Origin of the sequence: Brevundimonas vesicularis NBRC 12165 (assembly GCF_001592205.1) — a bacterium.
In the GTDB taxonomy this organism is placed as follows: Bacteria; Pseudomonadota; Alphaproteobacteria; order Caulobacterales; family Caulobacteraceae; genus Brevundimonas; species Brevundimonas vesicularis.
The window spans coordinates 56,143-112,352 of sequence record NZ_BCWM01000002.1 but is presented as its reverse complement, the minus strand read 5'-3'; the positions used below and the strand labels follow the sequence as shown (position 1 = coordinate 112,352).

The window sequence follows — 56,210 nt, the reverse complement described above, 5'->3', positions numbered from 1 at the left end:
TGACATCTCGCGATGTGGAAAATCAAATCTCTAGCCTCGATAATCGGTCTTCTTCCGGCCTGGGGTAGAGACCGCCCCATAATGCCCGCATGGAAAAACGCCGCTACAAGATCAAACCGCCCGAGGTCTGGACCCAGGTCCGAAAGGACTATCTGTCCGGCCTCGACGCCAAGACCGTCGCCGCCCGCCACGACGTGACCGAGGCCGCCATTCGCGCCCGCGCGACGAAGGAGGGCTGGTCCCGCCATCCGCGCAGCGAGGCCGCGACGCCCGCGCCCCAGCCCCTGTCGCCAGACGACGCGGCCGACCTGTCGCCGGACGACCCCAACGATCCCGTCGCCCTGGCCCGCGCCGCCGCCCAGGCCTCGGGCCGCGCCCTGCACGCCCAGGACTTCGCCCAGGCCCGCGCCCTGGCGGCCCTGGCCGAGACCTATCGCAAACTGGCCGACCGCGACGGCCCCGGCCGCGCCGCCCGGCTGACGGTGAAAAACGCGCCCCTGCAACTGGTCTTCGACATCCTGACCAATGAGGCCGAGGCCGAGCGCCGCTTCGCCATGAACACCAGCGACAAGAGCGACTGGGAACTACGCGGCCAATACTGGCAGGCGAAGCAGAAGCTGACCCGCGCCAACGATGAATGGAGCGAGGCCCAACTGGCCCGCCGCGTCCAGCTGGACCGCCGCATCGCCGCGCTCGAGGACCAGCTCCGCGCCGCCGGCCTCGACCCCGTCATCGAACGTGAACAGGACCGCCGCATCTCCCAGGGCATAGACCTCTACCTCGGCACCTGGCGCGGGATCGTGACGATGGAGGAATGGGACAAGACGCTGGATGAGTTGTGAGGGCCGACGCTCTGCCTAAGCTTCAGCCCAAAGGACGAAGAGAAAAGCAGATCAGTTAGCGCGTGTCGGCTCAATGTCGCAGCCCAACTCGGTTAGCAGCGGATTGATTTGGGTCCGTCCTGTCGAGCGGCTGCGCATCAATGGCCTGCCTCCAGCCTCTAGCAGCATCCTGTTTCCGCCCCTATCCCCCGACATGTCCGCAAATGTGGCAACAAAAAGAGGTTTGTTGGCTTTAAGCGCAACTCTACCAGCATTTAGTGTCCCGCCAGTTTCGCCAGCCTCAATCACCACTATCGCGTCGCTAATTGAAACAATCGCCCTGTTGCGATCCATCGCTCTGTCAGCGCGCCAAACGTGGTGTGGCTGAAAATAACTCAGCACCAAAACGCGTGACCAGTCCCAAAAGTCCCGTATCTCTCGCTTTATACGAAAGCCGTTGGCTCCCTCAGGAAGAACAATAATAGTCGATCCGCCCGACTTCAGAGCTTCTTTGTGGGCTGTGATGTCTACTCCAGAAGCATACCCCGAAGTAACGGTAACATTGCGTTCAGACAAAAATATTGCGCAATCCTTAGTTACATCAAGGCCTGACTCGGTTGCCTTCCGAGACCCGCAAAATCCCACCGACTTTTGGGCAAGTAATTCTAAATTGCCTTGGTACCATAGATCAGGCGGAACGAGATCGTCGAACAAGTTCCTCATGAAAGCAGGGTACGCCCTGTCTTGAGGGGTTAATGCGTCGAATTCGTTTGTCACGTGTTGTCCGTGTCTCGCCATGTCTTGACTGCGCAAAGTCCGTATACGTCGGTGGCGCCTGCCTCCAAGAGTTTAGAGGCCACAAACTGTAGGGTCATGCCCGATTGATATTTGTCATCAAAGAGGATCACCCGCTTACCTATAACGCTGGGTCCTGCGGTCAACCCGGCAGCCTCTAATGCGTCCCATTTGTCCGCCACGCTCAATGACTTAACGCTCTGCTTTTTATTGGCGAAAGCTAGATCGTTTACCGCTGGTTTCCCTGTCTGCGCGGCAACTTGGGCAATCACAGCGGAAGGCAAATCCCAGCTTTTCGAGGGGCATGGCGGCACTGCGCACAAGAGCGTGGCTGCGGAGTACGGCTTCAAAAGGCCAACCGTGTGAGTGACGGCATCCGCGATTATGCCGACTGATTTGGCGTCATGATTAGTTTTTGCCTCATGTTCAGCTCGTCCTAGCGCTGTATAAACTCCGGCACTTTCTAGGTTGAAATCTATAGCGATCGAGAATGTAAGCGTGTCTCTTAAAAAAATGAGATGCTTTCTATCATCCTGCCATCTAGTTGCCTTTGAAATATCATGCGGTGTTTTCAAAAATGCGTACGGTCCGTACTTTCCTTCTCTCGTGTATATATGATTTTCCTCTTCAAACATGCGGTCAATGCATGGGAAAAGGGTGCCGATAGTATATTGGCCGGTGTCATTTTTCTTCACGACAGGTGTATCAGCGAAGCGGCGCCTTTTAGGTGTGTTTAGGCGGGAAGTTTCCACTCGCATTTTCGTAATTTGCTGCGCCATTTAGCAATCTCCATGAAGGCATACCACGCCAACATGCGTGACAACGGCAAAACGGATCCCGTTAAGCCTGTGCCGATTGCTATCTCAGGGTGGTGTCGTTTACAACCTTGACTTCCTGAACCGCTCCTGCGCTTCCGCCGCCGCCTCGGCGCGCCAACGTTTGGGCGCGGACTTGTCGACGGCTTCGCCGGCGCCGGTCAGGGCTTCGTTGGCGAACTCCAGGTCCATCAGCTTCATGCGCTTGATCTCGTCGCGCAGGCGGCCGGCTTCCTCGAACTCCAGGTTGGAGGCGGCCTCGCGCATGCGGCCTTCCAGGTCGCGCAGGGCGGCCTGAAAGTTGGAGCCGACGAAGGGTTTGGAGGCTTCGGCCACGCCCGGTTTGGTCAAGCGATCCATCTCGCGCGACTCATAGGGGCTGTCCATGATCTCCTTGATGTCGCGCTTGACCGTTTCGGGCGTGATGCCGTGTTCGGCGTTGTAGGCCATCTGCCGTTCGCGGCGGCGGTCCGTCTCGGCGATGGCGCGCTCCATGCTGCCGGTCATGCGGTCGGCGTACAGGATGACGCGGCCGTCCACATTGCGTGCGGCGCGGCCGATGGTCTGGATCAATGAGGTTTCCGAGCGCAGGAAGCCTTCCTTGTCCGCATCCAAGATGGCGACCAGGCCGCACTCGGGGATGTCCAGACCCTCGCGCAGCAGGTTGATGCCGATCAAACAGTCGAACGTGCCCAGCCGTAGGTCGCGCAGGATCTCGATCCGCTCCAGCGTGTCGACGTCGGAGTGCATGTAGCGGACGCGGATGCCCTGCTCATGCATATATTCGGTCAGGTCCTCGGCCATCTTCTTGGTCAGGGTGGTGACCAGGCTGCGGTAGCCCTTGGCGGTCGTGGCCTTGACCTCGTCGATGACGTCGTCGACCTGGTTGCGGGTCTTGCCCGAGACGGGGCGGATCTCGACCGGCGGGTCGATCAGGCCGGTGGGGCGGATCACCTGCTCGACGAAGACGCCGCCCGCCTGTTCCATCTCCCACGGGCCGGGGGTGGCCGAAACGTGCACCGTCTGGGGGCGCATGGCCTCCCATTCCTCGAACTTCAGCGGGCGGTTGTCGATGCAGGAGGGCAGGCGGAAGCCGTATTCCGCCAGCGTCGACTTGCGGCGGTAGTCGCCCCGGAACATGCCGTTGATCTGGCCGATGGTGACGTGGCTCTCGTCCACGAACAGCAGGGCGTTGTCGGGGATGTATTCGAAGAAGGTCGGCGGCGGCTCGCCCGGCGCGCGGCCGGTCAGCCAGCGGCTGTAGTTCTCGATGCCGGCGCAGCTGCCGGTGGCCTCCATCATCTCCAGGTCGAACCGGGTGCGCTGTTCGAGGCGTTGCGCCTCCAGCAGCTTGCCGTTCTCGACCATCCAGTCCAGCGTCTCCTTCAGCTCCGCCTTGATGCCGGCGGCGGCCTGGTTCAGCGTCGGGCGCGGGGTCACATAGTGGCTGGCGGCATAGACGGTGATCTCGTTCAGATCGGCCGTCTTCTTGCCCGTCAGCGGATCGAACTCCTGGATCGCCTCCAGCTCGTCCCCGAACAGGCTGATGCGCCAGGCCCGGTCCTCAAGGTGGACCGGGAAGATTTCGATCACATCGCCCCGCTTCCTGAACATCCCCCGGTCGAAGTTCAGGTCGTTGCGCTTGTACTGCAGCGCGATCAAATCCGCCCGCAGCTTCGCCTCGTCGATCTGGTCCCCCACCTTCAGCGTGAACGTCATCGCCGTATAGGTCTCAACCGACCCGATACCGTAGATGCAGGACACCGACGCCACAACAATGACGTCTTCGCGTTCCAGTATCGCCCGCGTGGCAGAGTGCCGCATACGGTCAATCTGCTCATTGATGCTTGAGTCCTTCTCAATGTACGTATCCGTACGCGGGACATAAGCTTCCGGCTGATAGTAGTCGTAGTAGCTGACAAAGTATTCGACCGCGTTATCGGGGAAGAACGACTTGAACTCGGAATAGAGTTGGGCCGCCAGCGTCTTGTTCGGCGCCAAAATCAGGGCGGGGCGCTGGGTTTCCTCGATCACCTTGGCCATGGTGAAGGTCTTGCCCGAGCCGGTGACGCCCAGCAGCACCTGGTCGCGGTCCCCGGCCTGGGCCTGCGCCACCAGTTCGGCGATGGCGGCGGGCTGGTCGCCGGCGGGCGTGTATTTGGTCTCCAGCCGGAAGCGGCCGCCCTTCTTCTTGCCCTCGTGCGAGGGGCGGTGCGGCACCCAGTCGGCGGGCGCGGCGACCGGCTCCTCCGGCGTCAGGCGCGGCCCGGCGACGGGGGCGAACATTGGCATCTTGCCCGTGCCGCGGATGAAGGCGGCCGAGGCCTCCTGTACCCCCGGATTTGGGACGTGAACGGGCTTGGCCGGCTTGGCGGCGGCGGGCTTCGGCGTCGAAGAACGGTTCATGAACAGAACTTAGTGCGTGAGGAGGTCTCTCGCCATAGCGCGCCGGTGAGCGGACGGTTGCCGTCAGGCGGCGCGTCGCGCGGCGAAGCGCCCATCCGACAGCGGCGTGATCCATCCATAACGCACCAGGGTGTAGAGCGCCTGGATGACGCGCGGCTCGATCCGTTTGCCGCCAGCCTTGAAGGCGCGAGCGATCTCGATCGCGTCCATGGCGCGCCCCGACCGTTCCAGCACCGCACGAATGGCCAATGGCTGTTCCGACTTGTCCTTGGGGAAGACCGGCAGGCTGCGGTCGAAAGCGACGACATTGTCGCCGAGGTCCAGCGCGCCAGACGTCTTGGAGGCGGTCTTGGCGAACCGTGGGATCTGATAGTTCGGCCTCAGCCAGCGTACATGACCGGCGGCTTCCTCCGCAGCGCGTTCGGCGTTGAGGGCGACGAGACGTTCCAGAATCTGTTCGTCCGAAAGATCGTGGGGCCAGCCATAGGCGTCTGCGGTCGCCCGATCGATCTGGTCGTGCAGGTCCTTGAGGATCAGCACCCGGCCGCGTTCCTTGACGTTCTGATCCTTGGCGTCCAATGGCGTCCCGGCGCGAATTTTCTCCAGCACGTTATAGAGGCTGGTCAGGGTTAGGTCGGGATGCTCGGCCTGCACCGTCTTGCGCGTGGCGTCGAGTTCTTCGCCGAGGTCGCGCAATGCGCTGCGGGCGAGGTCGCATGGGTCGGGGAAAGGGAACTTTCCGAAGCACTCTGAATGATTGTAGTTGGGCCGGTCCTCAAGCATCGCTCCAGTCCGCATCGCCCACAAAGCATGGATCGAGGAGCTGACAATGGCCAACGAAGAGGCGTCCTCCAAAGCGATCGCAATGATCTTCGCGTCAGCGAGTATGTCACCGTCCAAGAATGAGAAAATCCGGTGCTTGGATGTGCGGCAAGTTGCAACGAATCGCGACAAGCCTTCGAGGGCTGAGCGCATTCGAGAGCGTGGCTCGGCGTAAATCCAGAAGTTGTCGCGAGTCTTCTCGCGATTGACCAAATCGCGTTGCGGCTTAACGCGGTCCAGAACGATCTGGAACAAGCTTGGATATTGGGTTCGAGCTGCTCTTTCTTCTAAGCCGTAGAAGTCGATAATGAACCGTTCTTCAGCCCTGCCTACAAGGTCGCGGCCGATGGCGTAGCGCTTAACGACCGAAGGAAGATTGGCAATCTCGTAGCCGAGATGTTCTAGCTCGCTCCTTGTAACTCGGAAACCTTCACCAACCGGAATGACCCCTTGGTGAGCGAGATCAATGTTGCCAAGCATTTGGGCTGCGGATGCTGCGTCGGGTCCAACCTGCAAATCCGGCGCAATTGACCCAATCTCAAGAGAAAACTCAATAAAGGGTTCATCTGATGTCAGGCCTGTTTCTCGGATAACACTGGCAAGGATGCCGTCCAGCTTTCCGGCCTCGCAGACCGTCATAGCTATCCGCACGGACGCAGAACTACGCTCAACTTTAGTCCAAGGATGGTCCGCGATGGCGAAGATTAGCGAGATGTTCCCCGATCCGCGAAGATGATTCTCCAACACTCGTCGATTGAATGTTTGGGTAATTGAGTTGGTCGTGACGAACCCGAAGCGACGAAGGGGAAGCGCTTTTCCTTCGAGTATTTCGGCGGCGCGATCCCACCAGTACATGACTAAGTCAATGCCTTCGTTGAGCTTGGGGTACGCACGACGAAGCGCGTCGGCATACGCGCCTCCGAGACGATCTCTCATCCGCTTGTTGCCGATAAACGGCGGGTTCCCAACGATGAACTCCGCCTCCGGCCAGTCCGGCCGCCGCGCGTTCGGATAGACCTCAACCGCGACCCCGTCCCTCATCTCGAACTGAAGCTCGGGATAGCCGTCCCAAGTCAGGACGGCGTCTTTTTGCTGAATGTTGCCGAAGGCCTTCAGGATCGGTTCGGCGGGATGTTCGGCTCGGTTGCGGTAGTGCTGCTGCAGATAGCCGATCCACAATACGAGCTCGGCGATGGCGGCGGCGCGGACGTTCAGCTCGATGCCCAGGAACTGGTGCGGATCGACGGTTTCGAAGCCGATTGTTTCGGACTGGCCCAGCTCTGCGAGCGCCTCCAGCACGTCGCCTTCCAGCTTCTTCATAAGCTCCAGCGAGACATAGAGGAAGTTGCCCGTTCCGCAGGCCGGGTCCAACACACGTGTGTTGCAAAGCTGATGGTGGAAGGCGCGGATGATGGCGACCGCTTCTTTCAGGTCGCCGCGCTCGCGGGCGTCGCCGGCCTTCAGCTGGGCGTCGGCCCAATCGCCGCGAAGCGGCTCCATCACCGTGACCTCGACCAGGCGTTCGACATAGGCGCGCGGGGTGTAGTGGGCTCCAAGCTTGCGACGCTCGGTGGTGTCCAGCGCCTGTTCGACCAGGGTGCCGAAGATGGCGGGCTCGACATAGCGCCAGTCATGGCGCGACGCCGCCAGCAGTTCGCCGATCTCCTCACGGCCCATCGAGAACGCGCGGGCGTCATGAAACAGACCGCCGTTGAAGTAGCGCAGATGGGTCTTGAAGCCGGAGAAGAAGCGGTCGGCGTAATCGGGCGCATCCATCTTGCGCCACAGGTCCTGAAGTAGCGGTGCGAAGCTGGCGGGGCCGTCGAGGCATTCTTCCAGCAGGGCCGTGAACTGGCCTCGCGGCAGGAGGTCCGCGTCCTCGGCGAACATCGTGAAGATGCAGCGCATCAGAAACTGCGCCACCTCCTCGGCGGGGTGCTTCCTTTCAAGCGCCTTGGAGACTTGGGCCAGGCGCTCCGCGATCTGGCGCGTGACTCGCGCGGCGTGGCGACCCGGGTCCAGGCTGTAGGGATCAGACCAGATGCTCCTGAGGCGCGCGACGACCTCCGGATCGCGCAAATCCTCCAGCCGGATGCGGAAGCGCTTGCGATCGGGAAAGTGGGAGTAGGCCCGACCGCTGCCCGAAAAGTCCGCATAGACCTCGAAGACATAGCCGACGTCGCAGACGATGATGAAGGGCGGCGCTGCATGGTCGGCGGGCAGGCGAAAGACATAGTCCTCGGCCTGGCGGCGGGCGTTACGCATCAGAATGTCCCAGCGCCCTTGAGACGCGGCGGTCGAGACGGTTTCATCGGCGTTGAAGAGCATCGCCTGACCGTCTGGCCTGTGGGCGGCGCGCGACTGTTTAGCCTCCAGAATGAAGCTGCCGCGCTTGTAGAGGTCGATGCGCAGGGTGGAGGCCAGGCCTTCGGACTCGCGTCGCTTCACGCCGCGTTCGAAGACGTAGTCGTTGGCGCGGGTGTCGTCGCTGGCGGGGTCTGGCCGGGGCAAATCCAGCGCTTCGCACAGCTCGGCGAGGAACATCTGGTAGTTGGCGCGCTCGGCGCCGCCGCGAGCGGATTGCCAGCGCTGTATGAAGTTCTCGGTATCCACGTAATGCCCCCGGCAACCTGACCGCGCGAAAGGCCAGACCTCCAGTTGCAATCTGTAGTTATTAAGAAATCGCGCACCACGGGTGTTTTCACTTGGTGCTCAAGCCATTGGGTTCTTGTGCGACCAACATTGACTCTCTCGCACAGTATGTCTCATACACTGTGTATCACACACTATGTGACGCACGGAGGTGGCGAGTGAGCGAGAACGACGAGGCGTTGCTGTTCGAGAGTCTGCGGATGGAGCTGCGGCGGGGGTCGTTGATCCTGGCTGTGCTGGCGAGCTTGCGGCGCGAGCAATACGGCTATTCGCTGCGGGTCGCCTTGGGCGAGGTCGGGGTCGAGATGGAGGAGAGCACCCTCTATCCGCTGCTGCGGCGGCTGGAGAGCCAGGGGCTGCTGGACAGCGAATGGCGCGAGGAGGAGCGGCGCAAGAAGCGGTTTTACCGCCTGTCGCCGCGCGGGGAGGCGATGCTGGAGCGGCTCGCTGTGGAATGGCGCGGCCTGTCGGCCTCGCTGGAGAAGATGCTGTGAACATCGGGAAAGAGGGAGAGACCGGCATGGACCTGGTCGAACGTTATCTGAAGGCTGTGGGGGCCCAGCTGCCGAAGGACAACCGCGAGGACATCGTCGCCGAGCTGCGCGACGAGATCATGGGGCGTCTGGAGGCCCTGGAGGCTCGCCTAGGACGGGCGCCGATCGACGACGAGGTCGAGGGCCTGCTGCGCGAAGTCGGTCATCCGCTGACCGTGGCGGCGCGCTATCGCCCAGGACCGCAGGCGCTGATCGGGCCTGAGCTCTATCCGTGGTGGATGTTCGGGCTGAAAGTCGGGCTGACGGTGATGGCGGCTGTCACCCTGATCGGCCTGGCGGTGCGGGTCCTGGTCGGCGACGTCTATGTGGGCCAGGCGATCGGGCAGGGGATCTCCAGCCTGATCAGCGGCGCGATCACGGTCGTCGGTTTGCTCACCGCCGTCGGCTTCGTGCTGGAGCGTCAGTCTAAGAAGCCGGACTTCATCGCCAAATGGCGCGTCAAGGATCTGGGCCTGTTCGAGCTGGGCGGCGATTTCGACGCCGAACAGTGGGGACAGAAGCTGGCGAACGGCGACTGGTCGGGACGGAACATGGGTCAGGCCAAGTCAGGCCGCGCCGTGCGCAAGAGCGCCGAGATGTCGCCCGTGGCGCGTGCGGTGGCCAGCGCCATCGGCTGGACCGTGGTGCTGTTGTGGTGGACGGGCCTGTTACAGGTGGCGCCGATCCGGCCGGAGGAACTGGCCGGTGTCGTCGACGGCGTCGATTACGGGCGCATTCTGGCCGACATGGTGCGGGTCGCCTATTGGCCGGTCGCCCTGTTCGCCGCCTGCCGCATCGGCTTCGATCTGATCCGGGCGGCGTCGGGCGGAAATGTGCGGGTGACGGCGCTCGGCGACTTGGCGTTCGGTGTCGCCGCCGCCTGGGGCCTGCTGTGGGTCTGGTTCTGGTCGGCGCTGTCGCCGCTGATCTGGGTTGGCAGCATCACCGATGTTGTGGATCGGGTTCGGGTTCTGATCGGCCGCTCTGGCGACGATGCAGGCGGGGTGGCGACGATTCTGATGGTCGTGGTGGTCTGGGCCTTCGCCGCAGAGGTGGTGCGGGTCATCCGCGCGGCGGCGCGACTGGTCGTCGGTCGATAAGGCGATATCCCCTCTTGACGGCGTGTAACCTATAGGTGATATGTCACCTCAAGGTTACTTCAGGAGGAAGTCGTGAACAAGGACGAAAACGCCGCTGTTATGCGGGTGCAGTCGAGCCGGCGTCGATACTGGTGGGGCGGCGTCGCCATGCTCGTCATCGGCGCCGCCGCCCTGGCCGGCGGAGCGGGTTTCGCCCTCATGCATGGAACAGAGGGCGACCAGGCGACGACGGCGGGCGTGGCGGCCGGCTTTGGTTTGGGGCTGATGCTCATCGGCGCCATGATGGCCTGGTGCGGCCGCCCCGGACAGCCGATCGATGTGGCGGAGAGCCGGGACGGCGCACGCCGCGAAAAGCTGCAGCGGGGGCGTACGCAACAGCTGGTCCTCTATCCGTTGGTGCTGCTGCTCTTCATGGCTCAGGCGCATCTGGCCATGCAGAGGGTCCTGGGCGGCGACCACAACCTGGGCGCCTATGTGCAGATCTTGCTGCCGGTTCTGTACGGCTGGCTGATCCCTGTGCTCGTCATGGGCTGGGATTGGAACGCGCAGAAGAACCGCCGCTTGATGGAAGACGAGCTGACGCAGGTTCTGCGGGCGCGATCAATGATCCTGGCCTTTGTCGTGCTGATGGGCGGGGTGACCGTGGCGCTGGGTCTGGGTCTATGGCGCGCAGACTATGGCGTGCTGGCTCTGCCGTATGTCCTGGCGCTGGGCGGGGCGTCGGCGGGCCTGCGGTTCGCCTGGCTGGATCGCGAGGCCGGTCGCGATGGGTGATCCCAGGCTCGGCTCGCGGCTGAAAGAGGCGCGCACCGCCGCAGGCCTGACGCAGCAGGGGTTGGCCGACAAGGCCAGCGTCTCGCGCAAGACCATCAATACGGTCGAGAACGGCGTCTTCGTGCCCTCGACCGTTCTGGCCCTTGAACTCGCCCGGGCCTTGGACACGACGGTCGAGGCCTTGTTCTTCCTGAGAGAATGATCCGATCCATGTCCGAAAACCGCGAGACATCGTCGGGCGGGCGGCGCATCCTGCGGGCATGGATCAGGTTTTGGATCAGGAGGCTTGCTGGCGCGCCGTCGTGGCGCGGGACGCCCGTTTCGACGGGCGTTTCTTCACCGGCGTGACCTCGACGGGGATCTACTGCCGGCCGGTCTGCCCGGCGCGAACGCCGAAGCGCGAGAATGTGGTCTTTCACCCCAGCGCAGCAGCGGCCGAGGCGGCTGGCTTGCGGGCCTGTCTGCGGTGCAGGCCCGAGACGGCGCCGGAAATGGGCGCCTGGCGCGGCACGTCCAACACTGTCAGCCGGGCCCTGGCCCTGATCGAGGCGGGGGCGTTGGATGTCGGCGACACGGACGCACTGGCGACACGGCTGGGCATGGGCGAGCGGCAGCTGCGCCGCCTGTTCCGCCAGCATCTGGGCGCGGCCCCGGTCAGCGTGGCCCAGACGCGGCGCGTGCTGTTGGCCAAACAGTTGATCCACGAGAGCACCCTGTCGATGGCTGAGGTGGCGATGGCGTCGGGTTTCGGCAGCGTACGACGATTCAATGAGACGTTTCAGGCCCTGTATGGGCGCGCACCGTCCGACCTGCGGCGTCGCAAGGTCGAGGCCGAAGCGGGCGGGGTGATAAAGATCGGCCTGTCCTACCGCCCGCCCTATGACTGGGATGCCATGATGACGACCTTGGCGACGCGCGGCGTCGCGGGCGAGGCGGTTGTCGATGGCGTCTGGACTCGGCCGCTGCGCCCCGACGTGGATGGCACGGAGGGTGCGGTGACGGTGCGCCCCGCTCAATCGGGCAAGGCGGCGGTCGAGGCGCGGATCGACAATCTGAAAGCCTTGCCGGGCGTGCTGGCGCGGGTGCGGCGCGTGTTCGACCTCGCCGCCGACCCCGAGGCGATCACGCGCGACCTGTCGGCCGATCCGGTTCTGCACGCCGCAATCAGGGGCAGGCCGGGGTTGAGGCTTGCGGGCGACTGGATCGACGCCGGCGAGGATGCGCTCAGCGACGGGCTGGCGACGACGGACGCCGCGCTGCTGGCGCGCGCCGAGCGGTGGCGGCCGTGGCGGGCCTATGGCGCACTCTACTGGGCCCTGAGCGAGGAGCGGCGAGATGACCAAGCAGCCTGACATGCATCTGACCCTGGATCGCATTCCCTCTCCCGTCGGCGAGGTGCTGGTCGTCACCGACGCCGACGGCGCGGTGCGGGCATTGGACTTCCACGACTACGAAGCCCGTCTGCGCCTGCTGCTGCGCCGCCACTACGGTGAGGTCGTACTGACCGAAGGCCGCGCGCCGGAGCCGGCCCGTGGGGCGGTCGAGGCCTGGTTCGGCGGCGACCTGACCGCCTTTGATTTCATCACGGTCCGAACCGGCGGCACGGATTTCCAACGCGCAGTGTGGAAGGCCTTGCGCGACATTCCGACCGGCGAGACCCGCACCTATGGTCAGCTCGCTGCGGCCATCGGCGCGCCAAAGGCCGTCCGCGCCGTGGGCCTGGCCAACGGCGCCAATCCGGTCGGCGTCATCGTGCCCTGCCACCGCGTGATCGGAGCGAATGGAACGTTGACCGGCTATGCTGGCGGGCTGGAGCGCAAACGCTGGCTGCTGGCGCATGAAGCGGGCGGCCGGCTGCTCTAGCCTTGGGTGGATGGAGCGGGCTTCGGTTTCGTCGCGCGACACTATGGGATCGGCGGCGCGAGGCAACGGCCTGCGTCCCGGTTCGTTGTCTCGATCCCTACAGACTGGAGTATCGACGATGAAACTTTCCAATGGCGCGCTGGTGGCGGTGGTCGATGGCGAGAAGCTGGCCCTGTTCAAGAATACGAACGCTTCGGACATCAAGCTGACGCCGCTGGAAAGCCCGGCCATCGCGGATCGGGTTTCGGGTTCGGCCGGCCGCCGATCCAATGAGGCGAACCCCGACAATGACACCCAGGCCGAGGACGGTTTCGCCATGGGCGTCGCCGAGGTGCTAAACAAATGGTCGGTCACCAACAAGATTGACGAACTGCTGGTGATCGCGGCGCCCAAGACGCTGGGCGAACTGCGCAAGCATTGGCATAAGGACCTTCAAGGCAAGCTGGTCGGCGAGATCGCCAAGGACCTGACCGGCCATTCCAGCGATCAGATCGCCGCCGCCATCGACAAGGCATAACGTCAGTCAGACGGGCGCTGCGCGGCGCCCGTCCCTTGATCAGGCGGCGCGTCTCGACTGCGCCGTCTGACCCAGATCAAAGCGACTGATCAGACCCTCCAGTTCGCCGGCCTCGTTCGTCAGGGCGTGGCTGGCGGCTGTGGATTCCTCGACCATGGCGGCGTTCTGCTGCGTGAACTGATCCATCTGATTGATCGCCACATTGATCTCGCCGATGCCGACGGACTGTTCGCGCGTCGCGGCGGCGATGGTGCGAACCAGGGCGTTGGCCTCCGCCACCTGGACAGCGATGGCGCTGAGGCTATCGCGCGTCAGCGACACCTGATCGGATCCGCGCTGCACATTGCTTTGCGACAGGGCGATCAGCGCCTTGATCTCCTTGGCGGCGCTGGCTGACCGTTCGGCTAGGCCCCGCACCTCGGATGCGACGACGGCGAAACCGCGTCCGGCTTCCCCGGCCCGGGCGGCCTCGACGCCGGCGTTCAGGGCCAGCAGGCTGGTCTGGAAGGCGATCTCGTCGATGACGCCGACGATCTGGTTGATTTGGGTCGAGGACTGCTCGATCTCCGACATGGCGCCGATCGCGTCGTGGACGACGGCTTCGCCCTTGTCGGCCGCCGCCTTCGCCGCCTCTGTGATGCCGCGGGCGCGCTCGGCGTTTTCGGCGCTGCTACGCACCGTCTGCGTCAGCTCGTCCAGCGCGGCGGCGGTCTGCTCCAGACCGGCGGCCTGCTGTTCGGTCCGGCGCGACAGGCTGTCGGCGGCGGCGGCGATGTCCTGGCATCCGCCGCGCATCGACTGAGCCGTGGTCCAGATGCCGGTCATCGTTGTGTGCAACTGATGCAGGGCGGCGTTGTAATCTTCCGGGATGCGACGCGTGTCGGCGGTGAAGCCCGCCTCCGGCATTATCCAGGCCAGCTCGCCGGCGGCGAGACGCGACAGACCTTCGCCCAAAGTCTCGACAGCGCGCGTTTGCGAGGCGGCGAAAAGCTCGGTCTCCTCGGCGTGCCGGCGACGGTCGGTCTCGGCGGCGGCACGTTCGCGCTGTTGCTGGTCGCGCCGCGCCAGTCCGTCCGCAAGCTCGAGCCTGAACCCTTCAAGCGCCCGCGCAATCCGGCCCAGTTCGTCGGCCTTGTCCGCACCGGCCACGGGGATGTCATAGCGTCCGTCGCTCATGGTCCGCACATCGGCGGTCAGACGCGCCAGTGGGCGTCGGATCAGACGGTCGCTGGTGATCAAAAGGGCGACGATGATGGCGGCGATGATCAGAACGCCGCCGACCAGAAGCATCAAAGCCAACTGCCGCGCCGGGCCCTCGATCGTCTTGACGGGGATGTCCAGCACGACGGCCCAGGTCGCCTTTTGGCCGGGCAGGATCACGGGCTGAACCAGACGTCGAACCGGCTCGCCGTTCACGCTGACGCCCTCGACCGCCTGTGCTTGTCGTTTGGCGATGACGTTGCGCACGATGTCCGCGCCGGCGTCGGCATAGGCCTGGCCTCGCACGGCGGCGTCGGGATGCGCGACCCAGACGCCCTTGTTCGACACCAGAGCGACGCGGCCGGTGCCCAGCGGCTTCATCGCCGCCAAGCGCTGCGACAGGTTGGCCAGGGTGATGTCCAGTCCCGCGACGCCGATGATGCGGCCGTTGGCGCGCACCGGGTAGGCGACAGAGGTCATCGCGACCTTGCCGCCGGCGATGCTTTCTTCATAAGGCTCGACCACGACCGGCGCGCCGCTGGCCATCGGCTCGGTGTAATAGGCTTGTTCGAAGTCCGATCCGTCAGCTTCGGGCTCCATCGCAATCTGACCGTCACGGCGTACCCAATAGATTGAGAGACGACCGTTGACGTTGGAGCTGGTCGCCGCATCGCCGCGGTGGGCTGCGTCGGCCCCCACGGCGTCGGGGGCGGCCATGAACCAGGCGCCCATGACCTGATCGGTGGCCTCGGCGTTTGGCTTGACCAGGGCCAGATAGGCGGCGCGGTCGGTCAGGCCCGTCTGTCGTGCGGCGCCCAGGGTTGCGGCCAGGGTCTTGGCGCCCGTGCCGGCCGAGACGATCTCGTTGCGGATCTCTTGCGAGGCCTCTTGCGCAGCGCTTTCGGCATATCGGCCGGCCATGTCGCGGACGATCGCGCCGGAATAGGCCGTCACGCCGACGGCGGCGACAATCATCAAGGCGCCGATGGCGAGTCCCGCCACAACGGCGAGCTTCAGGGCGATGGACAGGCGATTGAACGAGAACATGACGGGCTCCGTAGGCCTGTATCCATGCGCCGCCGCCCGCAAACGCCCGGTTAAGGTCACACTACGTAGCTACGCGCCATCCAGAAACAGGCGGCACGCCGGGTTGGCGGTCTCGTCGACGTAGGGGTAGCCCAGATCGGCCAGGGCGGCGGTCAGTTGGTCCTGTTCCTGGGGCGGCACGCTGATGCCCGCGAGGACCCGGCCGACGTCGTCGCCGTGGTTGCGATAGTGGAATAGCGTCAGGGCCCAGGCTGGCTGGAGGCTATTGAGGAAGCGCAGGAAGGCGCCGGGGCGTTCGGGGAACTGGAAGCGCAGGATGCGTTCGTGGGGCAGGCCGACGGTGCGGCCGCCAACCATGTAGCGGACGTGCAGCTTGGCGGTCTCGTTGTCGCTCATGTCCTCGACGGCGTAACCGCCCGAACGCAGGGCCGCGATCAGGTCGTCGCGTTCATGCGGACCGTTTCGCAGGGCGACGCCGACGAAGATTTGCGCCTGCCCGTCGCCAGACCAGCGATAGTTGAACTCGGTGACCGAACGACCGTCCAGACTGTCCAGGAATCGACGGTAGTCGTCGCGGTCGTCCTTCATCGCCACGGCCAGCAGGGCCTCGGCGCCCTCGCCGATCTCGGCCCGTTCGGCGACATGACGCAGCCGGTCGAAATTCAGATTGGCGCCCGAGTTGACGGCGATCAGACTGCCGCTTCCGGGGTGGGCGGCGGCCCAGGCCTTCAGCCCGGCCAGCGCGACGGCTCCGGAGGGTTCGGCGATGGCGCGGCTGTCGTCGAAGATGTCCTTGATCGCGGCGCAGATGGCGTCGGTGTCCACCAGCACGATTTCGTCCAGCAGATCCTTGCACAGGCGGAAGGTCTCGGTCCCGGCTCGACGCACGGCGACGCCGTCGGCGAACAGACCGACCTCGTTCAGGGTCACGACCTGGCCCGCATCGATGGCGGACTTCATGGTCGGGGCATCCACTGGCTCGACGCCGATGATCCGGGTCTCGGGCCGCAGGAATTTGACGATGGACGCCACCCCAGCGGCCAAGCCCCCGCCGCCGATGGGCACGAAGATGGCTTCGATCGGGTCGGCATGCTGGCGCGCGATCTCGAGGCCAACCGTGCCTTGGCCCGCGATGACGTCGGGGTCGTCGAAGGGATGGATGAACGCCGCGCCGGTCCGGCCCTCCAGCTCACGGGCGTGGGCGTAGGCCTCGTCGAAGCTGTCGCCGTGCAGGACGACCTCGCCGCCCAGGGCGCGGACGGCCGCGACCTTGATGCCGGGTGTGGTGGTCGGCATGACGATGGTGGCGGGAATGTTGCGGCGTGCGGCCGCCAGGGCCACCCCTTGCGCGTGATTGCCGGCCGAGGCGCAGATGACGCCCCTGGACAGTTCGTCCTCCGACAGGCCGGCGATCTTGTTGTAGGCGCCGCGGATCTTGAACGAAAAGACCGGCTGCAAGTCCTCGCGCTTCAGCAGGACGGGCCGGTCGAGCCGGGCCGACAGGCGGCGCAGCGGGTCGAGGGGCGTTTCCTCCGCCACGTCATAGACTCGGGCGGTAAGGATGCGGCGGATGGTGTCCTGCATGGAAATGTTGCGGATAGGCGCTTGGAAGCAAAGAAGTGGGCTGCCGTCTAGGCGATATTCGCCGAAATGGGAACGGTTTTTGCAAATCTTTGTCTTCGGTGGCGGATAGGAGGCGGCATGCATTTCCTCTTGCACAGCGCCCGCATAGGCCTACATTGCGCCTGCTTATGCTAAATGTGAGCATAAGGGTATGGAGATGATCATGGCTGACGGCGCCTTTGGTCTGACGAAAGAGATGGAGCGGGAAACCGCGGGGGTGTGGGCCAAGGTCAAGGACCACGTCACGCCGCTGGAATGGCCCGCGCAGGCGCGCCTGATCAGCGAGATCAACCGGCTGAAGCGTGAACGCGACGCCGTGATCCTGGCCCATAACTATATGACGCCCGAGATCTTCCACGGGGTCGGCGACTATGTCGGCGATAGCCTGGGCCTGGCCAAGGAGGCCGCGCGGTCGGACGCGAAGGTGATCGTGCAGGCGGGCGTTCACTTCATGGCCGAGACATCGAAGATCCTGAGCCCGGAAAAGACCGTCCTGATCCCCGACCTGCGCGCCGGATGCTCGCTGGCCTCGTCGATCACCGGCGCGGATGTGCGGCTGATCAAGCAGCGCTATCCGGGGCTGCCGGTCGTGACCTATGTGAACACCACCGCCGATGTGAAGGCCGAGACCGACATCTGCTGCACCAGCGCCAACGCCGTTCAGGTGGTGGAATGGGCAGCCAGGGAATGGGGCGTGGACCGCGTCATCCTGATCCCGGACGAGTTCCTGGCGCGCAATGTCGCGGCCCAGACGACGGTCGGGATCATCGCCTGGAAGGGCCGCTGCGAGGTGCACGAGCGGTTCACGGTCGGCGATATCGCCGAGATGCGCGCCGCCTATCCGGGCGCGGAAATCCTGGCCCACCCCGAATGCCCTGAGGACGTGCTGGCGGCGGCGGACTTCGCCGGCTCGACGGCGGCGATGACCGACTATGTCGAGGCGCGCCGGCCCAAACAGGTGGTGATGATCACCGAATGTTCGATGGCCTCGAACGTGGCCGGCGACGTGCCGGGCGTGCAGTTTATCGGCCCGTGCAACCTGTGCCCGCACATGAAGCGGATCACGCTTCAGAACATCCGCGACTGCCTGTTGCACATGCAGTTCGAGGTCACGGTGCCGACGGACATGATCGAGCGTGGACGCCTGGCGGTGCAGCGAATGATCGACCTGCCGCCGCCCGCCATTCCCGCGCGCTACGACCTGGTCAAGGCGCGCCACCACGTCGATGTCGAGCTGATCTGAGCGTGACGCGGCGATCGGTCCCGGCGACGGGACGGTCGTCCGCGCCCATCTGGACGCCATGAGCAACACAGACACCACAGATCAGACGCCCCACCGCACGCCGGGACCTTGGGACGCCAAGCCCGAAGCGACATCGGCGCGTGAAACCGCGCCGGCGCCCACAGCCGAAGCGCCGGTCGAGAAGGACCAAGGCCTGGTGTGGGCGATGCTGTCCACGGCGTTGATGGGCGGCTTCCTGTGGTGGATCACGGGCAGCGCCATCGTGGCGGGCGCGGTGCTGATCGGGCTGTTCGTCCATGAGGCGGGTCACGCTCTGGCGATGAACAAGCTCGGCATGGGGCCGGCCCGCATCTATATCATCCCCTTCCTTGGCGGCTTGGCCAAGGCGCGGCGTGAGCCGAAAAGCGAGTGGGACGGGGTTCTGGTGTCGTTGGCCGGACCGGCCTTCGGCCTGCTGGCGATGATCCCGTTCGTCGGGGTCTGGATGGTTCTGGGGCAGGGAGAGTGGCTGATGGGCGCCTTCTTCATCGCCATGCTCAATCTGGTGAACCTGGTGCCTGCGCCGCCTCTGGATGGATCCAAGGCTCTTGGCCCGGTGCTGACGCGTGTGCATCCGCGTCTGGAGCAGATCGTGCTGCTGGTCATCGGCGTGGCGGTGGTCTGGTGGGGGCTGACGACCGGGCGGTTCATTCTGGCCGCCTTTCTGGCTCTATCGGTGTTCAGCCATTTGAAGCGCGGCGTCTGGCGTGCGGCCTGGGGAACGCTGAGCTGGCCCGAGGCGGCCAAGAGCTTGGCCCTCTATCTGCTGACCCTCGCGGTGTGCGCGGCGGCGGCCGTCGGCGCCCTTATGCCGATGACCGGGGGCGATCCGGCCGGCGCGGTGCAGTTGGGCCTCAACTATTTGGGCTTTGGACGATGAACCGAATGCGGCATGACGGACCTCTGATCGTAGGGGCCGGGCTGGCGGGGCTGTCGGCCGCGCTGGAGGGGGCCAAGACCGGCGCGAAGGTTCTCGTCGTGACGCCCGAGCCCTTGCTGAACGCCTGTTCGTCCGCCTGGGCGCAGGGCGGGATGGCGGCGGCGCTGACGGCGCAGGATTCGGCCGCATTGCACGCCAAGGATACCGAGGCGGCAGGCGCGGGGCTGGTCGAGCCGGTCGCGGCGCGCGCCCTGACCGACGCCGGGCGCGAGACGGTCGAGTGGCTGGCGGCCCTGGGCGCGCCGTTTGACCGGGATGCGGACGGCGGCTTCGTCGTCAGCCTGGAGGCGGCCCATTCCGTTCCCCGCGTGGCCCGGGTCGGCGGCGACGGGGCGGGCCGGGCCATCCTGTCTGCCGTCGTTGCCGCGGTGCGGGCTGAAAAGCTGATCGAGGTCTGGGACGACGCGCGGCTGAAGGCCCTGTCGCAGGATGCCGACGGCCGAGTGGTCGGGGCGATGGTCGTGCGCGGCGACCGTCTGGTCGAGATCACGGCGACGGCGGTGGTGCTGGCCACAGGCGGGGCGGGCGGTCTGTTCGCGGCGACCACGACCCCGGCCGCGTTGAAGGGCGAGGGATTGGCTCTGGCCGCGCGCGCCGGCGCGGAAATCCTCGATCCCGAGTTCGTCCAATTCCACCCCACCGCCATCGACGTGGGACTGGACCCCGCGCCGCTGGCGACCGAGGCTTTGCGGGGTGAGGGCGCGCGACTGATCGATGGTCAGGGACGCTGTCTATTGGGCGAGGCGGACGACGCCGATCTGAAGCCGCGAGACGTGGTGGCGCGAGCGGTCCATGCGGCGCGCGCCGACGGGCGAGGGGCCTTTCTGGATGCACGCACGGCGATCGGGGACGAGTTTCCTCACGCGTTCCCCGCCGTCTTCGCCGCCTGCATGCGCGCCGGGCTGGACCCACGCATCAGTCCGATCCCGGTGATGGCGGCGTGCCACTATCATATGGGCGGGATCGCCGCCGACGCGGACGGCCGTACGACGGTTGCGGGCCTTTATGCGGTCGGGGAGTGCGCGGCGACCGGCGTTCACGGCGCCAACCGGCTGGCGTCCAACTCCCTGCTGGAAGCGGCGGCCTTCGGTCGGCGCGCGGGCCGGTCGGCGGCACAGGAAGTCGGCGGCGGCCGCCCCTTGGCGGCTGATATTTCGCCTGACCTGCCGGATGCAGCGATGGCCGAACTGCGGACCGCCATGACGGCGCATGCCGGCGTGGTGCGCGATGCGGCGGGGCTGTCGGGCCTGATCGCCCTGATCGGCCGGCTAGAGAGCCAGCACGGGCCGGCGGCCGTTCTGTTGGCGGCGCGGCTCATCGCCCAGGCGGCGCTGGACCGGCATGAGAGCCGGGGCGGGCACTACCGGTCGGACTATCCGCAGACGGATAGGGCGGCGGTGCATACGCGTGTGCGGATCCCATACCCGGCGGCGTTGGAGGCGGCGGAATGAGACGACTTCCAGAAGTCCTGATCGAGCCTGTCGTGCGGCTGGCGCTTGCCGAGGATCTGGGTCGGGCGGGCGATGTGACCGCCATGGCCTGCATCCCTGAGGATGCGCGGATGAGGGCGGCCTTTGCGGCCAGGAAGCCTGGCGTGCTGGCGGGCATCGACTGCGTGCGCCTGGCCGTGCTGGCCATGGACCCCAAGGCCTCGGTCGATTTGAGTTTGAGAGACGGCGACGCCTTTGACGCGGGCGCCGTGCTGGCGGTGGTCGAGGCTGACGCGCGCGCCTTCCTCTCGGCCGAGCGGACAGCGCTCAATCTGGTCGGACGGCTCAGCGGCGTGGCGACTCTAACGCGCACCTATGTCGAGGCCGTCGCCGGGACGAAGGCGCGGATCGCGGATACGCGCAAGACCACGCCGGGGATGCGCGCGCTGGAGAAGCACGCCGTGGCCTGCGGCGGCGGGACGAACCACCGCTTCGGTCTGGATGACGCCATCCTGATCAAGGACAACCACGTCGCCGTCTGCGGCGGGGTCGCCGAGGCGGTTCGGCGGGCCAAAGCCTTCGCCCCACATCTGATGAAGGTCGAGGTCGAGGTTGATGGGTTGGATCAGTTGGACGCCGTATTGGCCCTGATCGACGAGGGTGCGGCGCCCGATGTCATCATGCTGGACAACTTCAGCCTGGACGACCTGTGCGCCGCCGTGGCGCGCGTCGCGGGACGGATCGTGCTTGAGGCCTCGGGCGGGGTCGATCTGACAACGGTGCGCGGTATCGCCGAGACGGGGGTGGACGTCATCTCGGTCGGCGCCCTGACCCATTCGGCGCCGGTTCTGGATATCGGCCTGGACGCGCTCTGACGGCCTCCAGGCGTCCGCCGATCAGGCGGGGCTGGAGGCCGTTTCGGCGACTTCGGTCTTGGCCGAAGTCTCGTTAGCCCGCGCAGGGCGCGAAGCCGGTTGGGCCGCGGCGGCGCGCGTGGCGGCAGGCGAAGACGTCGTCGACTGGGCCGCCGGCGCGGGCAGGGCGCGACCTTCCTGCGCCAGCACCATCGAATAGGCGACCGCCTGTCCGGCCTGGCGCGCGGTTTCGATCGGGTTGAGGCCGGCCTGGATCAGGCGCGGCTGGTCCGCCGGCGCCGCGCGACGGGCGGCGTAGGTGAAGGTCCCGCCGGTGGTCGAACGGCCGCCGAAGCGATAGAACAGATGGCTGCCGACCTGGCTGACCTGCACCAGCGAAGAACGCCAGCCCGGCGTCACGGCGGTGGTGTGGAAGTGGGTCGCATTGCCGACGCGCGAGAAGACCGACCCCGACATGGCGTTCGAGGCCACGGTCCTGGCGCGGTTCCAGGCGGCCTGGTTGACGCGGCCGCGCATCGCGCCCGAGCAGGTGAAGGAGAACTGGCAACCGGTGCTGCGCGCCGCCCCTTGGAAGACGACGCCGCAGACCGTCTTGGGGAAGGCGGGGTGGCGCACGCGGTTCAGGACAACCTGAGCCACGGCCTTCATGCCGTCGGCGCCCTCGCCACGGGCTTCATAATAGACGGCCTGAGTCAGGCAATCGAGATCGCGGCTGGCGTCCAGCGCGTTGGCCACCCGGAAGGCGGGCGCGGCGGTCGGTGCTATCAGGCTGGCGCGGCGAAGGTTGGGATCGCCGGGCGCGCGGAGTTGTTCGAGACGGGCGGCCAGCAGTTCAGCCTGGCGATCGCGCTGGGCCGAGCCCGCGCTGGTGTAGGGATCGTGTCGACGCGCAATGGTCAGGGCGCTGGCGTCGAGGCCGCCGGCGGCGGCGGCGAGGGCTTCTTCCGTGAAACCGGCGGCGGTGGCGCCTTGAATCCGTTCGGCCTGGGCGCGCAGCGTCGTCGCGCGCGCCGTCGTGCCGCCCAGATAGGCGCATCCGATCGCCAGTCCCAACAGACCGCCAAAGGCTGCAGCAGCCGTCATGGGCTTGATCTTGGCCACACGATCGGCGCGCAAAATGGCGCGCGTCTGCGAGGAATGCGACAACGAGGTAGTCCTGTTCAGCAGGGCGAGAAACGCAGCCCCCGGGGTAGTCTTGCCGGCGAGGCGACCCATTGCGGTCGCGGTCCAGCCTGCAAATTCCGGCGCTCGGCTCAGTGGCCCGGGCGTCGAGGACGGGCCTTTAGCCAGCCTTTTATGGCCTCAATGTGTTCGATTTGCAATCCGATGGTTAACGCCTCGGATTCGGTAGGTATTTTTCAGTCTCGGCGACCCGTGTGGCTGCAAAACGGCAAGACTGGATAAATCTATAGGCCGAATACTGTATCTATCAACAGTTAAACTTGCTATGTCTAGATATGCTGCATCGCAGCAAACTAAATGGAGCGAACAAATCTGTTTAGAATTGTGGCGGTGGTCGTCGGCGCAACTAGAGCTCAAGCCAGGAACCGCTATGCCGCGTTCGCGTTCAAGCGTGGCCTTTGGAGAGAAATCCATGACAAAAATTATCACCGTGACCGCAGCCGCTGCGGCGGCGCTCGCCCTGTCCGCCTGCGGCGCGACCATCGAACAGAAGGCCGCCAGCGGCGCTATCGCCGGCGCGGTCGTCGGCGGCCCGGTCGGCGCCGCCGTGGGCGGTGCGGCCGGGACAGCTGTCGGCCAAGCGCAAAAGCCGAACTAAGACCGCCTCGGTCGACGCACGCTCTTATCGCCGCGCTTGCGATCAGGGCTGCGGCGCCTATCTGATCGAAGTGTTGCGGCCACGCCGCCGCGACGCTCCAAATGACGCATCAGGCCGATTTGCGGGCTGCGAACCTTGATTTTCGCGCGCTTATCGGCTTTGTGCGCCCCGCTTCGGGCCGTGCGTGACGCAGCCTGACCCCCGACGACCGCCCTGGTCGCTCACAAGGAACCCTGACGCTTTCGCATGAAAGATCTGAAGACCGGATTCTCCGACCGCATTACCGCCCAGCAAGAGGCCAAGAAGGCCCTGCTCGCCAAATTCAAGCCCAAGGCCGCCGCGCCCGATCCCGAGTTCGACCGCCTGGCCGAAAAGCGCGCCGCCGAAAAGGAAGCCCTGCGTCAGCAGCATGAACTGGCCAAGGCCGAGTTGCGTCGCGAGAAGGCTGAAAAGGAAGCCGCGCGTCTGGCCGCCGAACTCGCCGCTCAGGAAGAGATCGACGCCGAGAAGCGCGCCGACCGCAAGGCGCGCAAGCAACTGACCAAGGAAGAGCAAAAGGCCAAGCGCGACGCCCGTTACGCCGCCCGCAAGGCCCGCCGCTAAATCCAGCTGCAGCTCCAAACAGATCGACGCGTCGCATCGCTGCGGCGCGTTTTTCTTTGGCCGTCGGGTCCTGCTTCGTTAGTTCGTCGTCGCGGCGCTGAGGCGTTCCAGCAGGGCGCGCAACTGGTCCGACGAATAGGGTTTGCGCAGCAGCGGCCAGACCGTGTCGGCCAGCACCGCATCCACGTCCTCGCCGACGTAGCCCGAGGTCAGGGCGATCCGCAGATCCGGCCAGCGCGCCGCCGCCTCGCGCGCCAAATCGATGCCGCTCATGCCGCCGGGCATCACCACGTCGGTCAGCATCAGATCGAAGTCGTCGGCTTGAAGGAACTTCAGCGCATCGTCGCCCGTCTCGGCCCAGTCGACCTCCAGCCCGAAACCTTCCAAGATTTCGAGCGCGATGGCGGCGACGCCGGCGTCGTCCTCCACCAGCAACATCCGCCCGCCCTCGACCAAGGGGGCGCCATCGGCGGCGACCAGGTTCGACGTCATCGCGGCGTCCTCTGCCGACAGGGGCGGCAGGAAGATGCATATCTCGGCCCCAAGTCCCGGCTCGGAGATGATCTGGACGCCGCCGCCTGACTGGCGTGCGAACCCATAGACCTGGCTCAGCCCCAGGCCCGTCCCTTTGCCGACGCCCTTGGTGGTGAAGAACGGTTCGAACACTTGGTCGCGGATGTCCGGCGACATGCCTTCGCCGTTGTCGGCGACGCTGACGCAGACATAGTCGCCGGCCGCCAGTTCGGCGATCTGTCCGGCCTCGACCGTGCAGGCCCGCGTCTGCACGGTGATGCGGGCCTGGCGGCCCTTGGCCCCGGTCACATCGCCCAGGGCGTCGCGCGCATTGACGATCAGGTTCAGCAGCGCGGCTTCGAACTGGGCCGGATCGACATTGGCGGGCGCGCCGCCACGCTTCAGCTTGACCTTGAAGTCCACGGCCTCGCCGACGGCTCGACGCAGCAGCGGTTCGCTCTCGCGGATCAGGGCGTTCAGATCGATCGGCTCGGGCCGCAGAGCCTGACGACGCGAGAAGGCCAGCAACTGATGCGTCAGGCTCTCACCCCGACGCGCCGCCGCCAACGCCGCCTCGCCCAGCTTCTTACGCTTGGCCGCGTCCTCGCTGCGCAGGATGATGTCCAACGCCCCGATCACGACGGTCAGCAGATTGTTGAAGTCATGCGCGACCCCGCCGGTCAGCCGCCCGACGGCCTCCATCCGCTGGGCATGGACCAGTTGCGCCTCGGCCTGGGCCTTTTCAATCAGGGCCTCGTCGACCCTTTCTTCCAGCAGTTCATTGATGCGTTTCAGGTCGTCTTCGGCCCGCTTGGCGTCGGTCACATCAAGGCAGGCCCCGACGTAGCCCTGGAATAGGCCTGAGGCGTCGAAGCGCGGCACGCCTTCAGTCCGCAGCCAGCGCGGGCCGAGCGTTGGATGACTGATCCGCGTCAGCGCCTCGAACCGATCCCGGGCCTCGAAGGCGCGCATGAAGGCGGCGGCGAACACGCCTTCGTCGTCCGGGTGGATCAGGCGTCGCCAGCTATCGGGCAGATGCGCGTCCGCCTCGACGCCGAAGAAGGTGCGGTAGCGCCTGTTGGCGAACACCATCTGGGCGGCGTCGTCGCTCATCCAGATCAGGGCGGGCGCGCTGTCGGCGACGGTGCGGAAGCGGTTCTCGGATTCCTCTAGTCGCGCCTGGGCCGTGCGCATGTCCGTCACGTCGAACGCCACGCCCACGAAGCCGACGACCTCCTGGCCCGCCAGACGGGGACGGGAGAAGGACTTCAGCCAGCGCCATTCGCCGTCGTAGCGGCGATAGCGCGCCTCCATCGAAAAGGGCTCGCGCGTCGCTTCCCCGTTAATCGATTCCGCCAGGATGCGCGCCTGATCCTCGGGATGCAGCGCGCTTCGCCAATCCAGGTTGAGGACTGTCTGATAGTCCGATCCGTGGAAATCGACATAGGCGCGGTTCACGAAGGCGCGCGTGCGATCCTGTTTCGTGACCCAGATCAGCACCGGCGCGGTGTCGGCGATGGCGCGGAACCGCTGTTCGCTCTCACGGGTCTCGTTTTCCGCGCGGGCGCGCTCGACCTCGGCCCAGGTGCGCGCCGCGACTTCTTCGACAAGGCTGACCTCGGCCTCGGTCCAGTCGCGCGGCGTCGCCGAATGGACATAGAGAAACGCGCGCAAACGTCCGGTCCGGATCAGCGGCGCGCGCACCAGGGCGCGGGTCTGGATGGCGTCGAAGGCGTCGGCGACCGCCGCCGTGCGAGGGTCCTCGCGCACATCTGAAATCTGGATGGTGCGGCCTTCGTTCAAATCCGAGATCAGACCTTCGCCAAAGGCGTTCAGGCTGAACTGACCCTGAGCGCTTTCGACGCCGGCGGTCCAATCGCGGCTCATGGAGACGACGCCCGCCGACTGATCGACCTCGCCATAGCCCACCCGCTCGACATCCAGCAGGGCGCCAAGCGTGCTCTCCACATCGGCCATGATGTCTTCGGGATCGGTCAGGTCGCGGAGCCGGTCGCTGAGGTCCAGCAGGAACGCCTGACGTCGCGCGGCGCGCGCCGCCGCATCCAGAGCTTCACGGGTTTCGGTCACGTCGAACGAGATGCCGGCATAGCCGACGAAGGTGCCTTGCCCATCGAAGCGCGGCCGCACGACGGCCCGCATCCAGCGCCAGACGCCGTCTTGTCCCTGAACGCGCGCCTCCATCTGGAACGGCTTGCGATCAGTGGCGCCGGCCTTCTCGGCCGCCTTTACGGTCTCCAGATCGTCGGGGTGAACGGCGGTCTTCCAGCCGCCTTCGCGCAACGCCTCGATGTCCAGTCCATGCAGGGTGAAGACGGCGGCGTTGACGAACTCGAACTCGCCCTTGGCGTCCAGCAGCCAGATTGGTGAGGGGGCGGTATCGGCCAGTTCGCGGAACCGGGTCTCGCTTTCACTCAACCGCGACAGGGCCTTGCGGAGCGACGCCCCCACCGCCGCGATGAACAGGCCGACGAGAACGAAGTTCCAGGTCGCCGCACCACCGATGGCGTCAAGCACGCCATCCCGGCCGGTCGCCGTCAGCGCGACGATCGCCCAGCCGCCGCCGGTGCACACCGCCAGCGCCGTCAAGGCTCCGGTCCAGCCGGCCGCCAGAGCGGCCAGGGTCACCGCTGGCAACAGGATGGTGAAGCCGGTCACCTCGCCATACAGTGGCGACGCCGCCGCCCGGATCGCCAGACCCGCGAGGGCGATGCCGATCCCGATCAAAAGGCGATGCGTCGGCGAGGCCGTCGACAAGCGCGCCAGGCCGATCAGCCAGCGATCCATGACCGCGATCCGCCGTTTCGATCCGCCTGCGCTCATATCGTCGGTTCGCCCCACCAGCGACGCGTTTGCTCCGCTGGAACATAGTTTTACACCTTGCGTTTGGGGCGACCACCCCTGACGCGCAGGGGGTTTGATAACGGCGGTCGTCGTGAGGCCGGAAAATGGCCTATAAGTCGGACTAGACGCGCGATCTCAGCGAAAGGCCGGTGCGCCGATCGCGGCTATTGGACCCTGAATGACCCGGTTGCCCTGGAAGACGATGTGGAAGGCGCTGCGGCGTTCGGCGGCGGCCTTGCCCGCGGCCGGCGCGGTGCTGGGCGTCGCCATGGCGGCGGGGTCCAGCGTGCGGCCCGATATGGATCGGACTGCTGAGGCGGTCTCGCGCATTACCGGCGGCGACCTCGGCGCGGGCGGGCTGGCCGCGATCAAGGGGCGACTGACGCCGTCGCAGCTGGCCGTCGCCATGCGGCATGATCCCAACCTTCTGCAGCCGGCTCTCTACGGGCTGACGCCAGGCTGGGAGAGCTTGACGCTGGCCGGAAAGCCGGGTCTGGAACCGGGCAAGAGCGGCCTTGAGGCCCAACGTCTGAACGCGGCCATGGCGCCCGCGTCTGGCGCGCTGCGTCCTGCCCTGTCGTTCGTGTTCAAGGGCAGCGCCGAGGATCGCAGGCGGGCTTTGCGCTGCCTGACCCAGGCGGTCTATTACGAGGCGGCGCTGGAGCCGGACAACGGCCAGGCGGGCGTGGCGCAGGTGGTCCTGAACCGCGTGCGCGATCCGAACTACGCCAACACCGTCTGCGGCGTGGTGTTCGAAGGCGCCGAACGCGTCACGGGCTGTCAGTTCAGCTTCACCTGCGACGGCTCGCTGGGCCAGACGCCGGTCGGCTGGGCGTGGGAGCGGGCGCGCAAGGTGGCGGAGCGCGCGCTGAACGGCGTCGTGGCTCAGGAAGTCGGCACAGCCACCCACTATCACGCCGACTATGTGCATCCCTGGTGGGCGCCGACGGTGGCCAAGGTGACGCAGATCGGCGCGCACATCTTCTATCGTTGGAAGGGCGTCTATGGCGAAACGGCCGCCTTCCGCAAAACCTACAATGGGCGCGAGCCGGCGATCGACGAGGCGCGTTTCTCGCGTCCCCGTATGACGATCGCGGCCGGCTCTGCAACCGGCGGCGCCGATCCCGACGCTCCGCTGAAAGACGCGCCGTTGAAGACGGTCGAGATCGATGGTCAGCAGCGGGTCGTCGGCGTGGTCAGCCTGGGCGGTCGCCGCCTGCCGACGCGTGATGAAGTCGCCGCCATCAACGCGCGCTTGAACGCCTTGGAGCGGCCCGCATCGTCCACCAAACCCGCCGCCCCGGCGCCCACAGGCGTCACGACGATGGATGTGGAGGAAGTCGGTCGCCCCGCGAACTGACATCCTGCATTGCAACGCTTCGCCACTCCGAGCATTGATGTCGATGGCCGGACATGACCGGCCCAGCGAGGACGCCTGCTTGACCCACCCCGAAGTCGATTGTCCGAGGTGGGACGAAGCCGACCGTCTGAAGGCCCTCACAAGTTACGGCGTGCTGGACACGACGCCCGAAGGGTCGTTCGACGATCTGGCGTCGCTCGCCGCGCGCATCTGTGAGGCACCGATGGCCGCCGTCAGTCTGGTCGATTCCCAGCGTCAGTGGTTCAAGTCCGAGGTCGGTCTGGGCGTGCGCGAGACGCCGCGGCCGCTGTCGTTCTGCGCCCACGCGATGCTGGGCGACGACGTCATGGTCATCCCCGACGCGATGCAGGATGACCGCTTCATCGACAATGATCTGGTGACGGGCGCGCCGCACATCCGCTTCTATGCCGGCTATCCGCTGAGGACGCCCGACGGCGTGCCGCTGGGCGCCCTGTGCGTGCTGGACGACACGCCGCGCCCGCAAGGTCTGACCGAGCTTCAGCTGATGGCGCTCAAGACCCTGGCGCAACAGGTGATGACGCAACTGGAGCTGCGCCGCGCCCTGTTGGACCGGGACCTCAGCGACCGCACCGCGCGGTTGGCGATGGAGGCCTCAGCCTATGTGGGGGCCTGGGACTGGGACATTCCTGAGAACCGCGTGATCGCCGACGAACGCTTTGCGCGGATGTATGGCGTGGATCCCGAAGCCGCGCGCGAGGGCGCGGCCATCGAGGTTTTCACCTCCAGCGTCCATCCCGACGACGCCCAACGCGTCACTGACGAGATCGACCGGGCCATGACGGGCGACGGCGCCTTCGTCAGCGAATATCGTTTGGGCCAGGGCGATGACGTGCGTTGGATTCTGGCGCGCGGGCAGGTCTATTTCGACGCGGAGGGCAAGCCGATCCGCTTCCCCGGCGTCGCGGTGGACATCACCGAACGCAAGACCATCGAGACGGACCTCGCCGAAACCGCCATGGCCCTGAGCGAAAGCGAGAGTCGGTTTCGGGTGTTGGCTGACGCCATGCCGCAGATGGTGTGGTCCACCCTGCCGGACGGTTTTCACGACTACTACAATGCGCGCTGGTACGAATTCACGGGCGTGCCCCTGGGCTCGACGGATGGCGAGGGCTGGAACGACATGTTCCATGCCGACGACCGCGAACGGGCGTGGACCGTGTGGCGCAACTCGCTGGAAACCGGCGAGCCCTATGAGATCGAATACCGGCTGAAGCATCACAGCGGCGTCTATCGCTGGACCCTGGGCCGCGCGGTGGCGATCCGCGACGAGGCGGGCGAGATCACCCGCTGGTTCGGCACCCTGACCGATATCGACGAGTTGAAGAGGCTGGAGCAAGGCCGCGAGCTGGTCAGCCAGGAGCTGAGCCACCGGATCAAGAACATCTTCGCCGTTGTCACCGCCCTGGTCGCCCTGTCGGCGCGCCAGTATCCGGAGGCCAAGGCGTTTTCGGCCTCGCTGCGCACGCGCATCGCCGCCCTGGCCCGGGCGCATGAGTTCGTGCGGCCGCACACCGAGACGTCCAAGACCACGATCGGGGCGACGACCCTGCATTCCTTCCTGTCCGACCTGTTCAAGGCCTATGCGGACGAGACGGGTGGGGCGCGCGTGGTCATCCAGGGCGAGGACGCCGTCTTCGACGATCAGGCGGCGACCTCCGTGGCCCTGCTGTTCCACGAACTGGCGACCAACGCCGCCAAATACGGTGCGCTTTCCGAGCGTGGCGGCGTGGTCACCCTGACGACGAAACGGCAGGAGGACCGCTTCGTCCTGACCTGGTCAGAAACGGGCGGTCCGGTCGTCCAGGGCATGCCGCAACGCACCGGCTTCGGCTCATCCCTTGCCAGCCTCTCGGTCGAGGGACAGCTCGGCGGGCGTTTGTCGCGCGAATGGCGGCCAGAAGGGCTTCAGGTCATCGTGGACCTGCCGGCGACGGCTCTGTCCCGACGCCGAGCGGCGGGCGGACATACAAATTAGTCCTCTATTGAAACTAATGCCTCACACTGACGTTACGTACGCTCCCGAGCACTGATTGAACCCATGACTGCGCGTATCCTCATCATCGAAGACGAAGCTCTCGTTGCGATGGAGCTTAGGTTCGTCCTGGAGGACCTCGGTCACGAGGTTCTGGGCGTCGCCGCGACCGCACAGGCCGCGCGCGATCTGGTGCGCGAGAACGACGTTGATCTGGCGCTGGTCGATATCCACCTTTCCGATGGTCCTACAGGGATCAACCTGGGTCGCGAACTGGGCCAGGACATGGGCGTCTCCGTCCTGTTCATGACGGCGAACCCCGGCATGGTGCGCGACGGCGTCGCCGGCACCATCGGCGTCTTGTCCAAACCGACAGACGAACATGCGGTCCAAACGGCTGTGGATTACGCCCTGCGTCGTCGCCAGGGGCAGGCGGTCGATTACGCGCCTCCGGGTCTTCAACTCTTCGCCTGACCGCCGCCGAGGCGGTTGCGGTCGCCGCCATGCGGCATATGTCGAGGGCTCCCTACAAGGAGACCTCCCCCATGACGACCCTGACCAAACGCAAGCTCGGCTCCAGCGGCCTGGACATCGCCCCCCTGGTGTTCGGCGGCAACGTCTTCGGCTGGACGGCCGATGAGGCGACCTCCTTCGCCCTGTTGGATGGGTTCGTCGAGGCCGGGTTCGACGCCATCGACACCGCCGACGCCTATTCGCGCTGGGTTCCGGGCCACTCCGGCGGCGAAAGCGAGACGATCATCGGCAAGTGGCTGAAGGCGCGCGGCCGGCGCGACGACGTCAAGATCCTGACCAAGGTTGGATCGGATATGGGGCAGGGCCACAACGACCTGTCGCCGGCCTGGATCGAGACGGCGGTCGAGGCGTCGCTGCGCCGGCTCCAGACCGACTATATCGACCTGTATCAAACTCACTGGCCCGATCCGAAGACACCGCAGGACGAGACGGTGCGCGCGCTGGATAAGCTGGTGCAGGTCGGCAAGGTGCGCGCCATCGGCACGTCCAATCATTCGGCCGAACAGGTGTCCGAAGCTCTGGACATCTCGCAGCGCGAGAGTTTGGCCGCCTATGCGACGATCCAGCCGCATTACAACCTCTACAGCCGCGACACCTTCGAGGGCGGGTTGCAGGACCTGGCCGTCAAGAAGGGGCTGGGCGTCATCACCTATTTCAGTCTGGAGAGCGGCTTCCTGACCGGCAAATACAAGACCGTCGATCAGATCGCCGGGACCAAGCGCGAGGGAATGCTGAAGGACAAGTTCGACGAGCGCGGCGTGCGTATCCTGGCGGTTCTGGACGCCGTGGCCCAGAAGAATGAGGCCACCTCCGCCCAGGTCGCCCTGGCCTGGCTGCTGGCCCAGCCGGGCGTGACGGCCCCGATTGTCAGCGCCACCTCGACCGACCAACTGGCCGACACGCTGAAGGCGGCGACGCTTAAGCTATCAGATCAGGATCTGGCGGAACTGACGGAGGCCTCGGCCTACTGATCGCGCAGCATCGGGGTCACCAGACCCCGATCTTCTCCGCCTCGGCGTGGCTAATGGGGTTGTGGGCCTTGGCGTGGTCCTCTTCGGCGAGGAAGCGGCTGACTTCCAGGGCGGCCATACAGCCCATTCCAGCGGCGGTGACGGCCTGGCGATAGACGTCGTCGGTCACGTCGCCGGCGGCCCAGACGCCTTCGATCTCGGTCGAGGCGGTGCCGGGCTTGACCCGCAGATAGCCGCCGGCGTTGGTTTCCAGCTGGCCCTTGAACAGTTCCGATGACGGGGCGTGGCCGATGGCGATGAAGACGCCGTCGGCCGGGATTTCTTGGGTCGAGCCGTCCTGGACGTTCTTGAGCCGGACGCCCGTGACATTCTTGGCCATGCCGTCCACGACGCCGACGATCTCCTCGATCGCCGAGTTCCAGAGCACTTCGACCTTGGGGTGGGCGAACAGCCGGTCCTGGAGGATCTTCTCAGCGCGGAACTCGTCGCGGCGGTGAACGACCGTGACCTTGGAGGCGAAGTTGGTCAGGAACAGAGCCTCCTCCACGGCGGTGTTGCCGCCGCCGACGACCACGACTTCCTTGCCGCGATAGAAGAAGCCGTCGCAGGTGGCACAGGCCGAGACGCCGAAGCCCTGATAGGCGGCCTCGCTCTCAAGCCCCAGCCATTTGGCCTGGGCGCCCGTGGAAATGATGAGCGTCTCGGCCAGCATCTCTTCGCCGCTGTCCAGCTTCAGGCGGAACGGGCGTTGCGACAGGTCGGCGGAGACGACGATGTCGTGGATGACCTCGGTCCCGACGTGCAGGGCTTGGGCCTGCATCTGCTCCATCAGCCAAGGGCCCTGGATGGTGTCGGCGAAGCCGGGATAGTTCTCGACGTCGGTGGTGATGGTCAGCTGGCCGCCAGGCTGGATGCCGGCGATGACGACGGGGTTCAGCGAGGCGCGGGCGGCGTAGATGGCGGCGGTCCAGCCGGCGGGGCCTGAGCCGATGATGGCGACGCGAACGGTACGAGCTTGGGTCATGGCCCTATTTAGGCGGTGATTCCCGTTTGCGCGATGCTAGTCTCGCCTGACCACGCAGGGGAGATGGGGATGACGAATAAGAACGCGGCCTTCCTGCCGATCGGGATCGGCATGGGCTTGTCGATCGGCGTGGCGCTGGGCGTGGCCCTGGACAATGTCGGCCTAGGTCTCGCGCTGGGCACGGCCATCGGATCGGGCTTTGGCGTGGCTCTGATGAGCGCGGCGAACGCCAAGGCCAAGAAGAGCGGCGGGTCGGACGGCGGCGCGGTCATGCCTTCATCGGATACGTCGCAGCACAGCGGCTCAGACTGCAGCGGGGACAGCGGCTGTGACGGTAGCGGCGGTGGCGGCGGCGACTGAAAAGGCCACTCCAGCATCTGTTAGTGCACTTTCGTGCAGATTTTTGCGAGCCGTTCTTTGAAAATCTCCTGATGACGGTCGTCACCATGGGGCATGACGGCGTCAGGAACGGATGTGGGTCTCGCTATCGCGTCTGCATCGCTTCCAGGACGACGCGCGCGGCGCGGTCGGTTTCGGCCAGCGGGTCGTAAGTCCAGCCGTCCAGCGCGCCGTCGAACGGACGGGTTGCGCCGCGCGATTGCAGGTCGTCGTACAGGCGAGCGAACTTGTCGCCGGCCTTCAGCGGGATCATCGGCAGGACGTGGACCGGCTTGCCGGTCGAGGCGGCCTCGGCGGCCATGTTGGCGCTGTCCTCGGTGACCAGGATGTGGTCGGCGAAATGCAGGAAGCCGAACAGAGGGTTGTCGCCTGTCCCGTCCCAGATCCAGCCCGGCAGGTCCGACAGCCGAGCGGTCATGACGGCCTTCGCCGCGTCGGGCGTGCGGCGTGAGAAGGTCAGCATCAGTGCGCCGCCAGATGCTCGCACGGCGTCCGCGATCTGGTCGGCCAGGTCCGCCGCATGGGCCTCGGTCAGGTCGAAAGCCTTGGACTTGCCGCCGATCAGCACGGCGACGCGCGGATGGGGCAGGGGGGCGATCCGGTCGGCGAAGGGGGGCGCGGCCTCGGCGATCCGCTGCGGCGTGATGCGATGGGGCGAGCCGGTGATTTCGAAGACATTGTCGCCCGACAGACCGTCATGGGCGGGCGCGACGATCAGGTCGTAGCGATCGTTGGCCCAGCGTGGATCCTGGGTCTGGACGACGAAGGTCTTGCCGCCGCTCCAGGCCTTGACGCGGGTCGACAGCGGCAGGGTCGCACGACCCGTGGCGATCCACAGATCGGGCCAGGGGGCGGTCAACGGCGCGGACGCCAGCATGGCCGGGGTCTTTAACGCCGACGGCAGGCGGTCGAAGATCGGCCGCCAGCGGATATGTTTGATCGTGATTTCGGCCGGTGTCAGGCGCTGGACGGCCTCGGCGAGACCCAGCGCCTGATTCTCGATGCCGGCACGGCCGTCGGAGACGACCCAGATGGCCAAAGGGGAGAGGGGGCGCGCGGACGCTGCCCCCGCCATCGCTGTTACTTCCACTCGACCTTGAGGATCTCGTAGGCCTTCACGCCGCCGGGGGTGTTGACCTCCACGACGTCGCCGACTTCCTTGGAAATCATGGCGCGCGCGATCGGCGAGGCGATCGAGATCTTGCCCTTCTTCACGTCCGCTTCGTGTTCGCCGACGATCTGATAGGTGGCCTCTTCCTCGGTGTCCTCGTCCACCACAGTGACCGTGGCGCCGAACTTGACCTGGCTGCCCGACAGTTTGGACACGTCGATGACCTGAGCCCGGCTGATCTTGTCCTCGATCTCGGCGATCTGGCCTTCGATCCAGCCCTGACGCTCCTTGGCGGCATGGTATTCTGCGTTTTCGGACAGGTCGCCGTGCTCACGCGCCTCGGAAATGGCGGCGATCACGCTCGGCCTTTCGACCGACTTCAATTGCTTCAGTTGATCGTCGAGGGCACGGTAGCCCTCGCCCGTCATCGGCACTTTTTCCATTTGTGTCGTGATTTTTCTGGTTCGCCCGGAGACTGGAAAGACGCGAGGTAAGCACACAAAAGGCCGCGGGGCGGGCGCGGCCGGGCATCAAGACTAGGGTTTCTCGCTCAAGAATTCAAGAGCGGGATGCCCGCGCCGGTTGACCGCTCATGCGCGGGCCGGCGGTTCGGGCTTGTGATCGCGGCGAAGGACACCCTTTATGAGGCTGTAGGCCAGCCAACCGACGGCGGCGAGGCCGGCGAGCATGAAGAGGCCGGAAATCAGGGCGGCTCCCGCCGCCATGAAGGCGAGGACGAAGGCGACAGCCGCAGCTAGTCCGGCGACGATCTGAATGGTTTGAAGGCGCATGAGACCTTAACGCCCTCGACGACGGCGGGTTGCGCCGCCGCGATCACGATCCGATCACGCGTAGCTGTAGGGTCCGCCGCGCTCGAGCGCGCGTTGATAGGCAGGCCGCGCATGGATGCGGTTCAAGAAGGCCTTTAGACGGGGCTTGGTCTCGGCATTGAACGCGCGGTCGGCGCCGGCCTCGACTGGAAAGCTCATCATGATGTCGGCGGCTGTGAACTGATCGCCCGCGAACCATTCCGAGCGGCCCAGTTCGTCCTCCCAGAAGCCGACATGGGTGCGCAGCTGCGGATCGACGAAACTGGTGATCGCCTTGTTGGCGACGCCATTGACGATGGGTTTCAGCAGGGCCGGCGCACGGCGTGGGAGCATGCTGAAGACCAGCTTCAGCAGCAAAGGGGGCATGGCCGACCCCTCGGCATAGTGCAGCCAATAGGTGAACCGACGGCCGTCCTCGGTTCCCGCCGCCGGACGCAGGCGACCTTGGCCGTAGGTATCGAGCAGATATTCGACGATGGCCCCGGTCTCTGCGACCTTGACCGCGCCGTCCTCGATGACCGGCGACTTGCCCAGCGGGTGGATCGCCAGCAGTTCGGGGGGCGCCAGCCGGTTTCCAGGGTTTCGTTCGTAGCGGACCACCTCATAGTCCAGGCCCAGCTCTTCAAGCAGCCACAGGACGCGTTGCGAGCGGCTGTCGTTCAGATGGTGGATTTTGATCATGGGTCGGCTCCGGGCGGCGAGGCGTGACTATTCGCAACGCCGCCCCAGAAGTCGAGCGGCGATTGCGGCCTCAGCGCGGGCGGCGGCCGCTCCAGCGTCCGCGCGATTGCGGCGCGACCTTGGGCTTGGCGCCTTCGCGGCGGTTGCGCCAGACCTCATAGGCCAGGGTCGCCAGGGCCAGTTTGCCGGCGTGACGACCGGCGACGCGGCGGCCGCCCTTTGAGAGCAGCAGGCTGCCGATCAGCGGGACGAGTTTGTTCAGACGGGACATGATTGAGTTCCTTTCGTCGTCCCAACGCGCGGTGTGCGACCGGGGTTCGCCCTGCGACGACATGAACTGTCAGCGACCGGTAGAAGGTTTGCCGCGCGCGACGCGCCGAGCGGTGCTAGCGCTAGGGCATGAGCCAATCCCGCATCGCCGCCTTCTTCACCTCCTTGAGCTTTTTCGTCATCGCGGCCCTGGTCGCCGGCGTCGTCGTCGGCGCCTTGGCGCAAGGGTCCCAGGCCGCCTGGCTGACCGGCGCCTTGGGCGTGGTCGAGAGCCTGGGCCAGGTGTGGCTGAACGCCCTGCGCATGACCGTCATTCCCCTGGTGTTCAGCCTGCTGGTGACCGGCATCGTGTCCATCGCCGATGCGGCGGCGACGGGCCGGATCGCGGTCCGGTCGCTGGTGGTGTTCGGCGTCCTGCTGGTCGGAGCGACGATCTATGCGATCCTGGCGGGCCTGGGCCTGCTGGCGGTCTGGCCGATCGATCCGGAGGCGGGGCGTGGATTGCTGGCGGGCGTCAGCGCCGAATCGCTGGCGACCGTGGGCGAGGCGGCGCGCACCGACGGCCTGCGCGCCTTCCTGGCCAGTCTTGCGCCGGCCAACGTCATCAAGGCGGCGTCCGACGACGGGGTGCTGGCGGTGGTGGTCTTCGCCGTCGCGTTCGGCTTCGCCGCGACGCGGATCAAGGCCCAGCTGCGGCGGCCCCTGGCCGGCTTCTTCGAGGCGGTGGCCGAGACCATGGTCGTCATCGTCCACTGGGTGCTGCTGGCCGCGCCGTTCGGTGTATTCGCCCTGGCGCTGGGCGTGGGTTTGCGCGCGGGCCTGGGGGTGGCGGGGACGCTGGCCCACTATGTCGCCATCGTCTGCCTCAGCCAGATCGGCCTGATCCTGATCATCTATGTCGTGGCGATCGTGTGGGGTCGGATTTCGCTGGCCCGTTTCGCGCGCGCCGTGGCCCCGGCCCAGGTGGTCGCCGTCTCGACCCAGTCGTCGCTGGCCAGCCTGCCGGTCATGATCGAGCGCGCGCGCGACTGGCTGGGCGTGCCCCAGACCTCCGCCGGCCTCGTTCTGCCGCTGGCGGTGGCGGTGTTCCGCATCACAAGCCCTGTCGCCAACCTGGCGGTCTGCCTCTATGTGGCGCAGTTGCACGGGGTGGAGCTGGGGCTCGGCGTGCTGATCGCCGGCGGACTGACAGCCATCGCCGTGTCCATCGCCTCGGTCGGCCTACCGGGCCAGGTCAGCTTCTTCGCCGCCATCGGCCCCATCTGCCTGGCCATGGGCCTGCCGCTGGGGGTGCTGCCCCTGCTGCTGGCGGTCGAGGTCATCCCCGACATCTTCCGCACCGTCGGCAATGTCACCGCCGACCTGGCCGCCACGCGGATCGTGGCCGGTGAGGATGGGGCGGGCGAAGACGGTCGCGCTACAGAATGACCCAGGCGGCGCCGCCCGCCAGCAGGATCAGGTGGAGGAGGACGACCAGGCCGAACTGCGTCCTGAAGGGCTCCTTGCGGGTCTTGTGGCGCAGGATGTGCTGACCCATCCACGCGCCCAGCCCGCCGATCAAGCCAAACAGCAAGAGCGTCGATTCCGGCGTGCGCCACAGGCCGGCCTTGGCGCGCCGCTTGTCCCTGGCGAAGGCGAGAAATCCCAAGACTTCGCCGCACAGGATGGCGATCAGGGCGAGGTCGAGATTGGACATCGGCGTGGCTCCGGCGTTCGGCCGCTACAGCCTTGCAGCGTGCGGCCGAAAACCGGAGATTTCGTCAACGTCACGCGTAGTCCTGGATCGCCCGCACATCCAGGTCGCCGGCCTTGATCGCGCCGATGGCCTGGGCCGCCGCCAGGGCGCCGGCGGTGGTGGTGTAGTAGGGCATCTTCATCATCAGAGCGGTGCGGCGCAGCGAGAAGCTGTCCTGCAGCGACTGCTTGCCCGATGTGGTGTTGAAGACCAGCTGGACCTCGCCGTTCTTCATCGCGTCTACGATGTGGGGGCGGCCTTCCAGCACCTTCTTGACCAGCTTCACCTCCAGCCCCTGTTCGACCAGATAGGCGTGGGTGCCGCCGGTGGCCATCAGGCTGAAGCCTTCGGCCAGCAGCGTCCGGGCGGCGTCGACGATGAAGGGCTTGTCCTCGTCCTTGACCGAAATGAAGGCGCAGCCCGAGGTCGGCAGGATGGTGCCGCCGCCGATCTGGGACTTGGCGAAGGCGCGGGCGAAGGCGGGGGCCATGTCGGCCTCTCCCGGCCGCTTGAAGTCCAGGCCCATGACCTCGCCGGTCGAGCGCATTTCCGGGCCCAGGACGGTATCCACCCCGGCGAAACGGGCGAAGGGGAAGACGGCTTCCTTGACCGCGATATGGTCGTAGGGCTTGTCCGTCAGACCGAACGACTTCAGCGGCACGCCGGCCATGACCTTGGCGGCAATCGAGGCGATGGGCTGACCGATGGTCTTGGCCACAAAGGGGGCAGTGCGGCTGGCGCGCGGATTGACCTCCAGCACGAAGATGCGCGGGCTTTCGCTGTGCGGCTCCTCGATGGCGAACTGCACATTCATCAGGCCACGCACCTTCAAGGCCTTGGCCATTTCGGTGGTCTGACGCTTCAACTCGTGCACGATCTCGGGCCGCAACGAGAAGGGCGGCATGGAGCAGGCGCTGTCGCCCGAGTGGACGCCGGCTTCCTCGATATGTTCCAAGACGCCAGCCACAAAGACCGTCTCGTCGTCGCACAGGGCGTCCACGTCCACCTCGGTGGCGCGGTTCAGATAGTGGTCGATCAGGACGGGATCGTCGCCCGAGACGCGCATGGCCTCATGCACGTAGCGGTCCAGTTGCTCGCGGTCGTGGACGATCATCATGCCGCGACCGCCCAGGACGTAGGAGGGGCGCAGGACGACGGGATAGCCGACCTCTTCGGCCTTCTGCGCCGCCTCTTCGGCCGAACGGGCCAGGCCGTTGGGCGGCTGGCGCAGGCCGATGCCTTCCAGCATCTGCTGGAAGCGTTCGCGATCCTCGGCCAGGTCGATGGAGTCGACGCTGGTGCCCAGGACGGGGATGTTGTCCTCCTGCAGGGCGTGGGCTAGCTTCAGCGGGGTCTGGCCGCCGAACTGGACGACGCAACCGATAAGGTCGCCGTTCGAGCGCTCGACCTCGATCAGCTCCAGCACGTCCTCGGCCGTCAGCGGCTCGAAATACAGGCGATCGGAGGTGTCGTAGTCGGTCGAGACGGTCTCGGGGTTGCAGTTGACCATGATGCTTTCGACGCCGATCTGGTCGAAGGCGAAGGCTGCGTGGCAGCAGCAATAGTCGAACTCGATGCCCTGGCCGATCCGGTTCGGACCGCCGCCCAGGATGATGGCCTTCTTCTTGTTCGTCGGTTCGGACTCGCACTCGGGGATTTGGCCCAGAGCGCCGGTCTCATAGGTCGAATACATATAGGCGGTGGCGCTGGCGAACTCGGCGGCGCAGGTGTCGATCCGCTTGAACACCGGGCGCACGTGCAGGCCGCGACGAGCGGTCCGGACTGATTTTTCGCTCTGGCCGGTCAGCTGAGCCAGACGGGCGTCGGAGAAGCCCTTGGACTTCAGGCGGCGGAACTCGGTCGGGTCGGTCGGCAGGCCCTTGACCCGCACATGGCCTTCCTCGCGCACGATGTCGGCGATCTGGCGCAGGAACCAGGGTTCGTAGGCGCAGGCGGCGTTGACCTCCTCGACCGTCAGGCCGTGGCGGAAGGCCTGGGCGATGACGCGGATGCGGTCGGGGGTCGGAACGCCCAGGGCGCGCACGACGGCGCCGCGGGCCGTGGCGTCGTCTTCGGCGCCGGCCACCCCTTCGATCTCGATCTCGTCGAAGCCGGACAGGCCGGTTTCAAGCCCGCGAAGCGCCTTCTGCATCGATTCCTGGAAGGTGCGGCCGATGGCCATCACCTCGCCCACCGACTTCATCGAGGTGCCCAGCAGGGGCTCGGATCCCGGATATTTCTCGAAGGCGAAGCGCGGGATCTTGGTGACCACATAGTCGATCGACGGCTCGAAGCTGGCCGGCGTCACCTGGGTGATGTCGTTGGTCAGTTCGTCCAGGGTGTAGCCGACCGCCAGACGCGCCGCGACCTTGGCGATGGGGAAGCCGGTGGCCTTGGACGCCAGCGCGGACGAGCGCGACACGCGCGGGTTCATCTCGATCACGACCATGCGGCCGTCGGCGGGGTTGATCGCCCACTGGACGTTCGAGCCGCCCGTCTCGACGCCGATCTCGCGCAGCACATTGATCGAGCCCGTCCGCATCAGCTGATATTCCTTGTCGGTCAGCGTCAGGGCAGGGGCGACAGTGATGGAATCGCCGGTGTGGACCCCCATCGGGTCGACGTTCTCGATCGAGCAGATGATGATGCAGTTGTCCGCCGTGTCGCGGACGACCTCCATCTCATATTCCTTCCAGCCCAGGACCGATTCCTCGATCAGCACCTCGGTGGTCGGCGACAGGTCCAGGCCGCGCAGGACGATCTCCTCGAACTCCTCGCGGTTGAAGGCGATACCGCCGCCGGTGCCGGCCAGGGTGAAGGACGGGCGGATCACGGCGGGCAGGCCGACGAACTCCAGCCCCTCCAGCGCCTCTTCCATCGAATGGGCGGCCTTGGAGCGGGGGCTCTCCAGACCCAGCTTATCCATCGCGTCGCGGAACTTCTGGCGGTCCTCGGCCTTGTCGATCACCTCGGCCTTGGCGCCGATCATCTCGACGCCGTGTTTGGCCAGCGCGCCGGATTCATGCAGGGCCAGAGCCGTGTTCAGCGCGGTCTGGCCGCCCATGGTCGGCAGCAGGGCGTCGGGCTTTTCCTTGATGATGATCTTCTCGACCATCTCGGGCGTGATCGGCTCGATATAGGTGGCGTCGGCCACCTCCGGGTCGGTCATGATGGTGGCGGGGTTCGAGTTGACCAAGATGACCCGATACCCTTCCGCCTTCAGGGCCTTGCAGGCCTGAACCCCGGAATAGTCGAACTCGCACGCCTGGCCGATGACGATCGGGCCGGCGCCAATGATGAGGATGGACTTGATGTCTGTGCGCTTGGGCATCGCCAGCTCTTCTTCTTATTGAACGCTAGTGGGTCACGACCGCGCATTCCCAGCCGTCATACTCTAGCTGGAAGGCCGCGGCCCAGGTCTGCATCATGGCCGAGGTCGCCGCAAAAGACGCCTCGTCCACCGCCATGGTCGTTTCGAGCACCGTCATGTCGTCGGCGCCGCGCGTCAGAAAGCCGGCGCGCCGGGCGACCTCGTTCAGGTCGCCGTGGTCCCCCTCGCCATAGAAGTAGAACAACGTATGGCGCGGCGTCACGCCGCTGTCGCCCTGTTCGGCCAGCGCCGCGCGCACCATGGCGTCGCGTTCGTCATGACAGATGTCCGAGGCGTCCAAGGGAGTGCGTCGTCCTTCGTTCTCTACGCGCGCGAGAAGCCCCCCGCAGAGCTTGGCCCTGCGACGCTCACGTCTGCTTGTCGGTTAAGCGGCCCGTTTAGAGAGGGAGGGGCGAGGGGGCAAGACCTTAAGCGTCCGCGATCGCCGCGATCCAGTCGGGGAGTTCGTCGATGCGGGCGAGGGAGACGTAGCGGGGCTCGTTCTCCGGGGCGTCGGCGAGTTCGTGGGCCCAAGTGACGTGGTAGGGGATGTGGACGCCGAAGGCGCCGGCGGCGATGGCGGGCAGGACGTCGGACTTCATGGAGTTGCCGGCCATGACGGCCTCGGCGGGGCCGGTGCCGTGGCGGGTGAAGACCCGCTCGTAGGTGGCGCGATCCTTTTCTGAGACGATCTCGACGGCGCTGAACAGGTCGCCCAAGCCTGAGGCGGCCAGTTTGCGCTCCTGATCCAGCAGGTCGCCCTTGGTGATCAGGACAAGTCGGTATTTTTCGGATAGTTCGGCGACGACCGCGTCCACGCCGGGCAGGGTCTCGACCGGGTGGGCCAGCATCTCGCGACCGGCGGCCAGGATCTCGCGCACGACATGGGGCGGAGCTTCGCCGTTCGTCAGCTCCATCGCCGTCTCGATCATCGACAGGGTGAAGCCCTTGATGCCGTAGCCATAGAGCCGCAGGTTGCGTTGCTCGGTTTCGGCCAGGCGCGCCTCGATGGTCGCCTCGTCGCCGTGGTCGGCCAGAAGATCGACGAACCGCGCATGGGTCAGGCGGAAGATCGTCTCGTTGTGCCAGAGGGTATCGTCGGCATCGAGGCCGACCGTGGTGATGCTCATGCCGCGCCCCTATCATGGGACGAACGAGGAAGGGAGACGCGATGAACGGATCGGCGGTGGTGATCGGGGCGACGGGCGGCATCGGCCGGGCGATAGTCGAGCGGATCGTGGCGGACGGCGCGTACGAGACGGTCTGGGCCGTGTCGCGGTTCGGCGCGGAGCTGGCGGGCGCGCTAGCGCTGGCCGCTGATCTGGAGGATGAAGCCAGTCTGGCGTCCGCCGCCGAACGGATCGGCCAGGGGCCGGCCCCAACCGTGATCGTCGTGGCGACCGGGGTGCTGCACGACGGGCTTCAGCCGGAACGGTCGTTTCGTCAGTTGGATGCGGAACACCTGTTGCGGGACTACCGCGTCAATGCGGTGGGGCCTGCGCTGGCGGCGAAACATCTGCTGCCGCTGATGCCGCGCGATCGGCGGGCGGTGTTCGCGGCCCTGTCGGCGCGGGTGGGGTCGATAGGCGACAACCGGCTGGGCGGCTGGCACGCCTATCGCGCGTCCAAGGCGGCGCTGAACATGATCCTGCGCAATCTGTCGATCGAGATGGCGCGCAGCCATCCGCAGGCCGTGATCGCCGGTTTGCATCCGGGTACTGTGGCGACGGACCTGAGCGCGCCGTTCCAGAAGGGGGTGGCGGAGAGCAAGCTGTTCACGGCCGACTATTCCGCCGAGCGGCTGCTGTCCGTGCTGTCGAACCTGACCCCTGCCGACAGCGGCGGCGTCTTCGCCTGGGACGGGGTACGGGTGCCGGAATAGCGCGCAGTCGTGACTTGAGCGAAGCGGGCGACTGACGTCAGATGGCGCTCATGCGTATGAGTGTTTCCGCCCGGGTTTTCAGCCTCTTGTTGTTTGGCCTGCCGCTGAGCGTTCCGGCCGTGGCCCAACCGGTCGATTCGCCGGTTGTCGATCCGGTGGTCGCCGCAGCGCCCTCGCGTGACCGCGTGAGGCTGAACCAGCGGGTGTTCGATCGGGTGTGGAGCGAGGTGCGGCGGGGCTATTACGATCCGACCCTGCACGGCGTGGATTGGAACGCCGCGCGGGCGACGTTCCGGCCCCAGGCCCTGGCGGCGAGCGATGAGCGGGGGCTGTACCGCGTCATCAATGCGATGCTGGATCTGCTGGACGACGGTCATGCGGCGGCCAGTCCGCCGGCGGCGGTGCGTCGTCAGGAGGCGCAGTTCGCCCGGCGCGCCGTGATGGGCCTGACCCTGATGCGGGGCGAGACGCCGGACGACTGGACCGTCGAGCGTGTCCGGCCGGGCTCGCCGGCCGAGGCGGCGGGCGTGCAGATGGGCTGGGCCCTGAATTCGGTCGACGGGAAGCCCTGGGGACCGGATGTCGAGACCTATGACGGGGTTCCGGTGCAGTTGGTCCTGACCGACGATGGGGGACAGAGGCGCGAGATCGCCCTGACGCCGCGGGTGATGGAGGCCATCGAACCATTCACCGCCGACAAGTCTCGACCGGGGGTGCTGGTGCTGCGCGTCGAGCAGTTCGACAAGGGGCTGGGCGCCTGGATGGGTAGTGAGCTGGAAGGTCTGCCGCCGGACGTCGACGTGGTGCTGGACCTGCGCGGCAATCCCGGTGGGCGGCTGATGGAGGCGGAATCGGTCCTGACCTGTTTCCTGCCGCGCGATCAGGTCTGGGCAACGCGGACGGGACGCAGCGGCCGGCCGGTGGTGCTGAGGGCGGCTGGCGACTGCGGCGATCGGCGCGATCCCCTGGCCAATGATGTGGCGGTTCTGGTGGACCAGGGCAGCCGCAGCGCCGCCGAACTGACGCCAGCCGCCTTGCAGGAGGCGCGGCGCGGCATCGTGGTGGGCGAGAAGACCGGCGGATCGGTGCTGATCGCCCAGGAGACCAATCTGCCGGACGGCGGGCGGCTAACGCTCAGCCGGGCGGACTTCGTGACTTCGGGCGGGATTCGGCTGGAGAAGCGGGGGGTCACGCCTGACATCGCCGCACCCCGCACCGTGGCCCAGCGCCGCGCGGGCGACGATCCGACACTGGAGACGGCGATCGCCGCGCTTCGGGCCGAGGACCGGGCCCGCGCCGGCACCCCCGCCAGCGGGCTCTAGTTCAGCAGCATTTGAACCCGCCGGCGCCGCCGAAGCGGCGCTGCTCGTGCAGGCGGAAGAAGGCGGTCCTGTCCAGCGGCGGCTGGTCGGGATGGGTCGCCGCCGCGTGATCGACATAGGCCTGATAATCCGGCTGACCGATCATGGCGCCGGCCGTGCGCCGGACGCCGCGACCCCACCGTAGGGCGGTGTCGCGGCACAGGCAGAGCAGGTCGTCCTGGACCTCAGGCACGGGCCGCATCCGCCGCCTCGTCAGCCGCCGTCAGTTGGTGGCTTTCCGGATACTCGCGGACCGTCGGGCGGTTGTTCGCATAGGCCTTGCGGCACGCCAGGACGCCATAGACGACCATGGTGACGACCACGAACAGGAAGCCCGCCGTCAGCGTCGAGTTGACGTAGTCGTTGACCACGATGCGGTGCATGTCGCCGATGCTCCTGGCCGGGGCGATCAGTTCGCCCGCGCCCAGCGCCTCCTGATATTTGCGGGCGTGGGACAGGAAGCCGATGCGGACGTCCGGGTGGAACAGCTTCTGGAAGCCCGCCGTCAGGGTGCAGATCAGCAGCCAGGTCGCGGGAACGACCATGACCCAAGCGAACTTCTCGCGCTTCATCTTGAACAGGACGACGGTGCCCAGGATCAGGGCGACGGCGGCCAGCATCTGGTTGGCGATGCCGAACAGGGGCCACAGGCTGTTGATGCCGCCCAGCGGATCCACCACGCCGGTGTAGAGGAAATAGCCCCACAGACCGACCGTCAGGGCCGTGGCGACGACGTTGGCGCCCCACGACTTCGTCTCGCGCATCTTGGGCACGGCGACGCCCAGCAGGTCCTGGATCATGAAGCGGCAGACGCGGGTGCCGGCGTCCACGGTCGTCAGAATGAACAGGGCCTCGAACAGGATGGCGAAGTGATACCAGAAGGCCATCATGGCCTTGCCGCCGATCACGCCGGACAGGATGTGCGCCATGCCGACCGCCAGGGTCGGGGCGCCGCCTGCGCGCGACAGGATCGAATGTTCGCCCACGTCGCGGGCGAGCTGTTCAAGCTCTCCGGGCGTGATGTGGAAGCCCCACTGGGCCACGGCGGCGGCGGCTGAGACCGCATCGTTGCCGATGACGGCGACCGGGCTGTTCATGGCGAAATAGACGGCCGGGTCCAGCACCGTGGCGGCGATCAGGGCCATGACGGCGACGAAGCTTTCGCACAGCATGGCGCCGTAGCCGATCATCGGGATCTGGGCTTCGTTCTCCAGCAGCTTGGGCGTGGTGCCCGACGAGATCAAAGCGTGGAAGCCCGACACCGCGCCGCAGGCGATGGTGATGAACAGGAAGGGGAACAGGGCGCCGGCGAAGACCGGGCCGGTGCCGTCGATGAAGGGGGTGATGGCCGGCATTTGCAGATGCGGACGCACGATCAGAATGCCGACGGCCAGGGCCACGATCGCGCCGATCTTCAGGAAGGTCGACAGATAGTCGCGCGGCGCCAGGAGCAGCCACACCGGAATGACCGAGGCGATGAAGCCATAGACCATCATCAGGATCGCCAGGGTCGGGCCGGTCAGGGTGAAGGCCGGACCCCAGAACGGATCGGCCGCGATGTGACCGCCGCCGATAATGGCCAGGATCAACAGGACGACGCCGATCACCGAAACCTCGCCCACGCGGCCCGGCCGCAGGAAGCGGGTGTATAGGCCCATGAAGATGGCGATGGGGATGGTGGCGGCGACGGTGAAGGTGCCCCACGGGCTTTCGGCCAAGGCCTTGACCACGACCAGGGCCAGAACCGCCAGGATGATGACCATGATCATCAGGACGCCGACCTGGGCGATGATGCCGGGGATGTTGCCCATTTCGGTGCGGATCATGTCGCCCAGCGACTTGCCGTCGCGACGCGTGGACATGAACAGGACCATCATGTCCTGCACCGCCCCGGCCAGCACGGCGCCGACCAGGATCCACAGGACGCCCGGCAGATAGCCCATCTGGGCGGCCAGCACCGGCCCGACCAGCGGGCCCGCGCCGGCGATGGCGGCGAAGTGGTGGCCGAACAGCACGTTCTTGGGCGTCGGCACATAGTCCAGCCCGTCGTTGCGGCGCATGGCCGGGGTCAGGCGCGCGGGGTTCAGCTGCATGACCTTGTTGGCCAGGTAGCGGCTGTAGAACCGATAGGCGATCGCATAGGTGCAGACGGCGGCGACCACCATCCAGACCGCGCTGATGCTCTCGCCCTGATGCAGGGCGATGATGCCGAGCGACACCGCCCCCAGGATGGCGATGGCGCCGAAGATTATGGGTGTGCTGAGTTTGCCCACGACAGATCCCTCCCGGCCGGCTGACTGCGACCCTCGCCCTTGGTTTGCACCACAATGCGGGACAAGGCCAATCGACTAAAGTCGTAGAAATGAGGGATCAGACGTCTCCTCCCTGCGGAGAGGGGAGGTGGCGAAGGTCAGCCCCGAACGACCTTCACACAGCCTGCGGCTTCACGCGCGCGCTCGCGGGCCTGTTCGACGTCGGCGCCGCGGGCGACAGCCACGCCCATGCGGCGGCGTTCGAAGGCCTCGGGCTTTCCGAACAGACGCAGGTCGGCGGTCGGGATCGACAGGGCCTCCGCCACGCCTTCGAAGGCGATGCCGTGCGCGTCCATGCCGCCGTAGATGACGGCGCTGGCGGCGGGCTCGCGCTGGGTCACGTCCACGGGCAGGCCCAGGATGGCGCGGGCGTGCAGCGCGAACTCGCTCATGGTCTGGCTGGCCAGGGTGACCAGACCGGTGTCGTGCGGGCGGGGCGAGACCTCGGAGAACCAGACCTGGTCGCCCTTGACGAACAGTTCGACGCCGAAGACGCCGTAACCGCCCAGGGCCTCAGTCACCTTGGCGGCGATGGCCTGGGAGGCGGCCAGCCCAGCGGGCGTCATGGCCTGCGGCTGCCAGCTTTCGACATAGTCGCCCTTGACCTGGCGGTGGCCGATGGGCGCACAGATGTCCGTGCGGGTCGAGCCGTCGGCGTCGCGCGAGCGGACGGTCAGCAGCGTGATCTCGAAGTCGAAGTCGATGCGGCCCTCGACGATGACGCGGGCGCCGGCGACCCGGCCGCTGTCCTGGGCGTAGGTCCAGGCGTCGGCGATTTCATCGGCGCCTTCGACGAAGGATTGCCCTTTGCCGGACGACGACATGACCGGCTTGACGAAGTTGGGATAGCCGACGGCCTCTGCGCCGGCCGCCAGTTCCTCGGCCGAACCGGCGAAGGCGTAGGGGCTGGTGGGCAGGCCCAGCGCTTCGGCGGCCAGTTTGCGGATGCCCTCGCGGTTCATCGTCAGCTGCACCGCGCGAGCCGTCGGGACGACCGTCGCCATGCCGGCGGCCTCGATATCGGCCAGAACCTCGGTGGCGATGGCCTCGATCTCGGGCACGATGATGTGCGGGGCCTCGGCCAGGATGACGCCGTTCAGCACCTGAGGATCGGTCATCGGGATGACGTGGCTGCGGTGCGCGACCTGCATGGCGGGGGCGTTGGGATAGCGGTCGACCGCGATCACCTCGACGCCGAGCCGTTGCAGCTCGATGGCGACTTCCTTGCCCAGTTCGCCCGAGCCCAGCAGCATGACGCGCACGGCTGTGTCGGAAAGCGGGGTGCCGAGTTTCATGGGCGTCAGGCTCCGGTAGCGGGTTCGATCAGGTCCCAGGCGTTGCCGTAGAGGTCTTCGAAGACCACCACCCTGCCATAGGTCTCATGCCGCGGGGTTTCGCGGAAATGGACGCCGGCGGCAAGCCAGGCGGCGTGGTCGCGCATCAGGTCGTCGGTCTCCAGAAACAGCCAGACCCGGCCGCCGGCCTGGTTTCCGACCTGGGCCTTCTGCGCGTCGGTCGTGGCGCGCGCCAGCAACAGGCTGGTCTCGCCACCTTTGGGCGTGACGCGCACCCAGCGTTTGCCGCCGCCCATGTCGGTATCCTCGCTGAGGTCGAAACCCAGCTTGCCGACATAGAAGGCGATGGCCGCGTCATAGTCGTGGACCAGCAGGCTGATCGCGCCGAGCCGGTGCATGGGCCGACTCATTTCGCAGGCTCCGCAAAGAGCTGGCGGAAGGCGGCCAGGGCCGCGCCGTGATAGATGGTGGCGTGGCTCTCGGTCGGGCGGGGCGTGAAGCTCCAGCTCAGGCCGGGCAGGGCGTGGTCGCGCAGATTGGCGGTCAGGACGTCCATCGGGGCCTGCATCTCGGGGCCTTCGTCGCCCAAGGTCAGGATGAGGGTGCGCGGGTCATTCGACTGGTCACGCAGACGGGCGCCGGACTGACGCGCCAGTTCGCCCCCGTCCCACCACAGGCTGGGGCTGACGGCGACATAGGCGTCGAACATCTGCGGTTCCTTCAAGAAGGTTTCGACCACGAACAGGCCGGCGAGCGATTCGCCCATCAAGGCGGTTTCGCCGCTGGTGCGGAAGCGGGTCTGGATAAAGGGCAGGACCTCTTCGGCCACGAAACGGCGGAAACGGTCCGAATGGCCCTGTGTCGGATAGCGGGCGATCAAGTCAGGATCGGTGGTGGGCAGGGCCAGTTCGTCGCGGCGATCCACCGAGGCGATCCCGACCACGATGACGTCGCGGGTCGTGCCGACGACGGTTCCCAACTGGGCGAGGCCGGAGATGTGGTGGAAGTCCTGATCCTGACCGCCGTCGAGGACATAAAGGACGGGATAGGTCTTGCCGCTGTCGGCATAACCAGGCGGCAGCCAGATGTTGATCTCACGCGTCGCGCCCATGATCGCAGAGGGCAGGGCGTAGGACCGGCCGATGACGATGGGGGTTTCGGCTATGGCGGGCGTTTGGGGAGCGGTCTGGGCGAGGGTCGGTGCCGCGCCGAGGGCCAGAAGAAGACCGAGTGTGAGGGGTTTCATCGGAGGCTCCTGAAATCCTCCCCCGTGAAGCGCAGCGAAACGGGGGAGGATCTGAGGATTAAAGCCGCGCCTTGACCGCCGCGACGATGGCGTCCGAGGTGATGCCGAACTTCTCGTACAGAACCTCGGCCGGGGCCGAGGCGCCGAAGCCGGTCATGCCGATGAAGGCGCCGTCTTCGCCGATGAAGCGTTCCCAGCCTTGCTTGATCGCGGCTTCCACGGCGACGCGGACCGTGCCGCGGCCGATCACCGAGGCCTGGTATGCGGCGTCCTGCTGTTCGAACAGTTCGAACGAGGGGACCGAGACGACGCGGGTCGGCGTGCCTTCGGTCTCGAGGGTTTCGGCGGCCTTCAGCGCCAGGGCCAGTTCCGTGCCGGTGCCGAACAGTGTGACCTTGGCCTCGCCATTGGCGGCCTTGATCTCATAGGCGCCCTTGGCGGACAGGTTTTCGGTCGAGGCGACGGTGCGGACAGCTGGGGTCTTCTGGCGCGACAGGGCCAGGGCCGACGGCGCGGTCTTGGTCTGCAGGGCGATCTGCCAGCATTCCATGGCCTCGATGGTGTCGGCGGGGCGGAAGACCAACAGGTTCGGAATGGCGCGCAGCGCCGCCAGATGTTCGACCGGCTGATGCGTCGGGCCGTCTTCGCCCAAGCCGATCGAATCGTGCGTCAGGACGTGGATGGCGCGCACGCCCATCAGGGCGCCCAGACGGATGGCCGGGCGGCTGTAGTCCGAAAACACCATGAAGGTGCCGCCGTAGGGAATGACCCCGCCGTGCAAGGCCAGGCCGTTCATGGCGGCGGCCATGCCAAACTCGCGGATGCCCCAGTTGACGTAGCGGCCTTCATAGGTTGGCGCATCCAGGATCGGCGTGCCCTTGACGAAGGTGTTGTTCGAGCCGGTCAGGTCGGCCGAGCCGCCGACCAGTTCGGGAATGGCGGCGAACAGTTCGTCCAGCGCGGCGCCCGACGACTGGCGTGTCGCCTGGGCCGGCTGGGTCTCGACCAGTTCGGCGATCTTGGCGTTCAGGGCGTCGAAGGCGGCCTCGGGCAGGTCGCCCTTCATGGCGCGGGTGAAGTCGGCGGCCTGGGCTGAGGCGGCGAGGCGGGCCTCCCACTTCTTGCGGTCCTTGGCGCCGCGACGGCCGACCTTCTTCCAGGCGTCGGCGATCGTCTGGGGCATTTCGAAGGGATCGTGATCCCAAGCCAGGCCGAGGCGCGTGGCGGCGATCTCGGCGGCGCCCAGGGCCGCGCCGTGGGTCTTGTGGCTGCCTTCCATCGTGGCGGCGCCCTTGCCGATCTTGGTCTTGCAGGCGATCAGGGTGGGCTTGTCCTGACGCATGGCCCACTTCATCGCGCCCTTGATGGCGTTCATGTCGTGGCCGTCGATCGCCTTGACCGCCCAGCCGGCGGCCTTGAAGCGAGCCTTCTGGTCGGTGGTGTCCGACAGGGAGACCTTGCCGTCGATGGTGATCTCGTTGTCGTCCCAAAGGACGTGCAGCTTGTTCAGCTTGTAGCGGCCGGCAAGCGCGATGGCTTCCTGCGACACGCCTTCCATCAGGCAACCGTCGCCGGCGATGACCCAAGTGCGGTGATCGACCAGATCATCGCCATACTTCGCCGCCAGATGGCGCTCGGCCATGGCGAAACCGACCGAAGTGGCCAGACCCTGGCCCAGCGGGCCCGTGGTGACCTCGACGCCGGGCATATGGCCGTACTCCGGGTGGCCCGCGGTCTTGGAGCCCCACTGGCGGAAGTTGGACAGTTCTTCCTTCGTCGCGCCCTTGTAGCCGGTCAGGTGCAGCAGGGCGTAGATCAGCATCGAGCCGTGGCCGGCCGAGAGGATGAAGCGGTCGCGGTCGGCCCAGTCGGGGCGCGAGGCGTCGAACTTCAGGAAGCGGGAAAACAGCACCGTGGCGACATCGGCCATGCCCATCGGCATGCCGGGGTGGCCGGATTTGGCCTTTTCGACGCCGTCCATGGCGAGGACGCGAATGGCGTTCGCCATCTGCTCGGGCGTGGCCTTGGGTGCGGTTTTGGCGTCGGTCACTGTGGAGACCTCTGTTGGGAAGGCGGAAAAAGGGGGCGCGCCCCTTTACCCCGGCGCGTCCTCGGCTTCTATACGGAATCTAAAGGAGCGACCGATGGCAGACGCCACCACGGCCGCACGGGCGCGTATTGACCGCGCCCTGGCCGAATTGGAACGCAAGATTCTGGAGCTGAAGGCGCGGCCCGCCTCGGCGCCCGCGATCGCGGACGACGACCTGTTCGCGCCGCGTGCCACAGATCAGCGCGTGACCGAACTGGAGGCCGCCGGGCGCGAGGCGTCCGAGGCGCTGGGCCGCGCCGCCCAGGCCGTGCGCGAGGCCTTAGCCGAAAGCGAGGCCGTCTGATGGCGACGGTGACGGTCGAGGTCAACGGCCGCCCCTATGCGGTGGGGTGCGCCGACGGGCAGGAAGAGCGGGTCCGCATCCTGGCCAAACAGTTCGACAATCAGGTGCGCCAGGTCGCAGGCGACGTGGGCCATGTCGGCGATCTGCGGCTGTTTCTGATGTCCGCGCTGATCCTGGCCGACGAACTGCATGAGGCGCGGCTGAACGCCGGCAAGGCGGGGCCTTCTTCAGCGACAGCCCCGGTTCCGGCCTCGACGGACGGGGTCGCCGAGGCGCTGAACGCCGTCGCCGCGCGGATCGAAAAGATCGCCCAAAACCTGTAGTCGATTATTCCGCTGCGGATGCTGGCGTCGGGACCGGCGAAGGCCTATCTTGATCGACGGCGGGTCTTGCTGCGGCTCACGTCGAAGACAACATATCCTTCTGACCTTAATTCACTCATAGGGATCTGTCCCTGTCCGGGCTCGAGGGCTTGGGCATACGGAGCCCACCTGGCTACCCAGGTCGAGAGGATTTAAACGTTCTTCACGGTTCGTGCGGCGCCGCCACCTTCCTCTCTTTGCGAGTGTGCTATCGCTCGCGGCGCGGCGGCTCTCGATATGAGCACCCGTTCGCAGGGGCGGTTCGATGATCCAGGACAAGCACGAACTTCGATCGGCTGCCCGCGCCTTGCGCAAGCGTCTGGCCGAGGTCGATCCGCTGGCCGCCAGCCGGGCTGGGGACCATGCCGATGCGCTTCCGGCCGCTCGGATCGTCGCGCTCTATCGCGCCATGGGGTCGGAGCTGGATACCGACGCCCTGGCCGCGGCGCTGGAGACGGCGGGTCGCCGGCTGTGCCTGCCGGTCGTGGTCCAGCGCGACGCGCCGATGGAGTTCCGCGCCTGGTCGCCCGGCGAGCCGCTGGAGGTGGACGCCGCCGGATGCCCCGCGCCGCTGCCGCTGGCCGAGGTCGTCATGCCGGACCTGATCCTGACGCCGCTGCTGGCCTTTGACGATCAGGGCGGGCGCCTGGGGCAGGGCGGCGGCTATTATGACCGGACCTTCGCCGCGCGACCCGACGCCATCCGCATCGGTTTCGCCTACGCCGGCCAAAGGGTCGAGCGGCTGGCGTTGGAGCCGCACGACATTCGACTGCATGGCGTTCTGACCGAGACCGGCTATACGGCTTTCGAATGAGACTTTTTGCATGAGACTGGCATTTTTCGGCGACGTCATCGGCAAGTCCGGCCGTGACGGGATCAGCGATCATCTTCCGGGCCTGAAGCGGGACCTGAAGCTCGACTTCGTGGTCGTGAATGCGGAGAACGCCGCGGGCGGCTTCGGCATCACCGAGAACACGGCGCGCGAGCTGTTCATGGCGGGCGCCGACTGCCTGACGCTGGGCAACCACAGCTGGGACCAACGCGAGGCCCTGACCTATATTGTGCGCGAGCCGCGCCTGATCCGTCCGGCCAACTATCCGCGCCTGATGGATGCGCCGGGCGCCGGCGCCAATCTGTTCGAGACCCATTCGGGCCGCACTGTCTTGGTAATGAACGTGCTGGGCCGGGTGCATATGGACCCGATGGACGATCCGTTCGGCGCGGTGGAGCGCGAACTGGCGGCGGCGCCGCTGGGCGCGGTGGCAGACGCCGTTATCGTGGACATGCATGCCGAGGTGACGTCCGAGAAGATGGCGATGGGCCATTTCTGCGACGGGCGCGCATCGCTGGTGGTCGGCACCCACACCCATGTGCCCACCGCCGACTGTCAAATCCTGCCCGGCGGCACGGCCTATCAGACCGACGCCGGGGGCTGCTGCGACTACGACAGCGTGATCGGCAACGAGAAGGAAGAGCCGCTTCGCCGCTTCACCACCCGGATTTCGGGCGGTCGCTACATGCCGGCCTCCGGACCCGCGACGGTATGCGGGGTCTTCGTCGAGACCGACGACCGGACGGGGCTGGCGACGCGGGTCGAGCCGATCCGGGTTGGCGGGCGGTTGTCTCAGGCGATCCCGGTCGTCTGATCCGGCGCCGACCGCTCAGGCAGTTGTAAGGGTGTTCGAGCCGGCCTCGATCACCATGGTCTGGCGCAGGCTGAGCGTCCCGTCGCGGTCCGACACCTTGTCCAGAACCTTGAACTGGGTGGTCCAGAGGTTGGGCGTCGCTTCGCAGACCATGTAGCCGCGCTGGGAGTTTCGGAACGTCAGCTGTGGATTGGCCGCCATGAACGCCTCGTAGTCGGAGCCGCGATCCGAGCCGTCGCCACGCGAGCTGATCGAGGTGCCGACGAACTCGATCGCGATGGGGGCGCCTTCGGGCTGGCTGCCGTCCAGCCACAGGCCGCCGGCGTAGTTCTGATGTTCGTCGCCGGTCAGGACCACCACATTGTCGATGCGGCGGTCGCGGATGTGGCGCAGCAGGCGATTGCGGGGCACGCGATAGCCGGCCCAGCTGTCGGTGTTGACCCCCTGGCCGCCGGAAGTGTTGCGGTTCAGGTCCATCATCATGACCTGCTGGGCCAGGGCCTTCCAGCGGGCCTTCGAGCGATCCAGATTGGTCAGCAGCCAGGCCTCCTGAGCGTCGCCCAGCACCTGGGCCGCCGTCGCCTCTATGCCGGGGCAGGTGACGTTGAAGCGGCCGCCGCAGGGCTGGTTCGAGCGGAACTGTCGGGTGTCGAGGAATGCCACGTCCAGCAGGTCGCCGTACTGGGCGCGGCGATAGGCCTGCATGGCGGCGCCGCGCGGGAAGGCCGACTTCCGCATCGGCATGAACTCGTAGAAGGCCTGCATGGCGGCGGCGCGCCGCAGCAGGAAGACCTCCGGCGGAGAGCCTTCCTGGTCTGTGTCGCTGACCCAATCGTTGTCGACCTCGTGGTCGTCATAGGTGCAGAACCAAGCCGCCGAGGCGCGCGAGGCCAGCAGGTCCGCATCCATCGTGTACTGGGAATAGCGGCGGCGATAGTCGTCGAGGCTGTAGACCTCCCCGCCCAGATGGACGCGCGTATTGTCCAGCGGGCCGGCGGCCGACTGATAGATCGGGTCGCCCCGATTTTCGTAGATGTAGTCGCCGTAGCAGAAGATGAAATCGAGATCCTCCGCCGCCATCTTGCGGTGGGCGGTGTAATAGCCCTGCTCATAGGCCTGGCAGCCGGCGACGCCGAAGCGGACGGAAGCGGGCGAGGCGCCGGCCAGGGGCGCGGTTTTGGCGCGACCGACACCGCTGCGTTCGGTCCCGCATTGAAAACGGTAGAAATAGGGGCGGGCCGGCTCCAGCCCTTCGACCTCGACGTGCACGGAGTGGCCCAGTTCTGGTCGCGCGATCGCCTCACCGGAGCGGACGACAGTGTTGAAGCCCCGGTCGGCGGCGACCTCCCATTTCACGGCGACAGGCGCGCGGGGCATGCCGGAGCCATAGGCGAGGGGATCAGGCGCAAGTCGCGTCCAGATGACGAAGCCGTCGGGCAGAGGATCGCCGGCCGTGACGCCCAGTCGGAAGGGGTTGGTGTCGAAGACGGCCTGGGCCAGGGCGGGGCCGGTATGCGACAGCGCCAGGCTTCCCCCGAAGGCGGCCAGCATCGAACGGCGAGAGAGGGCGAGTGTCGTCATCGAAGGCTCCCGGACTTCAGACCGGCTCTATCGCGGCGATGTGACAGATTTCCGAGCGGCATGTTCAGCCGTCGATCGGCGTCGGTCCCTCACAACCCGACGAACCTGCTCCAGTTCGGCGGCGCGGCGTTGCGGCGTATGAACATCCATGACGTAGCCTTGTCCTGCGCGGGCCAAGGCGACGCGCTCATCCGGGTTGCGGATCAGGCGGTCCATGGCTGACCGCAAGGTCGCAGACGTTACGGCGTCGACATAGAGGGCGTGATCGCCGCTGGCCTCACGGAGGCCGCCCCGGCCGGAGGAGATCAGGGCCGCGCCCGCCGCATGGGCCTCGATCGCCGTCAGACCGAACGGCTCGTCCCAGACCGAAGGCGTCAGGGCGATGGCGGCCGTCTGCATCCGTCGCCGCACCTCGCCCAAAGGCGCGGACTTCAGCACCTCGACCCGGTCGCCATACTTTTCTAGCGGCGCGACATGTCGGGCCGCCCAGCGCGCATGATCGTCCCAGTCGTTCAGCATCAGCACCGCGCGCCAGTCGGGATGGGCGTCCAGAACGCAGGGCAGGGCGGCGCACAACACA

At 66.5% G+C, this 56,210-nt stretch carries 52 protein-coding genes and 1 other RNA gene (1 of these 53 running past the window's edge); 27 read left to right on the top strand and 26 right to left on the bottom strand.

Annotated features, from left to right (window positions below):
• Positions 1 to 89 precede the first annotated feature (89 nt).
• Positions 90 to 842 (top strand): hypothetical protein, encoded by a 753-nt coding sequence (locus tag BVE01S_RS02110; RefSeq protein WP_066623601.1) that lies wholly within the window; start codon positions 90 to 92, stop codon positions 840 to 842.
• A 51-nt stretch (positions 843 to 893) separates the two neighbouring features.
• Here BVE01S_RS02110 and BVE01S_RS16425 read toward each other — a convergent pair whose 3' ends face one another.
• The 4 genes from BVE01S_RS16425 to BVE01S_RS02100 all read right to left on the bottom strand — a co-directional run bounded on the left by BVE01S_RS16425 (position 894) and on the right by BVE01S_RS02100 (position 8,272).
• Positions 894 to 1,619, bottom strand: a complete 726-nt coding sequence (locus BVE01S_RS16425; RefSeq protein WP_084375241.1) for a DNA-processing protein DprA — start codon at positions 1,617 to 1,619, stop codon at positions 894 to 896.
• Complete coding sequence (locus BVE01S_RS16695; protein ID WP_146111994.1) at positions 1,595 to 2,395, bottom strand: hypothetical protein; 801 nt, start codon at positions 2,393 to 2,395, stop codon at positions 1,595 to 1,597. The genes BVE01S_RS16425 and BVE01S_RS16695 overlap by 25 nt, the downstream gene beginning before the upstream one ends.
• Before the next feature lie 99 nt (positions 2,396 to 2,494).
• Complete coding sequence (gene uvrB / locus BVE01S_RS02105; protein ID WP_240612168.1) at positions 2,495 to 4,723, bottom strand: excinuclease ABC subunit UvrB; 2,229 nt, start codon at positions 4,721 to 4,723, stop codon at positions 2,495 to 2,497.
• A gap of 177 nt (positions 4,724 to 4,900) precedes the next feature.
• Positions 4,901 to 8,272 (bottom strand): class I SAM-dependent DNA methyltransferase, encoded by a 3,372-nt coding sequence (locus BVE01S_RS02100; RefSeq protein WP_066623596.1) that lies wholly within the window; start codon positions 8,270 to 8,272, stop codon positions 4,901 to 4,903.
• A gap of 239 nt (positions 8,273 to 8,511) precedes the next feature.
• Between BVE01S_RS02100 and BVE01S_RS02095 the strand changes: the two genes are divergently transcribed.
• From BVE01S_RS02095 to BVE01S_RS02065, 7 genes are all read left to right on the top strand, one after another.
• A complete protein-coding gene (locus BVE01S_RS02095; protein ID WP_088582905.1) occupies positions 8,512 to 8,805 on the top strand; it encodes a PadR family transcriptional regulator in 294 nt (97 codons plus the stop codon).
• Positions 8,806 to 8,831: 26 nt separating this feature from the next.
• Positions 8,832 to 9,944 carry a hypothetical protein gene (locus BVE01S_RS02090; protein ID WP_066624099.1) on the top strand — a complete coding sequence of 371 codons (1,113 nt, stop codon included), beginning with the start codon at positions 8,832 to 8,834 and terminating at the stop codon, positions 9,942 to 9,944.
• 72 nt (positions 9,945 to 10,016) lie between these two features.
• Positions 10,017 to 10,718 carry a hypothetical protein gene (locus BVE01S_RS02085; protein ID WP_066623589.1) on the top strand — a complete coding sequence of 234 codons (702 nt, stop codon included), beginning with the start codon at positions 10,017 to 10,019 and terminating at the stop codon, positions 10,716 to 10,718.
• Positions 10,711 to 10,920, top strand: coding sequence for a helix-turn-helix transcriptional regulator (locus BVE01S_RS02080; protein WP_066623588.1), 210 nt, complete (start codon positions 10,711 to 10,713; stop codon positions 10,918 to 10,920). Before BVE01S_RS02085 ends, BVE01S_RS02080 begins: the two co-directional genes overlap by 8 nt.
• A gap of 70 nt (positions 10,921 to 10,990) precedes the next feature.
• Positions 10,991 to 12,070 carry a bifunctional transcriptional activator/DNA repair enzyme AdaA gene (locus tag BVE01S_RS02075; protein WP_244878340.1) on the top strand — a complete coding sequence of 360 codons (1,080 nt, stop codon included), beginning with the start codon at positions 10,991 to 10,993 and terminating at the stop codon, positions 12,068 to 12,070.
• Entirely contained in the window at positions 12,054 to 12,581 is a 528-nt protein-coding gene (locus BVE01S_RS02070; RefSeq protein WP_066623581.1) for a methylated-DNA--[protein]-cysteine S-methyltransferase, read from the top strand. The genes BVE01S_RS02075 and BVE01S_RS02070 overlap by 17 nt, the downstream gene beginning before the upstream one ends.
• A 118-nt stretch (positions 12,582 to 12,699) precedes the next feature.
• A complete protein-coding gene (locus tag BVE01S_RS02065; RefSeq protein ID WP_066623579.1) occupies positions 12,700 to 13,098 on the top strand; it encodes a host attachment family protein in 399 nt (132 codons plus the stop codon).
• A 39-nt stretch (positions 13,099 to 13,137) separates the two neighbouring features.
• Here the strand turns inward: BVE01S_RS02065 and BVE01S_RS02060 are convergent, their stop codons facing one another.
• On the bottom strand, positions 13,138 to 15,345 hold the full coding sequence (locus BVE01S_RS02060; protein WP_066623578.1) for a methyl-accepting chemotaxis protein: 2,208 nt from the start codon (positions 15,343 to 15,345) through the stop codon (positions 13,138 to 13,140).
• A gap of 69 nt (positions 15,346 to 15,414) precedes the next feature.
• Positions 15,415 to 16,929, bottom strand: coding sequence for a threonine ammonia-lyase, biosynthetic (ilvA, locus tag BVE01S_RS02055; protein WP_066623572.1), 1,515 nt, complete (start codon positions 16,927 to 16,929; stop codon positions 15,415 to 15,417).
• 190 nt (positions 16,930 to 17,119) lie between these two features.
• Here ilvA and nadA point away from each other — a divergent pair, with 190 nt between their 5' ends.
• The 4 genes from nadA to nadC are packed head-to-tail and all read left to right on the top strand — an operon-like array spanning position 17,120 to position 21,495.
• On the top strand, positions 17,120 to 18,211 hold the full coding sequence (gene nadA, locus BVE01S_RS02050; RefSeq protein WP_174523839.1) for a quinolinate synthase NadA: 1,092 nt from the start codon (positions 17,120 to 17,122) through the stop codon (positions 18,209 to 18,211).
• 58 nt (positions 18,212 to 18,269) lie between these two features.
• The gene (locus BVE01S_RS02045) at positions 18,270 to 19,130 is read left to right on the top strand and encodes a metalloprotease (protein WP_066623570.1); all 861 of its coding nucleotides are present in this window, start codon (positions 18,270 to 18,272) and stop codon (positions 19,128 to 19,130) included.
• Positions 19,127 to 20,641: an L-aspartate oxidase gene (locus BVE01S_RS02040; RefSeq protein WP_066623568.1), complete on the top strand. Its 1,515-nt coding sequence runs from the start codon at positions 19,127 to 19,129 to the stop codon at positions 20,639 to 20,641. Before BVE01S_RS02045 ends, BVE01S_RS02040 begins: the two co-directional genes overlap by 4 nt.
• On the top strand, positions 20,638 to 21,495 hold the full coding sequence (gene nadC / locus BVE01S_RS02035; protein ID WP_066623566.1) for a carboxylating nicotinate-nucleotide diphosphorylase: 858 nt from the start codon (positions 20,638 to 20,640) through the stop codon (positions 21,493 to 21,495). The genes BVE01S_RS02040 and nadC overlap by 4 nt, the downstream gene beginning before the upstream one ends.
• Before the next feature lie 21 nt (positions 21,496 to 21,516).
• Here nadC and BVE01S_RS02030 read toward each other — a convergent pair whose 3' ends face one another.
• Entirely contained in the window at positions 21,517 to 22,641 is a 1,125-nt protein-coding gene (locus BVE01S_RS02030; protein WP_084375240.1) for a cell wall hydrolase, read from the bottom strand.
• A gap of 448 nt (positions 22,642 to 23,089) precedes the next feature.
• Between BVE01S_RS02030 and BVE01S_RS02025 the strand changes: the two genes are divergently transcribed.
• Together BVE01S_RS02025 and BVE01S_RS02020 are read left to right on the top strand one after the other, a co-directional pair.
• On the top strand, positions 23,090 to 23,275 hold the full coding sequence (locus tag BVE01S_RS02025; protein WP_066623564.1) for a hypothetical protein: 186 nt from the start codon (positions 23,090 to 23,092) through the stop codon (positions 23,273 to 23,275).
• Between the two features lie 246 nt (positions 23,276 to 23,521).
• Positions 23,522 to 23,878 (top strand): DUF6481 family protein, encoded by a 357-nt coding sequence (locus tag BVE01S_RS02020; RefSeq protein WP_017504725.1) that lies wholly within the window; start codon positions 23,522 to 23,524, stop codon positions 23,876 to 23,878.
• Positions 23,879 to 23,956: 78 nt separating this feature from the next.
• On the opposite strand, the gene BVE01S_RS02015 is transcribed toward BVE01S_RS02020, so the two are convergent.
• Positions 23,957 to 27,196, bottom strand: coding sequence for a PAS domain S-box protein (locus tag BVE01S_RS02015; RefSeq protein WP_244878339.1), 3,240 nt, complete (start codon positions 27,194 to 27,196; stop codon positions 23,957 to 23,959).
• 235 nt (positions 27,197 to 27,431) lie between these two features.
• Between BVE01S_RS02015 and BVE01S_RS02010 the strand changes: the two genes are divergently transcribed.
• From BVE01S_RS02010 to BVE01S_RS01995, 4 genes are all read left to right on the top strand, one after another.
• Positions 27,432 to 28,613, top strand: a complete 1,182-nt coding sequence (locus BVE01S_RS02010) for a cell wall hydrolase (RefSeq protein ID WP_066623556.1) — start codon at positions 27,432 to 27,434, stop codon at positions 28,611 to 28,613.
• A gap of 79 nt (positions 28,614 to 28,692) precedes the next feature.
• On the top strand, positions 28,693 to 30,630 hold the full coding sequence (locus BVE01S_RS02005) for a PAS domain-containing protein (RefSeq protein WP_244878338.1): 1,938 nt from the start codon (positions 28,693 to 28,695) through the stop codon (positions 30,628 to 30,630).
• A 63-nt stretch (positions 30,631 to 30,693) separates the two neighbouring features.
• Entirely contained in the window at positions 30,694 to 31,101 is a 408-nt protein-coding gene (locus tag BVE01S_RS02000) for a response regulator (protein ID WP_066623552.1), read from the top strand.
• Positions 31,102 to 31,172: 71 nt separating this feature from the next.
• Positions 31,173 to 32,132: an aldo/keto reductase gene (locus BVE01S_RS01995; RefSeq protein WP_088582339.1), complete on the top strand. Its 960-nt coding sequence runs from the start codon at positions 31,173 to 31,175 to the stop codon at positions 32,130 to 32,132.
• A 16-nt stretch (positions 32,133 to 32,148) separates the two neighbouring features.
• On the opposite strand, the gene trxB is transcribed toward BVE01S_RS01995, so the two are convergent.
• Positions 32,149 to 33,156, bottom strand: coding sequence for a thioredoxin-disulfide reductase (trxB, locus tag BVE01S_RS01990; protein WP_066623546.1), 1,008 nt, complete (start codon positions 33,154 to 33,156; stop codon positions 32,149 to 32,151).
• A gap of 69 nt (positions 33,157 to 33,225) precedes the next feature.
• Between trxB and BVE01S_RS01985 the strand changes: the two genes are divergently transcribed.
• A complete protein-coding gene (locus BVE01S_RS01985) occupies positions 33,226 to 33,516 on the top strand; it encodes a glycine zipper domain-containing protein (protein ID WP_066623545.1) in 291 nt (96 codons plus the stop codon).
• Positions 33,517 to 33,640: 124 nt separating this feature from the next.
• Here BVE01S_RS01985 and BVE01S_RS01980 read toward each other — a convergent pair whose 3' ends face one another.
• The 5 genes from BVE01S_RS01980 to BVE01S_RS01960 form a co-directional block, all read right to left on the bottom strand.
• Positions 33,641 to 34,630: a mitochondrial fission ELM1 family protein gene (locus tag BVE01S_RS01980; RefSeq protein WP_066623543.1), complete on the bottom strand. Its 990-nt coding sequence runs from the start codon at positions 34,628 to 34,630 to the stop codon at positions 33,641 to 33,643.
• Positions 34,631 to 34,635: 5 nt separating this feature from the next.
• Complete coding sequence (gene greA / locus BVE01S_RS01975; protein WP_055752933.1) at positions 34,636 to 35,109, bottom strand: transcription elongation factor GreA; 474 nt, start codon at positions 35,107 to 35,109, stop codon at positions 34,636 to 34,638.
• A 147-nt stretch (positions 35,110 to 35,256) separates the two neighbouring features.
• Entirely contained in the window at positions 35,257 to 35,457 is a 201-nt protein-coding gene (locus BVE01S_RS01970) for a hypothetical protein (protein WP_055806048.1), read from the bottom strand.
• A 54-nt stretch (positions 35,458 to 35,511) separates the two neighbouring features.
• Positions 35,512 to 36,177 (bottom strand): glutathione S-transferase family protein, encoded by a 666-nt coding sequence (locus tag BVE01S_RS01965; protein ID WP_066623540.1) that lies wholly within the window; start codon positions 36,175 to 36,177, stop codon positions 35,512 to 35,514.
• Positions 36,178 to 36,247: 70 nt separating this feature from the next.
• A complete protein-coding gene (locus BVE01S_RS01960) occupies positions 36,248 to 36,448 on the bottom strand; it encodes a cysteine protease (RefSeq protein WP_066623537.1) in 201 nt (66 codons plus the stop codon).
• 128 nt (positions 36,449 to 36,576) lie between these two features.
• Between BVE01S_RS01960 and BVE01S_RS01955 the strand changes: the two genes are divergently transcribed.
• Positions 36,577 to 37,875 carry a dicarboxylate/amino acid:cation symporter gene (locus BVE01S_RS01955; protein WP_066623532.1) on the top strand — a complete coding sequence of 433 codons (1,299 nt, stop codon included), beginning with the start codon at positions 36,577 to 36,579 and terminating at the stop codon, positions 37,873 to 37,875.
• On the opposite strand, the gene BVE01S_RS01950 is transcribed toward BVE01S_RS01955, so the two are convergent.
• The 4 genes from BVE01S_RS01950 to BVE01S_RS01935 all read right to left on the bottom strand — a co-directional run bounded on the left by BVE01S_RS01950 (position 37,865) and on the right by BVE01S_RS01935 (position 42,682).
• Positions 37,865 to 38,143, bottom strand: a complete 279-nt coding sequence (locus BVE01S_RS01950; protein WP_066623530.1) for a DUF1294 domain-containing protein — start codon at positions 38,141 to 38,143, stop codon at positions 37,865 to 37,867. The genes BVE01S_RS01955 and BVE01S_RS01950 overlap by 11 nt on opposite strands.
• Positions 38,144 to 38,213: 70 nt before the next feature.
• Positions 38,214 to 41,513 (bottom strand): carbamoyl-phosphate synthase large subunit, encoded by a 3,300-nt coding sequence (carB, locus tag BVE01S_RS01945; RefSeq protein WP_066623526.1) that lies wholly within the window; start codon positions 41,511 to 41,513, stop codon positions 38,214 to 38,216.
• Positions 41,514 to 41,538: 25 nt separating this feature from the next.
• On the bottom strand, positions 41,539 to 41,853 hold the full coding sequence (locus tag BVE01S_RS01940) for a ribonuclease E inhibitor RraB (RefSeq protein WP_235559244.1): 315 nt from the start codon (positions 41,851 to 41,853) through the stop codon (positions 41,539 to 41,541).
• A 127-nt stretch (positions 41,854 to 41,980) separates the two neighbouring features.
• Entirely contained in the window at positions 41,981 to 42,682 is a 702-nt protein-coding gene (locus tag BVE01S_RS01935; protein WP_017504741.1) for an HAD family hydrolase, read from the bottom strand.
• 41 nt (positions 42,683 to 42,723) lie between these two features.
• Between BVE01S_RS01935 and BVE01S_RS01930 the strand changes: the two genes are divergently transcribed.
• Together BVE01S_RS01930 and BVE01S_RS01925 are read left to right on the top strand one after the other, a co-directional pair.
• The gene (locus tag BVE01S_RS01930) at positions 42,724 to 43,434 is read left to right on the top strand and encodes an SDR family NAD(P)-dependent oxidoreductase (protein WP_066623519.1); all 711 of its coding nucleotides are present in this window, start codon (positions 42,724 to 42,726) and stop codon (positions 43,432 to 43,434) included.
• Between the two features lie 56 nt (positions 43,435 to 43,490).
• Complete coding sequence (locus tag BVE01S_RS01925) at positions 43,491 to 44,756, top strand: S41 family peptidase (protein ID WP_240612124.1); 1,266 nt, start codon at positions 43,491 to 43,493, stop codon at positions 44,754 to 44,756.
• Between the two features lies 1 nt (position 44,757).
• Here BVE01S_RS01925 and BVE01S_RS01920 read toward each other — a convergent pair whose 3' ends face one another.
• The 6 genes from BVE01S_RS01920 to tkt all read right to left on the bottom strand — a co-directional run bounded on the left by BVE01S_RS01920 (position 44,758) and on the right by tkt (position 51,698).
• The gene (locus BVE01S_RS01920; RefSeq protein ID WP_066623510.1) at positions 44,758 to 44,997 is read right to left on the bottom strand and encodes a YbdD/YjiX family protein; all 240 of its coding nucleotides are present in this window, start codon (positions 44,995 to 44,997) and stop codon (positions 44,758 to 44,760) included.
• On the bottom strand, positions 44,981 to 47,068 hold the full coding sequence (locus BVE01S_RS01915; protein WP_066623507.1) for a carbon starvation CstA family protein: 2,088 nt from the start codon (positions 47,066 to 47,068) through the stop codon (positions 44,981 to 44,983). The genes BVE01S_RS01920 and BVE01S_RS01915 overlap by 17 nt, the downstream gene beginning before the upstream one ends.
• A gap of 137 nt (positions 47,069 to 47,205) precedes the next feature.
• Entirely contained in the window at positions 47,206 to 48,402 is a 1,197-nt protein-coding gene (gene purT, locus BVE01S_RS01910) for a formate-dependent phosphoribosylglycinamide formyltransferase (protein ID WP_066623505.1), read from the bottom strand.
• Positions 48,403 to 48,407: 5 nt separating this feature from the next.
• The gene (locus tag BVE01S_RS01905) at positions 48,408 to 48,800 is read right to left on the bottom strand and encodes a VOC family protein (RefSeq protein WP_066623503.1); all 393 of its coding nucleotides are present in this window, start codon (positions 48,798 to 48,800) and stop codon (positions 48,408 to 48,410) included.
• A gap of 8 nt (positions 48,801 to 48,808) precedes the next feature.
• Positions 48,809 to 49,648: an alpha/beta hydrolase gene (locus tag BVE01S_RS01900; RefSeq protein ID WP_066623497.1), complete on the bottom strand. Its 840-nt coding sequence runs from the start codon at positions 49,646 to 49,648 to the stop codon at positions 48,809 to 48,811.
• 58 nt (positions 49,649 to 49,706) lie between these two features.
• Positions 49,707 to 51,698, bottom strand: a complete 1,992-nt coding sequence (tkt, locus tag BVE01S_RS01895; RefSeq protein WP_084375238.1) for a transketolase — start codon at positions 51,696 to 51,698, stop codon at positions 49,707 to 49,709.
• A 94-nt stretch (positions 51,699 to 51,792) separates the two neighbouring features.
• Between tkt and BVE01S_RS01890 the strand changes: the two genes are divergently transcribed.
• The 5 genes from BVE01S_RS01890 (at position 51,793) to BVE01S_RS01870 (ending at position 54,049) form a co-directional block, all read left to right on the top strand.
• The gene (locus BVE01S_RS01890) at positions 51,793 to 52,041 is read left to right on the top strand and encodes a hypothetical protein (protein WP_066623492.1); all 249 of its coding nucleotides are present in this window, start codon (positions 51,793 to 51,795) and stop codon (positions 52,039 to 52,041) included.
• Complete coding sequence (locus BVE01S_RS01885; RefSeq protein WP_066623489.1) at positions 52,041 to 52,364, top strand: cell division protein ZapA; 324 nt, start codon at positions 52,041 to 52,043, stop codon at positions 52,362 to 52,364. The genes BVE01S_RS01890 and BVE01S_RS01885 overlap by 1 nt, the downstream gene beginning before the upstream one ends.
• A 63-nt stretch (positions 52,365 to 52,427) precedes the next feature.
• Positions 52,428 to 52,588, top strand: a non-coding RNA gene (gene ssrS / locus BVE01S_RS01880) — 6S RNA.
• Between the two features lie 80 nt (positions 52,589 to 52,668).
• Positions 52,669 to 53,217, top strand: a complete 549-nt coding sequence (locus BVE01S_RS01875) for a 5-formyltetrahydrofolate cyclo-ligase (RefSeq protein WP_066623486.1) — start codon at positions 52,669 to 52,671, stop codon at positions 53,215 to 53,217.
• Positions 53,218 to 53,227: 10 nt separating this feature from the next.
• A complete protein-coding gene (locus BVE01S_RS01870; RefSeq protein WP_017504752.1) occupies positions 53,228 to 54,049 on the top strand; it encodes a TIGR00282 family metallophosphoesterase in 822 nt (273 codons plus the stop codon).
• Positions 54,050 to 54,064: 15 nt separating this feature from the next.
• Here the strand turns inward: BVE01S_RS01870 and BVE01S_RS01865 are convergent, their stop codons facing one another.
• Both BVE01S_RS01865 and BVE01S_RS01860 read right to left on the bottom strand, forming a co-directional pair.
• Positions 54,065 to 55,630: an alkaline phosphatase D family protein gene (locus BVE01S_RS01865; protein ID WP_066623484.1), complete on the bottom strand. Its 1,566-nt coding sequence runs from the start codon at positions 55,628 to 55,630 to the stop codon at positions 54,065 to 54,067.
• 27 nt (positions 55,631 to 55,657) lie between these two features.
• On the bottom strand, positions 55,658 to 56,210 hold the 3' portion of the coding sequence (locus BVE01S_RS01860; protein WP_084375237.1) for a glycosyltransferase family 4 protein. 560 nt of this gene lie beyond the right edge of the window; the window shows 553 of its 1,113 coding nt (coding positions 561-1,113); its start codon lies beyond the right edge, outside the window — the gene reads right to left on this strand; its stop codon occupies positions 55,658 to 55,660.

Coding starts and splice junctions, on each gene's coding strand:
- BVE01S_RS02070 (WP_066623581.1), top strand. CDS start 12,054: ATGACCAAGCAGCCTGACATGCATCTGACCCTGGATCGCATTCCCTCT.
- greA (WP_055752933.1), bottom strand. CDS start 35,109: ATGGAAAAAGTGCCGATGACGGGCGAGGGCTACCGTGCCCTCGACGAT.
- BVE01S_RS01865 (WP_066623484.1), bottom strand. CDS start 55,630: ATGACGACACTCGCCCTCTCTCGCCGTTCGATGCTGGCCGCCTTCGGG.
- BVE01S_RS01870 (WP_017504752.1), top strand. CDS start 53,228: ATGAGACTGGCATTTTTCGGCGACGTCATCGGCAAGTCCGGCCGTGAC.
- nadA (WP_174523839.1), top strand. CDS start 17,120: ATGGAGATGATCATGGCTGACGGCGCCTTTGGTCTGACGAAAGAGATG.
- BVE01S_RS02000 (WP_066623552.1), top strand. CDS start 30,694: ATGACTGCGCGTATCCTCATCATCGAAGACGAAGCTCTCGTTGCGATG.
- BVE01S_RS01885 (WP_066623489.1), top strand. CDS start 52,041: ATGGCGACGGTGACGGTCGAGGTCAACGGCCGCCCCTATGCGGTGGGG.
- BVE01S_RS01925 (WP_240612124.1), top strand. CDS start 43,491: ATGAGTGTTTCCGCCCGGGTTTTCAGCCTCTTGTTGTTTGGCCTGCCG.
- BVE01S_RS01970 (WP_055806048.1), bottom strand. CDS start 35,457: ATGCGCCTTCAAACCATTCAGATCGTCGCCGGACTAGCTGCGGCTGTC.
- BVE01S_RS01890 (WP_066623492.1), top strand. CDS start 51,793: ATGGCAGACGCCACCACGGCCGCACGGGCGCGTATTGACCGCGCCCTG.
- nadC (WP_066623566.1), top strand. CDS start 20,638: ATGAGACGACTTCCAGAAGTCCTGATCGAGCCTGTCGTGCGGCTGGCG.
- uvrB (WP_240612168.1), bottom strand. CDS start 4,723: ATGCCAATGTTCGCCCCCGTCGCCGGGCCGCGCCTGACGCCGGAGGAG.
- BVE01S_RS01900 (WP_066623497.1), bottom strand. CDS start 49,648: ATGAAACCCCTCACACTCGGTCTTCTTCTGGCCCTCGGCGCGGCACCG.
- BVE01S_RS02080 (WP_066623588.1), top strand. CDS start 10,711: ATGGGTGATCCCAGGCTCGGCTCGCGGCTGAAAGAGGCGCGCACCGCC.
- BVE01S_RS01985 (WP_066623545.1), top strand. CDS start 33,226: ATGACGAATAAGAACGCGGCCTTCCTGCCGATCGGGATCGGCATGGGC.
- BVE01S_RS02065 (WP_066623579.1), top strand. CDS start 12,700: ATGAAACTTTCCAATGGCGCGCTGGTGGCGGTGGTCGATGGCGAGAAG.
- BVE01S_RS02110 (WP_066623601.1), top strand. CDS start 90: ATGGAAAAACGCCGCTACAAGATCAAACCGCCCGAGGTCTGGACCCAG.
- carB (WP_066623526.1), bottom strand. CDS start 41,513: ATGCCCAAGCGCACAGACATCAAGTCCATCCTCATCATTGGCGCCGGC.
- BVE01S_RS16425 (WP_084375241.1), bottom strand. CDS start 1,619: ATGGCGAGACACGGACAACACGTGACAAACGAATTCGACGCATTAACC.
- BVE01S_RS02025 (WP_066623564.1), top strand. CDS start 23,090: ATGACAAAAATTATCACCGTGACCGCAGCCGCTGCGGCGGCGCTCGCC.
- BVE01S_RS02045 (WP_066623570.1), top strand. CDS start 18,270: ATGAGCAACACAGACACCACAGATCAGACGCCCCACCGCACGCCGGGA.
- BVE01S_RS02020 (WP_017504725.1), top strand. CDS start 23,522: ATGAAAGATCTGAAGACCGGATTCTCCGACCGCATTACCGCCCAGCAA.
- BVE01S_RS01950 (WP_066623530.1), bottom strand. CDS start 38,143: ATGTCCAATCTCGACCTCGCCCTGATCGCCATCCTGTGCGGCGAAGTC.
- BVE01S_RS01980 (WP_066623543.1), bottom strand. CDS start 34,630: ATGGCGGGGGCAGCGTCCGCGCGCCCCCTCTCCCCTTTGGCCATCTGG.
- ilvA (WP_066623572.1), bottom strand. CDS start 16,929: ATGCAGGACACCATCCGCCGCATCCTTACCGCCCGAGTCTATGACGTG.
- BVE01S_RS01930 (WP_066623519.1), top strand. CDS start 42,724: ATGAACGGATCGGCGGTGGTGATCGGGGCGACGGGCGGCATCGGCCGG.
- BVE01S_RS02010 (WP_066623556.1), top strand. CDS start 27,432: ATGACCCGGTTGCCCTGGAAGACGATGTGGAAGGCGCTGCGGCGTTCG.
- BVE01S_RS01935 (WP_017504741.1), bottom strand. CDS start 42,682: ATGAGCATCACCACGGTCGGCCTCGATGCCGACGATACCCTCTGGCAC.
- BVE01S_RS01960 (WP_066623537.1), bottom strand. CDS start 36,448: ATGTCCCGTCTGAACAAACTCGTCCCGCTGATCGGCAGCCTGCTGCTC.
- BVE01S_RS02015 (WP_244878339.1), bottom strand. CDS start 27,196: ATGGATCGCTGGCTGATCGGCCTGGCGCGCTTGTCGACGGCCTCGCCG.
- BVE01S_RS02060 (WP_066623578.1), bottom strand. CDS start 15,345: ATGTTCTCGTTCAATCGCCTGTCCATCGCCCTGAAGCTCGCCGTTGTG.
- BVE01S_RS01995 (WP_088582339.1), top strand. CDS start 31,173: ATGACGACCCTGACCAAACGCAAGCTCGGCTCCAGCGGCCTGGACATC.
- purT (WP_066623505.1), bottom strand. CDS start 48,402: ATGAAACTCGGCACCCCGCTTTCCGACACAGCCGTGCGCGTCATGCTG.
- BVE01S_RS02040 (WP_066623568.1), top strand. CDS start 19,127: ATGAACCGAATGCGGCATGACGGACCTCTGATCGTAGGGGCCGGGCTG.
- BVE01S_RS01920 (WP_066623510.1), bottom strand. CDS start 44,997: ATGCGGCCCGTGCCTGAGGTCCAGGACGACCTGCTCTGCCTGTGCCGC.
- BVE01S_RS16695 (WP_146111994.1), bottom strand. CDS start 2,395: ATGGCGCAGCAAATTACGAAAATGCGAGTGGAAACTTCCCGCCTAAAC.
- BVE01S_RS01875 (WP_066623486.1), top strand. CDS start 52,669: ATGATCCAGGACAAGCACGAACTTCGATCGGCTGCCCGCGCCTTGCGC.
- BVE01S_RS01965 (WP_066623540.1), bottom strand. CDS start 36,177: ATGATCAAAATCCACCATCTGAACGACAGCCGCTCGCAACGCGTCCTG.
- BVE01S_RS01905 (WP_066623503.1), bottom strand. CDS start 48,800: ATGCACCGGCTCGGCGCGATCAGCCTGCTGGTCCACGACTATGACGCG.
- BVE01S_RS02090 (WP_066624099.1), top strand. CDS start 8,832: ATGGACCTGGTCGAACGTTATCTGAAGGCTGTGGGGGCCCAGCTGCCG.
- trxB (WP_066623546.1), bottom strand. CDS start 33,156: ATGACCCAAGCTCGTACCGTTCGCGTCGCCATCATCGGCTCAGGCCCC.
- BVE01S_RS01955 (WP_066623532.1), top strand. CDS start 36,577: ATGAGCCAATCCCGCATCGCCGCCTTCTTCACCTCCTTGAGCTTTTTC.
- BVE01S_RS02095 (WP_088582905.1), top strand. CDS start 8,512: ATGGAGCTGCGGCGGGGGTCGTTGATCCTGGCTGTGCTGGCGAGCTTG.